This window comes from Brevibacillus sp. HB1.4B (assembly GCF_013284285.1).
In the GTDB taxonomy this organism is placed as follows: Bacteria; Bacillota; Bacilli; order Brevibacillales; family Brevibacillaceae; genus Brevibacillus; species Brevibacillus porteri.
Genome location: NZ_JABSUT010000003.1, coordinates 115,343 through 173,013 on the forward strand (window position 1 = coordinate 115,343; position 57,671 = coordinate 173,013).

Annotated in this window: 53 protein-coding genes and 1 riboswitch (2 of these 54 running past the window's edge); of the genes, 41 read left to right on the forward strand and 12 right to left on the reverse strand. The window is 48.4% G+C overall.

The genetic code is table 11. The features are described 5' to 3' along the window. From HP398_RS08470 to HP398_RS08495, 6 genes are all read left to right on the forward strand, one after another. Window positions 1-276 carry the 3' portion of a DUF1294 domain-containing protein gene (locus tag HP398_RS08470; RefSeq protein ID WP_017251049.1) on the forward strand. Its footprint begins 108 nt before the window's first position, so the window shows 276 of its 384 coding nt (coding positions 109-384); its start codon lies off the left edge, out of view; its stop codon occupies window positions 274-276. A gap of 95 nt (window positions 277-371) precedes the next feature. Next, window positions 372-1,652, forward strand: coding sequence for a kynureninase (gene kynU, locus HP398_RS08475; protein WP_017251050.1), 1,281 nt, complete (start codon window positions 372-374; stop codon window positions 1,650-1,652). A 127-nt stretch (window positions 1,653-1,779) separates the two neighbouring features. Continuing rightward, window positions 1,780-3,321 carry a spore germination protein gene (locus HP398_RS08480; protein ID WP_173622373.1) on the forward strand — a complete coding sequence of 514 codons (1,542 nt, stop codon included), beginning with the start codon at window positions 1,780-1,782 and terminating at the stop codon, window positions 3,319-3,321. A 38-nt stretch (window positions 3,322-3,359) separates the two neighbouring features. Next, window positions 3,360-4,478, forward strand: coding sequence for a GerAB/ArcD/ProY family transporter (locus HP398_RS08485; RefSeq protein WP_254475978.1), 1,119 nt, complete (start codon window positions 3,360-3,362; stop codon window positions 4,476-4,478). Further along, complete coding sequence (locus HP398_RS08490) at window positions 4,471-5,601, forward strand: Ger(x)C family spore germination protein (protein ID WP_173622375.1); 1,131 nt, start codon at window positions 4,471-4,473, stop codon at window positions 5,599-5,601. Before HP398_RS08485 ends, HP398_RS08490 begins: the two co-directional genes overlap by 8 nt. 13 nt (window positions 5,602-5,614) lie before the next feature. Further along, window positions 5,615-6,745 carry a GerAB/ArcD/ProY family transporter gene (locus HP398_RS08495; protein ID WP_017251054.1) on the forward strand — a complete coding sequence of 377 codons (1,131 nt, stop codon included), beginning with the start codon at window positions 5,615-5,617 and terminating at the stop codon, window positions 6,743-6,745. A 43-nt stretch (window positions 6,746-6,788) separates the two neighbouring features. Here the strand turns inward: HP398_RS08495 and sspI are convergent, their stop codons facing one another. After that, the gene (gene sspI, locus HP398_RS08500) at window positions 6,789-7,025 is read right to left on the reverse strand and encodes a small acid-soluble spore protein SspI (RefSeq protein ID WP_007728525.1); all 237 of its coding nucleotides are present in this window, start codon (window positions 7,023-7,025) and stop codon (window positions 6,789-6,791) included. 171 nt (window positions 7,026-7,196) lie between these two features. On the opposite strand from sspI, the gene HP398_RS08505 reads away from it, so the two are divergent. Beyond that, on the forward strand, window positions 7,197-7,850 hold the full coding sequence (locus tag HP398_RS08505) for a potassium channel family protein (protein WP_007728524.1): 654 nt from the start codon (window positions 7,197-7,199) through the stop codon (window positions 7,848-7,850). A 4-nt stretch (window positions 7,851-7,854) separates the two neighbouring features. Then, a complete protein-coding gene (locus tag HP398_RS08510) occupies window positions 7,855-8,682 on the forward strand; it encodes a TrmH family RNA methyltransferase (RefSeq protein ID WP_017251055.1) in 828 nt (275 codons plus the stop codon). On the opposite strand, the gene HP398_RS08515 is transcribed toward HP398_RS08510, so the two are convergent. Next, window positions 8,679-9,398 carry a DUF2225 domain-containing protein gene (locus HP398_RS08515; protein WP_017251056.1) on the reverse strand — a complete coding sequence of 240 codons (720 nt, stop codon included), beginning with the start codon at window positions 9,396-9,398 and terminating at the stop codon, window positions 8,679-8,681. The genes HP398_RS08510 and HP398_RS08515 overlap by 4 nt on opposite strands. A 483-nt stretch (window positions 9,399-9,881) precedes the next feature. Between HP398_RS08515 and pheS the strand changes: the two genes are divergently transcribed. The 3 genes from pheS (at window position 9,882) to zapA (ending at window position 13,713) form a co-directional block, all read left to right on the forward strand. Beyond that, window positions 9,882-10,916, forward strand: coding sequence for a phenylalanine--tRNA ligase subunit alpha (gene pheS / locus HP398_RS08520; protein ID WP_017251057.1), 1,035 nt, complete (start codon window positions 9,882-9,884; stop codon window positions 10,914-10,916). Between the two features lie 15 nt (window positions 10,917-10,931). Next, a complete protein-coding gene (pheT, locus tag HP398_RS08525) occupies window positions 10,932-13,355 on the forward strand; it encodes a phenylalanine--tRNA ligase subunit beta (RefSeq protein ID WP_017251058.1) in 2,424 nt (807 codons plus the stop codon). Window positions 13,356-13,437: 82 nt separating this feature from the next. Beyond that, window positions 13,438-13,713, forward strand: coding sequence for a cell division protein ZapA (zapA, locus tag HP398_RS08530; RefSeq protein ID WP_007728510.1), 276 nt, complete (start codon window positions 13,438-13,440; stop codon window positions 13,711-13,713). Window positions 13,714-13,808: 95 nt separating this feature from the next. Here zapA and HP398_RS08535 read toward each other — a convergent pair whose 3' ends face one another. Further along, entirely contained in the window at window positions 13,809-14,183 is a 375-nt protein-coding gene (locus tag HP398_RS08535) for a phage holin family protein (protein WP_017251059.1), read from the reverse strand. Between the two features lie 243 nt (window positions 14,184-14,426). Between HP398_RS08535 and HP398_RS08540 the strand changes: the two genes are divergently transcribed. From HP398_RS08540 to HP398_RS08565, 6 genes are all read left to right on the forward strand, one after another. Then, the gene (locus HP398_RS08540) at window positions 14,427-16,784 is read left to right on the forward strand and encodes an endonuclease MutS2 (RefSeq protein ID WP_173622376.1); all 2,358 of its coding nucleotides are present in this window, start codon (window positions 14,427-14,429) and stop codon (window positions 16,782-16,784) included. A gap of 17 nt (window positions 16,785-16,801) precedes the next feature. After that, the gene (locus tag HP398_RS08545; protein WP_017251061.1) at window positions 16,802-17,212 is read left to right on the forward strand and encodes a DUF350 domain-containing protein; all 411 of its coding nucleotides are present in this window, start codon (window positions 16,802-16,804) and stop codon (window positions 17,210-17,212) included. Between the two features lie 284 nt (window positions 17,213-17,496). Further along, the gene (locus HP398_RS08550; protein WP_173622377.1) at window positions 17,497-18,795 is read left to right on the forward strand and encodes a nucleotide sugar dehydrogenase; all 1,299 of its coding nucleotides are present in this window, start codon (window positions 17,497-17,499) and stop codon (window positions 18,793-18,795) included. 146 nt (window positions 18,796-18,941) lie between these two features. Continuing rightward, window positions 18,942-19,529, forward strand: coding sequence for a sigma-70 family RNA polymerase sigma factor (locus tag HP398_RS08555; RefSeq protein ID WP_017251064.1), 588 nt, complete (start codon window positions 18,942-18,944; stop codon window positions 19,527-19,529). Further along, window positions 19,508-20,269, forward strand: a complete 762-nt coding sequence (locus HP398_RS08560; RefSeq protein WP_173622378.1) for a DUF4179 domain-containing protein — start codon at window positions 19,508-19,510, stop codon at window positions 20,267-20,269. The genes HP398_RS08555 and HP398_RS08560 overlap by 22 nt, the downstream gene beginning before the upstream one ends. Window positions 20,270-20,376: 107 nt before the next feature. After that, window positions 20,377-20,577 (forward strand): cold-shock protein, encoded by a 201-nt coding sequence (locus HP398_RS08565; protein ID WP_007728493.1) that lies wholly within the window; start codon window positions 20,377-20,379, stop codon window positions 20,575-20,577. Window positions 20,578-20,762: 185 nt separating this feature from the next. Here HP398_RS08565 and HP398_RS08570 read toward each other — a convergent pair whose 3' ends face one another. Further along, on the reverse strand, window positions 20,763-21,590 hold the full coding sequence (locus HP398_RS08570; RefSeq protein ID WP_173622379.1) for a M55 family metallopeptidase: 828 nt from the start codon (window positions 21,588-21,590) through the stop codon (window positions 20,763-20,765). Window positions 21,591-21,753: 163 nt separating this feature from the next. Then, window positions 21,754-22,887, reverse strand: a complete 1,134-nt coding sequence (locus tag HP398_RS08575) for a glycosyltransferase (protein WP_173622380.1) — start codon at window positions 22,885-22,887, stop codon at window positions 21,754-21,756. Window positions 22,888-23,098: 211 nt separating this feature from the next. On the opposite strand from HP398_RS08575, the gene HP398_RS08580 reads away from it, so the two are divergent. Then, on the forward strand, window positions 23,099-24,448 hold the full coding sequence (locus HP398_RS08580) for a glycosyltransferase family 4 protein (protein WP_173622381.1): 1,350 nt from the start codon (window positions 23,099-23,101) through the stop codon (window positions 24,446-24,448). Window positions 24,449-24,598: 150 nt separating this feature from the next. On the opposite strand, the gene HP398_RS08585 is transcribed toward HP398_RS08580, so the two are convergent. From HP398_RS08585 to HP398_RS08595, 3 genes are read right to left on the reverse strand one after another with little or no spacing between them, the layout of a single operon-like run. After that, window positions 24,599-25,417, reverse strand: a complete 819-nt coding sequence (locus HP398_RS08585; RefSeq protein ID WP_017251069.1) for a hypothetical protein — start codon at window positions 25,415-25,417, stop codon at window positions 24,599-24,601. Continuing rightward, window positions 25,410-27,038: a hypothetical protein gene (locus HP398_RS08590; RefSeq protein WP_173622382.1), complete on the reverse strand. Its 1,629-nt coding sequence runs from the start codon at window positions 27,036-27,038 to the stop codon at window positions 25,410-25,412. Before HP398_RS08590 ends, HP398_RS08585 begins: the two co-directional genes overlap by 8 nt. Window positions 27,039-27,042: 4 nt before the next feature. Then, the gene (locus HP398_RS08595; RefSeq protein WP_017251071.1) at window positions 27,043-28,305 is read right to left on the reverse strand and encodes an O-antigen ligase family protein; all 1,263 of its coding nucleotides are present in this window, start codon (window positions 28,303-28,305) and stop codon (window positions 27,043-27,045) included. Window positions 28,306-28,493: 188 nt separating this feature from the next. On the opposite strand from HP398_RS08595, the gene murJ reads away from it, so the two are divergent. Further along, window positions 28,494-30,020: a murein biosynthesis integral membrane protein MurJ gene (gene murJ, locus HP398_RS08600; RefSeq protein WP_017251072.1), complete on the forward strand. Its 1,527-nt coding sequence runs from the start codon at window positions 28,494-28,496 to the stop codon at window positions 30,018-30,020. Here the strand turns inward: murJ and HP398_RS08605 are convergent. Continuing rightward, on the reverse strand, window positions 29,995-31,371 hold the full coding sequence (locus HP398_RS08605) for a phenylacetate--CoA ligase family protein (RefSeq protein WP_173622383.1): 1,377 nt from the start codon (window positions 31,369-31,371) through the stop codon (window positions 29,995-29,997). The two genes, murJ and HP398_RS08605, sit on opposite strands and share 26 nt — an antisense overlap. A 246-nt stretch (window positions 31,372-31,617) precedes the next feature. Between HP398_RS08605 and HP398_RS08610 the strand changes: the two genes are divergently transcribed. Next, a complete protein-coding gene (locus tag HP398_RS08610; protein WP_173622384.1) occupies window positions 31,618-33,270 on the forward strand; it encodes a putative polysaccharide biosynthesis protein in 1,653 nt (550 codons plus the stop codon). Between the two features lie 57 nt (window positions 33,271-33,327). Here the strand turns inward: HP398_RS08610 and HP398_RS08615 are convergent, their stop codons facing one another. Next, window positions 33,328-34,179: a class I SAM-dependent methyltransferase gene (locus tag HP398_RS08615; RefSeq protein ID WP_069845548.1), complete on the reverse strand. Its 852-nt coding sequence runs from the start codon at window positions 34,177-34,179 to the stop codon at window positions 33,328-33,330. Window positions 34,180-34,203: 24 nt separating this feature from the next. Continuing rightward, window positions 34,204-35,301: a polysaccharide pyruvyl transferase CsaB gene (csaB, locus tag HP398_RS08620; protein ID WP_017251076.1), complete on the reverse strand. Its 1,098-nt coding sequence runs from the start codon at window positions 35,299-35,301 to the stop codon at window positions 34,204-34,206. Window positions 35,302-35,731: 430 nt separating this feature from the next. On the opposite strand from csaB, the gene HP398_RS08625 reads away from it, so the two are divergent. The 18 genes from HP398_RS08625 (at window position 35,732) to HP398_RS08710 (ending at window position 53,948) form a co-directional block, all read left to right on the forward strand. Further along, window positions 35,732-36,679, forward strand: a complete 948-nt coding sequence (locus tag HP398_RS08625) for a 50S ribosomal protein L11 methyltransferase (protein WP_173622385.1) — start codon at window positions 35,732-35,734, stop codon at window positions 36,677-36,679. Window positions 36,680-36,721: 42 nt separating this feature from the next. Further along, complete coding sequence (locus tag HP398_RS08630) at window positions 36,722-37,897, forward strand: acetyl-CoA C-acetyltransferase (protein WP_173622386.1); 1,176 nt, start codon at window positions 36,722-36,724, stop codon at window positions 37,895-37,897. A gap of 53 nt (window positions 37,898-37,950) precedes the next feature. Further along, a complete protein-coding gene (locus HP398_RS08635; RefSeq protein WP_173622387.1) occupies window positions 37,951-38,940 on the forward strand; it encodes an LCP family protein in 990 nt (329 codons plus the stop codon). Between the two features lie 199 nt (window positions 38,941-39,139). Then, entirely contained in the window at window positions 39,140-40,840 is a 1,701-nt protein-coding gene (locus HP398_RS08640; RefSeq protein ID WP_069845543.1) for an AMP-binding protein, read from the forward strand. Window positions 40,841-40,991: 151 nt separating this feature from the next. Further along, on the forward strand, window positions 40,992-41,582 hold the full coding sequence (locus HP398_RS08645; protein ID WP_173622388.1) for a fatty acid metabolism transcriptional regulator FadR: 591 nt from the start codon (window positions 40,992-40,994) through the stop codon (window positions 41,580-41,582). Window positions 41,583-41,700: 118 nt separating this feature from the next. Next, on the forward strand, window positions 41,701-42,474 hold the full coding sequence (locus HP398_RS08650) for an enoyl-CoA hydratase (RefSeq protein ID WP_173622389.1): 774 nt from the start codon (window positions 41,701-41,703) through the stop codon (window positions 42,472-42,474). Window positions 42,475-42,526: 52 nt separating this feature from the next. Continuing rightward, window positions 42,527-43,294: an electron transfer flavoprotein subunit beta/FixA family protein gene (locus HP398_RS08655; RefSeq protein WP_017251083.1), complete on the forward strand. Its 768-nt coding sequence runs from the start codon at window positions 42,527-42,529 to the stop codon at window positions 43,292-43,294. 20 nt (window positions 43,295-43,314) lie between these two features. After that, a complete protein-coding gene (locus HP398_RS08660; RefSeq protein ID WP_173622390.1) occupies window positions 43,315-44,274 on the forward strand; it encodes an electron transfer flavoprotein subunit alpha/FixB family protein in 960 nt (319 codons plus the stop codon). 108 nt (window positions 44,275-44,382) lie between these two features. Further along, entirely contained in the window at window positions 44,383-44,691 is a 309-nt protein-coding gene (locus HP398_RS08665) for a hypothetical protein (protein ID WP_173622391.1), read from the forward strand. A gap of 141 nt (window positions 44,692-44,832) precedes the next feature. After that, entirely contained in the window at window positions 44,833-45,150 is a 318-nt protein-coding gene (gene trxA / locus HP398_RS08670) for a thioredoxin (protein WP_007722428.1), read from the forward strand. A 181-nt stretch (window positions 45,151-45,331) separates the two neighbouring features. Continuing rightward, the gene (locus HP398_RS08675; protein WP_069845540.1) at window positions 45,332-46,519 is read left to right on the forward strand and encodes an ABC transporter substrate-binding protein; all 1,188 of its coding nucleotides are present in this window, start codon (window positions 45,332-45,334) and stop codon (window positions 46,517-46,519) included. A gap of 148 nt (window positions 46,520-46,667) precedes the next feature. Continuing rightward, window positions 46,668-47,534, forward strand: a complete 867-nt coding sequence (locus HP398_RS08680; RefSeq protein WP_017251087.1) for a branched-chain amino acid ABC transporter permease — start codon at window positions 46,668-46,670, stop codon at window positions 47,532-47,534. 14 nt (window positions 47,535-47,548) lie between these two features. Further along, complete coding sequence (locus tag HP398_RS08685; protein ID WP_173622392.1) at window positions 47,549-48,511, forward strand: branched-chain amino acid ABC transporter permease; 963 nt, start codon at window positions 47,549-47,551, stop codon at window positions 48,509-48,511. Window position 48,512: 1 nt separating this feature from the next. Then, window positions 48,513-49,274, forward strand: a complete 762-nt coding sequence (locus HP398_RS08690; RefSeq protein WP_173622393.1) for an ABC transporter ATP-binding protein — start codon at window positions 48,513-48,515, stop codon at window positions 49,272-49,274. 1 nt (window position 49,275) lies between these two features. After that, window positions 49,276-49,989, forward strand: a complete 714-nt coding sequence (locus HP398_RS08695; RefSeq protein ID WP_017251090.1) for an ABC transporter ATP-binding protein — start codon at window positions 49,276-49,278, stop codon at window positions 49,987-49,989. Between the two features lie 125 nt (window positions 49,990-50,114). After that, window positions 50,115-50,366 (forward strand): DUF2164 domain-containing protein, encoded by a 252-nt coding sequence (locus tag HP398_RS08700; protein WP_106833037.1) that lies wholly within the window; start codon window positions 50,115-50,117, stop codon window positions 50,364-50,366. A 38-nt stretch (window positions 50,367-50,404) separates the two neighbouring features. Beyond that, window positions 50,405-52,186 (forward strand): excinuclease ABC subunit UvrC, encoded by a 1,782-nt coding sequence (gene uvrC, locus HP398_RS08705; RefSeq protein WP_173622394.1) that lies wholly within the window; start codon window positions 50,405-50,407, stop codon window positions 52,184-52,186. Window positions 52,187-52,288: 102 nt separating this feature from the next. Further along, window positions 52,289-52,476, forward strand: a riboswitch (Lysine riboswitch). A gap of 230 nt (window positions 52,477-52,706) precedes the next feature. After that, on the forward strand, window positions 52,707-53,948 hold the full coding sequence (locus tag HP398_RS08710) for an aspartate kinase (protein ID WP_173622395.1): 1,242 nt from the start codon (window positions 52,707-52,709) through the stop codon (window positions 53,946-53,948). A 49-nt stretch (window positions 53,949-53,997) separates the two neighbouring features. Here HP398_RS08710 and HP398_RS08715 read toward each other — a convergent pair whose 3' ends face one another. Beyond that, window positions 53,998-54,450 carry a YslB family protein gene (locus HP398_RS08715; protein WP_017251094.1) on the reverse strand — a complete coding sequence of 151 codons (453 nt, stop codon included), beginning with the start codon at window positions 54,448-54,450 and terminating at the stop codon, window positions 53,998-54,000. 429 nt (window positions 54,451-54,879) lie between these two features. Between HP398_RS08715 and HP398_RS08720 the strand changes: the two genes are divergently transcribed. The 3 genes in view from HP398_RS08720 to sdhB are tightly spaced (at most 19 nt apart) and all read left to right on the forward strand, a layout consistent with a single transcriptional unit that may run on beyond the window. Beyond that, window positions 54,880-55,491: a succinate dehydrogenase cytochrome b558 subunit gene (locus HP398_RS08720; protein WP_007722458.1), complete on the forward strand. Its 612-nt coding sequence runs from the start codon at window positions 54,880-54,882 to the stop codon at window positions 55,489-55,491. A 19-nt stretch (window positions 55,492-55,510) separates the two neighbouring features. Then, window positions 55,511-57,265 carry a succinate dehydrogenase flavoprotein subunit gene (gene sdhA / locus HP398_RS08725; protein ID WP_007722462.1) on the forward strand — a complete coding sequence of 585 codons (1,755 nt, stop codon included), beginning with the start codon at window positions 55,511-55,513 and terminating at the stop codon, window positions 57,263-57,265. Between the two features lie 18 nt (window positions 57,266-57,283). Next, on the forward strand, window positions 57,284-57,671 hold the 5' portion of the coding sequence (sdhB, locus tag HP398_RS08730; protein ID WP_007722466.1) for a succinate dehydrogenase iron-sulfur subunit. It continues 362 nt past the right edge of the window; only the first 388 of its 750 coding nucleotides appear in the window; the start codon lies at window positions 57,284-57,286; its stop codon lies beyond the right edge, outside the window.

The window sequence follows — 57,671 nt, forward strand, 5'->3', positions numbered from 1 at the left end:
GCTGCGGGAGCTTTACTGCTAAATGGTTATGCTTATTACCTGATGCAGACAGACAAGCGTCTGGCGAAAGAAAAAGGTTTTCGGGTTCCAGAACAGAGTCTTTTGTTAGTCGCATTTTTAGGAGGAGGAATCGGTGCGCTTGAGGGCATGCTTATTCAACGGCATAAGACCAAGCATATGTCTTTTCTCATCCTGCTCCCGCTCTTTTGCATCGCGCAAATTTTGTTAGTCATTTGGTTGACGCAGCTATACTTGAATAAAAGTCTCGTGTCGTAGGTGGCACGGGATTTTCTTTTTACGAATGGGATTCCGCTGTTTGAAAATTCAGCCTATAATGGAGGGGAACGATAGAACAAGCTGAGGAGGTAGCTATGTCTCAATCAAGCCCCCTAACGAAAACGGACGCGCAGCAATTGGATGCACAGGACGAACTCGCGAGCTATCGCGAAGAGTTTTATCTGCTTCCGAGCCTGTATTTGGATGGCAACTCGCTTGGCCTCATGTCAAAAAGAGCGGAAAAGAGTGTCATGGATATGATGCAGTCTTGGAAGGAGCTGGGTGTGGAAGGCTGGACAACGGGTAACCATCCGTGGTTTTTCTTCTCGGAGAAATTGGGAGAGATGAGCGCAGCACTTGTAGGGGCAAGCCCCGAGGAAGTGATCGTAACGGGTTCTACGACGATTAACCTCCATCAGCTGGCAGCTACCTTCTATCATCCGGTTGGGAAAAGGACGAAGGTCGTTGCCACCGAGCTGGATTTCCCTACCGATATATACGCACTCCAGAGTCAAATGAAGCTCCATGGGCTGGACCCAGAAGAGCATTTGGTTCGGGTAGCGTCAAGAGATGGCCGTCTGATCGAGGAAGAGGACATTATCGATGCGATGACTGATGAAGTAGCATTGGTAGTCCTCCCGACGGTCCTGTATCGCAGCGGCCAGCTGCTCGATATCGAACGGTTGACAGCAGCTGCACATGAGAGAGGTATTCTGATTGGTTTTGACGGATGTCATTCTGTAGGCGCGATCCCGCATTCCTTCAGCAAATGGGGAGTGGACTTTGCATATTGGTGCAACTACAAATACGTAAATGCAGGGCCCGGAAGCGTGGGCAGCCTATATGTCAACCGCAAGCATTTTGGCAGGGCTCCGGGATTGGCCGGGTGGTTCAGTTCGAAAAAGGATAAGCAATTTGACATGGAACATACACTGGATGCATGCGAAAATGCGGGCGCTTACCAGATTGGTACCCCCCATATGTTGAGCCTCGCACCACTGTTTGGTTCCTTGGAAATGTTCCAGGAGGCATCCGTGGAGAAGCTTCGTACCAAGTCGCTCGGCTTAACGCGGTTCATGATGGATTTGATCGAGGTGGAGTTGGCAGACATGGGTTTTACGATTGCGAACCCACAGCAGGATGATCGCCGAGGTGGGCATGTCAGCCTTGAACACGATGAGGCCATACGTATATGCAAGGCTTTGAAGGAAGCGGGCATTATTCCTGACTTCCGTGCACCGAACATCATCCGATTAGCCCCCGTTGCTTTCTATACAACTTATACAGAGGTTTGGGAAAGTGTCCAGATCTTAAAGACGATCATGCAAGAGAAGAGCTACGAGAAATTTGAGAACAAGCGCGAGGTAGTTGCTTAACAGGTCCGACTTAGGTTGGACCTGTTTTTCTTTTTGAATACGCCTTTTACGGGATTTCCTTTCCATGTATTGGGCACACTATCCGTACCTGTAGGCAGGATACATTCCATGGATAAGGGTGAGCAGCTTGAACCAGTTTTTTCAAGCATGGCAAAAAAGAAAAGAAGCCCTCCAGTCAAAAGGGTTGGATCAGCACTCCAACAAGAGCATGGAAAGCGTATCGGATGTTACGCTCACGACAAATGTGGAAGAAAACATCCAATTGATTCAAGCGCAGTTTGGAAAGTGTGATGATCTCGTCGTTCGTCGTTTTCAAACAAAGTCGAAGGCTCAAGCCGCTATCGTTTTTATAGATGGCATGGTGGATCGCAATGTCATTAGTGATTTTATTATTCGCTATATGACGACTCCCGATATCACCTATCAAGATCCGGCGACAAATGAGCTGGATTTGACAGACAAACTGAGGCAGATCGTCCGAAATATTTTGTCTGGATGTGCGGTGCTGATCATTGATGGGTGTCAAAATGCTTACTTGAATAACACGAGAGGTTGGGACAGGCGTTCAGTGGAAGAGCCTCAGACGGAATCAGTCGTACGAGGGCCACGCGATGGTTTTTGTGAAACGTTGTGCGTGAATGCAGCGCTGATCCGCTTCCGCTTGAAGGACCCCAATCTCAGAGTGCGTCATATGGTTGTCGGGGAACGAACACAGACTGACATTTACGTCATGTACATCGACGGCATTGCGCATCCCCCGATGGTCGAGGAAGTGATTGCGCGAATAGAGAGCAGTGTTCGCGTGGATTCTGTGCTGGAGAGCGGTTACATCGAACAATTGATCCAGGATCGGAGATGGTCCCCATTCCCGCAGATTCAAAATACGGAGCGCCCTGACAAAGTAGTGGCCAATCTTTTGGAAGGGAAGGTAGGCATTCTGGTAGATGGGACTCCGTTCGGTTTGATTGCTCCAGCTGTATTTTCGCAGTTTTATCAGAGTCCCGAGGATTATTACGAGCGATTTTATATCGCGACCTTGATTCGGTTCATTCGGATTATTAGTATCAGCATCGCCTTGCTGTTGCCGTCTCTTTATATCGCTTTTAGCGCGTTCCATCCAGAGATGATCCCTTCTCGACTGGTCATTGCGATGGCGGCAGGACGATCTACGGTTCCATTCCCTTCTTTAATCGAAGCCCTGTTTATGGAGCTGGCCATTGAGATATTGAGGGAAGCAAGCGTGAGGCTACCGGGGCCAATCGGTCCTACGATCGGGATTGTTGGAGCACTTGTGGTCGGAGAAGCAGCGGTAACGGCCGGGCTTGTCAGTCCTGTCATGGTGATCATCGTAGCTGTGACGACAATCGGCTCGTTCGCATCCCCGAGTTACAGTGCAGCGATTGCCATTCGCATGCTCCGCTTCCCGGTGATGATCTTGGCAGGGATGTTTGGTCTTTACGGTATTATGCTGTTTTTGATCGTCATCCTCATTCACTTGTCTTCACTGAAATCGTTCGGCGTACCCTATATGAGCCCGCTTAGTCCTCTCAACCTGAATGGAATGAAGGATTTGTTCGTACGGGCCCCCCATCATCTGATGAAAGCAAGACCGATGATGTTTCATGTTCAAGATAAAATCCGGATCAGAGAGGAGGATAACCAGAAATGAACAGGAGGGAGGGGCACAGCTGGCACCAGGCTCTATCGATGTGGCAGCAAATTTGTCTCATCACAAGTACCTTAATCGGTGTCGGCGTATTGACCCTTCCTCGCACAACCAGCTCGAAATTATTTGAGGCAGGTTGGATCGCTCCTCTGATTGGCTCAGCAGGTGCGTATGTCTCCTTATGGTTAATTGTCAAATTGAGCAGGCGTTATCCGGGGGAAACCTTTATTGAATACAGTCACAAGGTATGGGGATCTGTCAGATGGCCTTGGGTGGGCAAAGTATTCAGCCTCCCTTGGATTTGTATCTACTTGGTATACCTGTATTTTTCCACGGCAGTCGTATCGCGTGTATTTGGTGAAGTGGTTGTGACTTCCGTTCTTTTGCAAACTCCGTTGGAAGTTGTGCTTATCACAATGTTTTTGCTGGTACTATTTTTGTGCATGCATGAGGTGGAAGTAGTAGCGCGAGTGAATGAGTTGCTGTTTCCTTTTATTATCTTGCCACTTCTTTTTATCGCGATTGCTTCGTTCCAAAAAGCGGAATTTGGGAATCTCCTGCCGATTACTCATGTGTCGTTCCATTCAATGGTAGAGGGGGTATACGAAGGAATTTATTCTTATTCCGGTTTTGAAATTATGTTTATCTTTTTCGCCTATGCACAACAAAATACGAACAGGGAATTGGCAGGATTTTACAGTCTGTTAATTGCAGCGTTGCTCTACATGTTAATTGTGGTGGCTGGCATTTCAGTGTTTGGGTACGAAGAGCTGCAGAGGGTGACGTGGCCGACACTTGAATTGGTCAAGACGACGCAAGTGCCTGGATTGATCTTGGAACGATTGGAGTCCGCTTTTTTGGCCGTGTGGGTGTCGGCTGTTTTTACTACGGTAGCCAATGCGTATTACGTTGTTGTGTATTCACTGAGACAGTTGTTTCGCAAGGGAATCAGGTTTCAAAGAATCGTGGCTTCTGCCCTTTTCGTCCCTTTATTCTTCTTTTCCCTCATTCCCCAAAACATAACAGAAGTATTTAAGTGGGCGTCGTTGCTGGGGTTGTCTAGCCTGGTTATTAATTTGCTGTTTCCCGTCGTTTACTGGGTAGCAATCCTCATCCGTGACATGGTGACCCGACGAGAGGGGCGGAATATCGATGGGTAAGTCTTTTAGATACTTCGCTTTGCTGATCTTCTGTACAATCTTGCTGACGGGGTGCTGGGACAGACGGGAATTGGAGGAACGCGCATCGGTATTGGCTATTGCGATTGATCAGGATGAAAAGAATGAAAATCTGTACAAAATGACCGTCCAAATTCCGATTCCCATTAAAATCGCGGGGAGTAGCGGGAAAGGTGGAGGAAATGATGCGAATGCCGTGAAAATCATGAGCGTGACAGGAAAAACGGTGACAGATGCTTCCAACAACCTGCAAATGCGGCTGAACCAGCGAGTGTTTCTTGGGCATACGCGTATTCTTGCAGTAAGCGAGGAGGTCGCTAGAAAGGGAATCCAAGACATCATGGACAGCTTTCGTCGCGAGCCGCAAATAAGGCGACTCCTGTGGCCGATCGTCGTGAGAGGCAAAGCGTCTACCTTGCTGGAAATCAAACCGAGGATCGAGCCGATTCCAGTCGTTTTTTTGATGGGGCTGATCGAAAATGGCATGAAATTAGGAAGAATTCCGGACCAAACGTTGGGCGACTATTTCAATCAGACCTCTAATCTAACCATGGAGCCGTTTTTGAATTATGTTGAGGCAAGTAAGAATGAGGTGAGCTGGAAAGGGGTTGCTGTTTTTCGCGGGCACAAGATGGTGGGGATACTTGATCACATGCAGACATGGGTATTGCTCCAACTGCGCAATGAAAAACCGGGTGGAGACATTCTGATTCCGTTGCCGAAGACCAAGAACGGATATGTTAGTTTTCGTCCGCATTTTGTAAAAAAAAAGGTGATCATTCACAAATCCTCTTCCGCTACCTATCATTGCGAGCTCCAAGGAGATATTGTCGAACTTACAGAAGACCTGAAAATTCCAGCAGAGCAATTCGTCCTACAAATGCAAGCGCTTATCCAAAAAGAAATGGAAAAGCGCGCCAAGAAGTTACTGCAGCAAGTACAAAAGCAGTACAATAGTGACATTTTGAAGCTGGGTCTTACACTGCGTGCGAAGCATTACCAAGACTACTGGAAAACGCACAACTGGAAGGAAGATTTCAGGGATTTTCCGGTTCGCGTTACATACACAATCAAGCTGCGCCGTCTCGGTATGGAAATGCAATAGGAGAGCGATCACTGTGGAGAATCAGCAACGTAATTTTGGTACCTGGCAACTGACAAGCATTATGATCAGTTCGATGATCGGGGTGGGTATTCTCATCATCCCGAGAACGGCAACCGAACTTCTTCATCAAATGGGATGGTTGGGACCCATTGCAGGTGCTTTCGTAGCATCCGTGGCTGTGGCGGCCATCGTTTATTTAGGTAACCAGTTTCCAGGCCTTACCTTTGTTGAATTTATGCCGAGAATATTTGGGGTTGCCATCGGTACCCTGTGTGTGTTTCTTTTCATTCTCTATCAATTCCTCAATGCGGGAATCACAGCCAGATTGTTCGGGGAAGTCGTCGTGACCTCCGTATTACCGCAAACGCCACTGGAAGTAATTATCATCACGTTGCTATTGTTGGTCATGTTTCTTTGTTGTCATGAGATTGAAGTTGTGGCGAGAGTGAATGAGCTGTTGATTCCTTTCCTCCTGTTTCCGTCTCTCTTGATTCCGCTCGTCTCTTTTATGAACGCAGATTGGTACAATTTATTGCCATTCCAAGTAGAGTCATGGAAACAGGTCATGAAAACAGGTCTGAATACGTATACGCTCTACACCGGGTATGAGCTGTTAATGGTTTACTTTGCCTTCGCTATTCCCGGGGCAAGGCTAGGGGTGGCCAGCATGACAGGTATGAGCTTTGCTCTTGTCGTTTATTTGCTCACAGTTGTTGCAGGCATTACTGTATTTGGCTATGAAGAATTGCAGAGGCTGGTTTGGCCTACGCTTGAACTGGTCAAGGTAACACAGAGAACTGGTTGGTTTTTGGAGCGTTTTGAGTCCGCCTTTCTTGCCATTTGGGTTGCTTCTGTATTTACAACGATCGGCAATATGCTTTACGCAACGATTTTTTCATTACGGCGCTGGTTTCACAAAGGAATTCGTTTTCAGCAAATCACCGCGATTGTAATCATGGTGCCACTATTTTTCCTAACATTACTGCCGCAAAATATAGTGGAATTGTTTTCTTATACACAGCATTTGACTGCCGTGGGATTTTTGATCACCATCATCATTCCCATTTTGCTGGCAATCACCCAATTCATGCGCAATCAGTTCAACAAAGGTCGGGAAGTGAACAATGAAAAGGGAGGGACATAAGAGTCCCTCCCTTTGTAGCTTGCTTTTTTCAAAGAAGATGTGGTTAGATCGGTTTTTCGGCTTGCTCAGGCAAGTGTTCCGCGATCGTCGTAATCATGGATTGTCGTGAGGAAGCATCGCTGTTTTGCCACAGCACTTCAAACAAAACGCCTAAACCCGGGAGCGTCTTCTCCTGACCGCTCGAGATGGCATCACTGATGGTTTCTTCGACTGCGTTTGGATCTGAGCCTTGCATTTTGTACATGATCGCTTGACGTAAGTTGAGTGAGGCAATATTCATGACCGTGCTTACACCTCTCTTGTGAGAATGAATTCAAGAAATAGTATTTGTAAACGCTGATTTGTGCATACCATGCTTTTCGAACAAAACGTTCATGACCGTTTTGTGGCGGATGTTTTGGATGTGCTATAATGCTTGATATTGGTAAGTTCCGTAAAGGAGAAGATTAACATGTCCAAGCAATTTGCCATTATCGGGATGGGACGTTTTGGTTCTAGCGTGGCGAGAACGCTGTACGAGATGGATTATGAAGTCATGGGAATAGATGAGAACGAGGAGCGTATTAACGAAAATATTCAGTACGTAACGCACGCGGTAGCGGCTGATTCTACGGATGAACGGGCCTTGAAGGAAATCGGCATCCGCAATTTTGACGTAGTCGTCGTGGCCATTGGGGTCGATATTCAGGCGAGCATCCTGACAGTATTGACACTGAAAGACTTGGGTGTCAAAAAGATCGTGGCAAAAGCACAGAATGAGCGTCATGGACAAGTATTGTACAAGGTAGGAGCTGACCGTGTCGTATTCCCTGAGCGCGACATGGGGGTGCGGGTTGCCCACAATCTGATCTCCTCTAACGTTCTTGACTTTATTGAGCTGGCAGAGGACTACAGCGTGGCGGAGGTCGTCGTGTCGTCCAAGCTGGTCGGTCAAAACTTGCGGCAACTGGATATTCGGAAAAAATACGAGGTCAACGTTATTGCCATCAAAAGCGGAGATAAATTCAACATCGCTCCTAGCCCGGATGAAGTCATCCAATACGGCGACGTGCTTGTGGTGATCGGGAACAACAAAGACTTACGCGAATTTGAGGAGCGGGCATAGGTTTATGACAAATGACATCATTACTTCGGTACAAAACCCTCTGGTAAAGCGATTGCACCAGTTGCTGTCACGGAAAGGACGGGAAGAGCATCAACGTTTTCTCGTGGAAGGGGCGCATCTGGTAGAGGAGGCGTTAAAAAGCGGGGCGGAGGTAGTCACGGTTATTTATGATCAGCAGCGTGACATGGACCCTGCCTGCCAACGTGCTCTGGCTAATCATCCGGAAGCTGTTCAGGTCATTGCGGCATCAGAGACAGTGCTGGCGAAGCTGTCTGAAACCAAGTCACCACAAGGAATTGTGGCCGAAGTGAAAAAAACAGCAACAGATTGGGCAAAATGGGTAGATAAGAAGAGAGAGGAACAAGACAGCTTGCTACTCCTCTTTTTGGACGAAATACAAGACCCGGGCAACCTCGGCACGATTTTGCGTACAGCAGAGGCGGCAGCAGTCGATGGTGTCGTACTTGGAAGTGGCAGTGTCGATATTTACAATGGAAAAGTGGTACGTGCCACAATGGGGGCACTGTTCCGCATCCCAATCTTTACACAGTCATTAGTCGAGACAGCAGATGAATGGAAGGCAAAGGGAGGGCGAGTTCTGATCTCTTCCTTGGAGCAAAACAGTGTTTCCTATGACGAGGCTGATTATGCTGGTTTAACGGCAATGGTCATCGGAAATGAAGGAAGAGGCGTCTCTAAAGAGATGTTTGCCAGGGCAGACCAATTCGTTCACATCCCGCTTTATGGCGGCGCAGAGTCATTGAATGCAGCTGTCGCGGCAGGAATTTTTGTATACGAGGCACAACGCAAAAGAAAAGATCGGCATGCTTAGCCGATCTTTTGCTCACTTTTTTTCTCTTTATACTCTTCGCGCGCGAGTTGCCATTGATCTTGCGCCATCCGGATAATGCCGCTCTCAATGGTGTGGTTGCGAAAAGCCAGTGCCTTACCGAAATACTTGATGGCTAAGTCAAACTTTTCGAGTCTGCGGTAGAGCTCACCAATCAAGTACAGCAAGCGAACTTCGGTCATTTCTTTATCGCCACGTGTATAGTCGGAATGAATATACGATTGTTCATATTCTTCCACGGCCATATCGATAAAGCGCATTTCTTCCGAGACATTTGTCTGGAATCGATAAAGCCATGCGAGACGCAAATACAGACCCGCTTTTACGGAATGGGGCTGATCTGTTAGTTCAGCTGCGTAAATGGCTAGCTTGTAGCTGACAATGGATTCTGGTATATGACGAACCTTGCCAAAATCTTTTGGCTTCCATTTCGAGGAGATTTGTTCATCCACAATCTGCTTTTGCCAGGGGGCGAGCTTGTCTCGGAATTGATCCGTAAAGGCGAAGCCGCATTCAGGGCAGACATTGACGGTATATATAATGGGATTTAAAGATTGCTCTTTAAAAGTGGTATAAAAATCGCTGTCGCGATTGACCATCGTCAACGTACCGCTTCTGATCCTTTTGGTCGAAAAGGACGCTTGGCAATGGCGGCAGTTGATTGTCTTATCGTAAAGGGCGGAAACATTATCAATCATGTCAAAATCCCCTTTCGAATGGTAACATACACATGAAAACACTCTCTTGATATGTAACATTTGTAGAATTGAAAGTTCTCTCTTGTTGCGCTATAATTTTCCTTACATCACAATTATAACGTAAAGCGATGACGGAGACTAGTACGCAGGACCTATCTGTTTTTTCAGGGAGAAGATGTCACAGACTGCGAGCATCTTTAACATGATAGCTGCTGAATTCACTCCAAAGCCGCACTCTGAACCGCTTTTCGCGCAGTAGGAGCAGCCGGGTCATACCCGTTACCAATGATCTGAAGTGAGACAAATGTCTCTTTCCACTAGTGATATTGTCATGGATTTGTCACAGGGTGGAAGTGAATTGTCTAACAAGGGTGGTACCGCGAGAAAAAAGTAACTCGTCCCTTTTCTGGGGCGGGTTTTTCTTTTTTTTTACGTTAGCCTCGATAGAGGTTATTTTATCAAACGAAAAAGGAGCGATTCGAAGTGCAAACTCGGTTGCAAGAAATGAAAGAGTCCGCACTGGGCCAAATCAGCCAAGTGACAGAAGCCGCACAACTTCAGGATTTGCGCGTCAAATACCTGGGGAAAAAGGGCGAGTTGACAGAACTGCTGCGCGGAATGGGTGGCCTGTCCCCAGAAGAGCGTCCAGTTGTCGGTCAGCTGGTGAATGAGGTAAGGGAAGCGCTGGAAGCAGCGTTCTCCGGTAAACAAAAAGCTTTTGAAGAAGCGGCTCTGAATGCCAAGCTTTCTTCTCAAACGATCGATGTGACACTGCCAGGACGTCCAGTACCAGCAGGCACCATGCACCCGCTCTCTCGGATTATTGAAGAGATCGAAGACATTTTCATTGGCCTGGGCTTTGAGGTGGCAGAAGGTCCTGAGGTTGAAATGGACCACTTCAACTTCGAGATGCTGAACCTGCCGAAAGATCACCCGGCACGCGATATGCAAGATACGTTCTACGTCACAGAAGAGCTGTTGCTCCGTACGCAGACATCTCCTGTGCAAGCACGTACAATGCTGAAAAAAGAAGGCAAGACCCCACTCAAAATGATCTGCCCGGGTAAAGTGTACCGCCGCGATGATGACGATGCGACACACTCCCACCAATTCACGCAGATCGAGGGTCTCGTGATTGATAAAAAAATCGGGATGAGTGATTTGAAAGGTACCCTCTTGACGTTTGCCCGTCAAATGTTCGGGGAAAACCAACAAATTCGTCTGCGCCCAAGCTTCTTCCCGTTCACGGAGCCTTCCGTAGAAGTAGACCTGCAATGCTTCAACTGCGGCGGTCATGGCTGCCGTGTATGTAAGCAAACAGGCTGGATCGAGATTTTGGGTGCTGGTATGGTTCACCCGCGTGTACTGGAAATGGCCGGCTACAACCCTGAGGAAGTCAGCGGCTTTGCATTCGGTATGGGTGTAGAACGAATTGCGATGCTCAAATACGCGGTGGAGGACATCCGCCATTTTTATACCAACGACGTTCGTTTCCTGCGTCAATTCAATCGAGGTTAGAGAGGAGAGGCAAAGATGAAGGTATCGTACCAATGGTTATCTGAATATGTCGATCTGAGTGGAACGACGCCCCAGGAGCTGGCTGAAAAGCTGACTCGCAGCGGGATTGAAGTAGACGCAGTTGAATCGCGCAACGCAGGTGTATCCGGTGTTGTGATCGGTTATGTAAAAGAACGCAGCAAGCACCCGGATGCAGACCGTCTCAATGTATGCGTCGTTGATGCAGGACAAGGGGAAGACCTGCAAATCGTTTGTGGAGCAGCAAACGTAGACAAGGGACAAAAAGTTCTCGTTGCCCTGATCGGTGCGAAGCTCCCAGATGGTTTGAATATCAAGCGTTCCAAGCTGCGTGGTGTAGAATCCCAAGGGATGATCTGCTCGGCAAAAGAATTGGGCTTAAACGACAAGCTTCTGGCAAAAGATCAGCAAGAAGGCATTATGGTCTTGCCAGCGGATGCGGAAATCGGAATGGATGCTATTTCGTACCTCGGCTTGGATGACTATGTGCTGGAATTGGGACTGACGCCGAACCGTTCGGATTGTTTGAGCATGCTGGGGGTTGCTTACGAGGTAGCCGCTATTTTGGGCAAAGAAGTGGTATTCCCACAAATCGAGCTGACCGAAAACGGTGGCGACAACCCGATCCAAGTCAAGATCGAAGCGACGAATGAAAGTTATCAATACCACGGTCGTCACTTCACCAACGCCAAAATCGCGACATCTCCGCAATGGATGAAAAATCGCCTGATGGCAGCGGGAATTCGTCCGATCAACAACGTGGTAGACGTGACCAACTACGTCCTGCTCGAGTACGGTCAGCCGCTGCATGCTTTTGATGCGACACAGGTAGCTGATCGCTCTATTGTCGTTCGACTGGCAAACGAAGGCGAAAAGCTCGTGACATTGGACGATCAAGAGCGCACGCTGGATGAACAAACCTTGCTGATTGCCGACCAGACCAAAGGCTTGGCGATCGCAGGTGTAATGGGCGGAGCTAACTCAGAAATCACAGGCGAGACGAGCGAAATCATTCTTGAAGCAGCTTGGTTCACGCCAAAAACAGTACGCCGTACAGCTCGTATGCTCGGCATGCGTACAGAAGGCTGCGTACGTTGGGAAAAAGGCGTTGACCAAGCACGTGTGCAGGAAGCGGGAGAGCGCGCTGCTGCTCTGATTCAGCAATTGTCTGGGGCAACGGTATCCAAAGGAATCAGCTCTGCTGTTGTAAGTGAAGCTACGCCTGCCGTTGTTTCTGTTACGCTTGCAAAAATCAATCAGCATCTCGGAACCGACATGGCTGCTTCTGAGGTATCGCCGATTTTCGAGCGTCTGCAATTCCCATATGAAGTAGCGGGCGAAAAATGGACGGTCACGGTTCCAACAAGACGTGGCGACATTACGCTGCCAGAGGATTTGGTGGAAGAGGTTGCACGTCTGTACGGCTACGACAACATTCCGACCAGCTTGCCTTCCGGTTCGACCACACAGGGACAGTTGACAAAAGAACAGCAATTGCGTCGTACCATCCGTCATCACCTGATCGGTACTGGCATGAATGAAGCGATTTCCTATGCACTGGTTCATCCAGATCGTGTCGAGGCAGTAGCGGGTCTGCATCAGGAGAAAGTAAACCCTGTTGCGCTCATGATGCCAATGAGTGAAGACCATAGCGTTCTGCGCACGAGCTTGATACCAAGCCTCTTGGAAACAGTCGCTTACAATAAAAACCGCCAAAACCACGATGTCGCGATTTTTGAATTGGGCCGTGTGTTCTTGACGAAAGAAGAAACACTCACGCAGCTTCCAGAGGAGCGTCTGTATGTAGCGGGTGCGTTGACTGGACAACTGCTCACACAAAACTGGATGGGCGCTAAGCAGCCTGTTGATTTCTTCCAAACCAAAGGGATTGTGGAATCACTCTTTGCTCGTTTGGGTATCCAAGCTGCTGAATACAAAGCTGTACAGGACATCGCGGGTATGCACCCAGGACGTACTGCTGAAGTATGGGTAGGAGAAAAACGTCTGGGCTATTTGGGGCAAGTTCATCCGGGTACAGAAAAAGCGTATGATCTGTCCGAAACGTACGTATTCCAGCTGGATGTAGCTACTTTGATTGATGTAGCTGCCGAGGTAGGACATTACAATCAGTTGCCGAAGTCCCCAGCGGTAACGCGTGACTTGGCTCTCGTTGTGGATCGCAGTGTAGCTGCTGGTGCATTGGAAGCAACGATTCGTAAAGCGGCAGGCGAGCTGCTCGAGTCCGTAACCCTGTTCGATGTATACATGGGTGAGCGTATTGCCCAAGATAAGAAGAGCATGGCATTTGCCCTTGTATTCCGTCACGCAGAGCGTACCTTGCAGGACGAAGAGATTCAACAAGTGACCACTGCTGTCGTCGAAGCCTTGAAAAACAACACAGGCGCTGAACTGCGCATGTAAGATTGCTTGACGAAATCTGACATTTTCAGTAACCTAAAAAAGGATAAAGTAGAGCAAAGGTCGCAGTAGGGAGGTACCTCTCGTGCAAGGTGATGGGAAAAATCGTTTGACGGTGGACATCTTTGGCCAACAATACCGGCTCAGTGGCAAGGCAAGTGTCAATCACATACGCATGGTGGCCGGTTTCGTTGATGACAAGATGAACGAAATCGCAAACGGCAACCATCGACTGGATACTGCCAAAATTGCCGTACTTTCTGCAGTCAATATCGCGGATGAATACTTCCGCTTGCGTCAGGAGTACGAAGAACTGCTGAAAATCATTCAGGAAGAGGCAAAGGCTAAACCGATAGATTAAGGAAAAGAGGGGCGGAATGCCTCTCTTTTCACGTTGTGGGTAAAAGGAGAAGAGCCACCCCGTCTTTGATGGGATGGCTCTTTGTCGCATTTTGCCTATGTCTCCTGCTTGTTCCCGGCATCTCCATTGCGCATGTCCATATGGGTTTTGATCGGGATAAACAAGTCGATGATCCCGATCACCAAGGAAGCCAGAAGCGCCCCAAGAATCGTGACGCGGAAGCCAGAGACGATGAACTGAGTGAGATAAATCACGACGGCACTGACCAAGAAGCCGATAATACCACGATTGTACGGCGAAATTCGATCTCCGAAAATGGCTTCTACGGCCCAGCCAATCAGTGCGATGACAACGGCCGCGAACAGAGCTGTCCAAAAACTGCTAACCGAAAAGCCGGGGACCAGAAAGCCGACAAACATCAGGACTACGGCAGCGACGATAAAGCGGACGATATGGCGCATGATCGTCAAGTGTACTCCTCCTTTAGGGTTGTTTCACCTTTCATTCTCTCACGCAAAGAGTAGAACTATGCCAAACGAAAACGTGTAAAATTATCCTTCGCCGGCGGTGCCTGTCCGAAGCTATCCGTAGCCCAAGTTTTCTAAGCTCCGCTGCCATGTTATAATGGGGAGATCGTAATGATTGCCGGTATAGACCGTCGCTCCCGCCCGCACGGTACAACGGTCGCCGCTGGATAAAGAAGGAGGAGCACAGTGGAACAACGGGTTTTAAGGACGTTAGAATACGATAAAATAGTCGCCCTGTTGATTGACAAGGCATCTTGCACATATGGAAAAGAAAAAGCATCAGAGCTGATTCCTTTTTTACGCTTGGATGAAGTCATAACCGCTCAGCAAGGGACAGAACAAGCAGCAACCGTGTTACGCCTAAAAGGCAGCGTGCCTCTCGGTGGCATTCGCGATATCCGCGGTCCCGTACAGCGCGCCAGATTGAACGCCATGCTCGCCCCGATGGAATTGCTGGATATCGCCAGCACCGTTATGGCCGGACGCAGGCTCAAAACGTTTTTGCTCGATATGTGTGAGGATCACGAGCTGCCATTATTGCAACAGGAGGCAGAGCGTATTGAGGGCCTGCGCGAGTTGGAAACCGATATTCGCCGCTGTATTGATGAAAATGGCGATATATTGGATAGCGCGAGTCTTGAATTGCGACAGGTACGTCAGGAGATTAGACAGCTCGAGTCGCGCATTCGCGAAAAGCTCGATCAAATGACACGCTCGTCTACTTACCAAAAAATGCTGATGGAAAACATCGTTACGATTCGTGGCGATCGTTTCGTTATTCCGGTGAAGCAGGAGTATCGCTCTGTATTTGGCGGAATTGTCCACGACCAGTCGGCATCTGGAGCGACGCTCTTTATCGAGCCGGAAGTGATCGTCGAGATGAACAACAAGCTTCGCGAGCTTCGCCTGCGCGAGGAACGTGAAGTGGAGCGCATTCTGTATGTGTTGACGGAGCAGGTATCCTTTGCGGTAGAAGCTTTGATCGAGAACACAGAAGCACTGACAGAGCTCGATTTCATGTTTGCCAAGGCTCAGCTTGCCTGGAGCATGAAGGCGATCTGTCCACGCATCAATGATCGCGGATACGTAAACATGCGAAAAGCGCGTCATCCACTCATTCCACGGGAAGTTGTCGTTCCTGTAGATGTGGAGCTAGGTGGAGAGTATCAGGCGATTGTTGTGACAGGACCGAATACAGGCGGAAAAACCGTTTCCCTCAAAACAATCGGACTGCTGTCCTTGATGACCATGGCAGGCTTGCATATTCCGGCAGAGGAAGAGAGCGAGATGACTGTATTCTCCTCCGTTTTTGCCGATATCGGGGATGAGCAATCCATTGAGCAGAGCCTGTCTACATTCTCGAGCCATATGACCAATATTATTCAAATCTTGGCGAAAATGGATGACAAGAGCTTGGTACTGTTTGACGAGCTAGGGGCAGGAACAGACCCGACAGAGGGTGCTGCTCTGGCCATGTCTATTATCGACCATGTGATTGATTCCGGTGCGAGATTGGTCGCAACGACACACTACAGTGAATTGAAGGCGTATGCCTACGATAGACCCGAGGTCATCAACGCCAGCGTAGAATTTGACGTACAGACGCTGCGTCCTACTTATCGCTTGCTCATCGGGGTGCCAGGTAGGTCCAACGCGTTTGCCATCGGAAGACGTCTGGGATTGCCAGAACACATCATTGATGTAGCGCGCGGCTCAATCAGTGAGGAAGACAATCAGGTCGAGAGTATGATCGCTTCGTTGGAGCGTAATCGCAAGTCGGCGGAAGCAGACAGGTTAGCGGCAAAAGCGGCACGCGAGGAAGCGGAAGAGCTGCGTAGACAGCTGGAAGAAGAGCGCGCGCAATTTGCTGAAGAGAAAAACAAGCGAATGGAGCGAGCAGAAGACGAAGCGCGAATTGCGGTCCAACTCGCAAAAGAAGAAGCGGAAACAATCATTCGCGAGCTGCGCGAGCTGATGGCAGAAGGCATGGAAATCAAGGAGCATCGTCTCATCGATGCGAAGAAGCGCTTGGGCAATGCCGTCCTTGAGCTGGAGAAGGAAAAGGTGAAGAAGCCTGCGAAAGCCGTTCGTGCCACACAGATCAAGGTGGGCGACGAGGTAATGGTGACGAGCTTCGGACAAAAAGGAACCGTGCTGGAAAAAGTAAACAATGAAGAATTCCTCGTGCAGATCGGGATCATGAAAATGAAGGTGAAGCGCGATGATATGCATGTACAAAACTCCATCCAGCAAAAACCGCAAGCTGCTCCGTACACCTCTGTGAAGCGTCGCAGTGACAATATCAAGATGGATCTTGACCTGCGTGGCTACAACGTTGAGGACAGCATTCGGGAAATCGATCAGTTCTTAGATGATGCGCTGTTGGCAGGCTTGCACTCGGTCTCCATTATTCACGGACACGGGACAGGGGTACTGCGCAAAGGCGTGCACGAGTATTTGAGAAGTCATCGTAATGTAAAATCCTTCCGCTTAGGTGGTCAAGGAGAAGGCGGCGTAGGTGCTACCATTGCCGAATTGAAATAAGAGGTCGGGAGGGACATATGGAAAGCCTTCTACACAATCCATATTTTGCAACTGCAGCTTATTTTACTGTGTCTGGACTGGCGATGGTGTTATTCTTAGCCATTTTTGAACTGGTAACGCGTTATCGTGTTTGGGAAGAATTGAAGCGCGGGAACATGGCAGTAGCAATGGCAACAGGCGGGAAAATTTTTGGGATCGCGAACATTTTCCGTTATTCCATTCAGGCGCATTTTTCTTTGGGAGAAGCGTTGATTTGGGCGACATTCGGATTTTTCCTGTTGTTGTCTGCGTACTTCATTTTTGAATTCATGACCCCTACCTTTAATGTCGATCAGGAAATTGCAAAAGATAACAGGGCTATTGGTTTTATTGCGATGGTCCTGTCCATCGGATTTTCGTATATCATAGGGGCATCCTTGCCTCGTTAGACGGGTTGAACGATATTTCAAACGAGAGTATAATTTGATTTGGCGAAAGAGTACCAAACTATTCTGCCCAATCAAAGTCCTTTTTACGAAAAAGAGGACAAGCCAAGATTGTATGGGGGAGGAACAGCCTTGGAAACGTTGTACAAGGTCCTCATCGGATTGTGTGTGCTTTTTATCGCTGCAGGTGTTTACTACCTGTCCTAAAAATATGCGCAAGTTGGCCGCCTGACTTCTTCTACAGTCATACGGACCTTACTTGGAGAATGTGAAAGAGGAGATACGCAATGACTCAACCTGTACGCGTAGCTGTTGTGGGATTGGGGTTTGTAGGCTTGCCGTTGGCGCTTACCTATGCCATGAAAGGAGCAAACGTCATCGGTATTGACGCCTTACCGCATGTCGTCGATGAGATCAATGCGGCACATTCCCATCATCTGGAGTCCTATCAGGGAAAAACGTTGCCAGAGATCCTCAAAGAGCAGATTGAAGCAAAACGTTTCCGTGCAACGACCTCCTACGAGGAAGCTGCTGCGGAAGTCCATAACTATATTGTAACAGTCGGATTGCCTGTTCATAACGGTGATCCTGATCTCGGACCGCTGAAAAGCTGTGCACAATCGCTCGGTCGCGTACTGAAAAAAGGCGATACCATCATGATCCGCAGTACCGTCGTACCAGGAACGACAGAAGACGTGATTCTGCCGATTTTGGAGGAAACAAGTGGTCTTGTTGCTGGTGTCGATTTCTTCCTGACATACTGCTCAGAGCGAATTGCAGAGGGTCGTGCTTTTGAAGAGTTCATCCATATGCCGCTCGTTCTGGGTGGCATCAATGAACAAAGCGCTGAAAAAGGAAAAGAGTTGCTGTCCTTCATCAGTGAGACGGACATCACGATCTCGGATATCCGCGTAGTCGAGACAGCAAAAGTCATCGAGAACATCCAGCGTGATGTAAACATTGCAATGGTACAGGAATTTGCTCGTTTCTCTGAGGCATTCGGCATCGATACGTTCGAGCTGATCAAGGTTGCCAATACGCACACGCGTGTAAACATGTTATCGCCAGGACCGGGTGTAGGCGGCTTCTGCTTGCCGAATGCGCTGTACTACTTGCAGCCTAAGGCACGTGAATTGGAAGTAAACCTCCCGATTCTGCAACTGGCCCGCAATACGAATGATGCAGTCCCTGAAGTGTTGATCAGCATGCTTGAGCAAGCCCTGAAGAATAACGGCAAGACATTGGCAGGAAGTCGCGTAGCTGTATTGGGGATGGCGATGAAAGACTTTTCCAATGACGACCGCGTAAGCCCTGTCCACGACCTGATCAAGCAGCTCATAGTAAAAGGAGTAGACGTTCGTTCCTACGATCCAGCTGTTCCGACTGTGTATGATCACAAGGTTGACAGTTTTGAGAAAGCAGTGAATGGAGCAGATGCGTTGTTCCTGACTGCTGTGCAAAAGGAATTTGCTGAGGCGGATTGGGCCCATGTGGCTGAAAAGATGGCTGACGCGCCGATTCTCTTCGATACGAAGAACCGCATCCCGCGTGACCTTGTCAGCAAGGCTACTGTGGTGCGCATTTAATTCTTGAACAAGTACCATTGATTCATATGAGAAAACCTCTCTAAACGCACGTAGAAGCGTTTGGCGAGGTTTTTTTTCATAAAGTAGTGAACCATATTGAACGAGAGAGCCAATACAAGGTGTATACAATTTCAGGGGGCCCTCCGATGAATGATCAAATGTTAGAACTGTGGCTGGACCGTTTGCTTGATGGAGATCAAGAAGCTTTTGAGGTGGTCTACAGCATGACACGGACAAAAGTTTACGGGACCGTATCAGCCATGGTCACGAATAAAGAAGATGTTCACGATATTGTGAGCGAAGTTTACTATCAGCTATGGAGATCACTGCCTGGCTATGATCGCAAGCGTCCTTTTCTTTTCTGGGTGAATGGGATTGTCATTAGACAGGTGAAAAACTGGCGTAGACAGATTTGGAGAAGATTCCGTCTGATAGAACGAAAACAGAGCTTGGAAGAAAAGCAACATGTCGAAACGCCGGATGAGCCAATGCTTGCGATGGAGTCTGCCACAGAGATGCAGCAAGCAATCCAAAAGCTGCCGTTCAAGCTGCGGATCGTCGTGATTTATCGGTATTACTACGATTATACGTACGATCAGATTGCCGAACTGCTGCAAATACCAGTGGGGACAGCAAAATCGAGAAATCATCTGGCATTAAAGCGAATCCGAGAGTCGTTTGACGTCGAGTGGAATGAGGAGGAGCTCCAAGCATGTCTATCGAGAAAATCATAAAACAGTCACTCACCAAACAAATTGACGAGACCATGATTCCTGGTGAAGTAGACCAGCGAGTCAGGCAGTCCTTTCAACGCTATCACAAAAAAAAGGAGACTGTACCGATGAAGAAAAAATTGGTTATGATGGGATTAGTTGCTGCTATTATACTGCCGACTGGAGTATATGCGGCTTTAAATGGAACCTCTTATTTTGCAGACAATCCAAAAGACTTGAACAGTTTGGTGGGTGAAGAGGTTAAGCGAGCAGCGGAAAAAGGGTTGTCCATTCCGATCGATCAAAAAATTACCGATCAGGGGATTACGATACATTTTACGGAAGTGTATGCGGAAGATAGCAAGGTTCTGCTGCACTATCGCATTGAACAACAAAATGGAGAACTGGTGCCTTTCGAATTCGATACGACAGGTTTAAATGTGGTAGGCGAAGCAAATGGCAATCCTGTGTACCAGGATAAAGGCTTGGAAGGTACAAGTGTCCTAAACTTTATCGGGACCAAAGAGGATACTATGCCTTTCTACTTAACAGACGAGTCCGGTAAGGAAGTAGAGGTGGGAATAGCCGATCATGACAAGCCAGAGGGCGTTCTTGCCTTCGCCTCGCATGGATTCAAGCTACCACAGCCACTCACCTTAAACATCGATGTGAACCGGATCGGCAAAACAAAGGGCAACTGGAAGGGACAATTTATTGTGGACCAGAGCAAAGCCAAAGAAGCAACAGAGGCTGCGAAATAGGAGAAAAAAATTCGGTCACGTATAAGAAGCCTCGTAAATGGCAATAGTAACCGGGGTAAGACAATATTTCAAATGTCATGTAAGGGTTACATGCTAGGAGGCAAAAAATGGAACGTGGAAGAGTAAAGTGGTTTAACAGCGAAAAAGGTTTCGGTTTTATCGAGCGTGATGGTGGAGATGACGTATTCGTTCACTTCTCCGCTATTCAAGGCGAAGGGTACAAATCCTTGGACGAAGGGCAAGAGGTTGAGTTTGACGTAGAAAACGGTCAACGCGGTCCTCAAGCGACGAACGTTCGGAGACTATAAAAGCTGAAACGACAAGCAGACTCAGGTGATGGGTCTGCTTTTTTATTTGGATTAGGAGTAGCTGCAGTGGTGGAAAGAAGTGGCTTGGGCTTTGTAAAAGCAAATAAAAAATGAAAAAAGATGCGAAAAAACAGAAATAGAGAACGGAAGAACTGATATCAGTCTTCCGTTCTCTCCTCACCTGTTTAGAAAAACTCTGCACCCGACGCCAGGTTCAGCATAGCCCGCATCGTTTTGTACATATCCTGCGGATTGGCTGCATTGTAATAAACCATGTTTGTAGCTGTTTCATAGCGCGTGCCCGGGACAAGCGCGGCCATCTCGGCTTGTCCTGCATGGGAGAATTCCATCGCCAGCTCTACAGGTACAGCTGTACGGAATGGCTGGATGTTGTTCCGATTGCGCAAGGCATTGGTCGTCTTGCGCTTCAGTTCAGCGGTCGCTTCTTCACGCGAGAGACAGATAGCAGCTGTGCGGGATACAGCTTCCTTCACGATCGCTGTCTGAATACCTGGAATCAGTTCCTGGGCTTCGACGGCAATGAGATTATCACCAGACACCATGACAACAGGAACGTTGTGCATGCCTGCAATCGCGGCGTTAAAGCCGAACTCACCCACGACTTGTCCGTTGATATACATATTGTGAACCACACCGGACATCGTATGGCTGAGCACGCCAGGAATCCCTTGGCGGGTATGATAGCCGATAAACATCGCTGCATCAAAGCTCTCATCGAGTCCCTGCATCATGGATGAATCGCGTGGAGAACCTGCCAACAGTCTCGCTTTAGGATGGAGCTTTTCCCAGAGAATGTTGTTCATCGTGTTGTGACTGTCTGCAACAACAATTTCCGTTACGCCAGACTCAAGTGCAGCTTCAATAACTGCATTAGCATCGTCCGTCATAAACTGGCGGCCACGCTGATAGTTAACCCCCGAATCCGGGTTAATATAGCTCGTATCCACAATGCCTGAAATACCTTCCATGTCTACCGATAGAAATAGTTTCATCTCATTTTCACCCTTTCTGTCTGGTACAGCTTGCTATACAAAATAGTTCCAATTCATATGTAACCAGATTGATCATAAGTAGGCAACCACAAAAACAGATTCTTCAAACAAATCATATGAAAAAAGCACGATGCCCGCTGTTCGCGTTTCACCGTGCTTTTCGTCATTTCAGTAACGTACGATAAAGAGCAACAATTTGTTTGGTCATGAGTTGAATGGTAAAAGTGGATTCTACTTTATTCAGAGCGTGTTGCACCATGGTCTCACGCAACTGTGGTGAAGTCCATAACCGTTCCATTGCTTGCGCCAACAAAGTGGGATTTCCCGGTTCGACGATCAGCCCCGTCTCGCTATCGAAAACAAACTCTTTCACGCCGCCGACATTGCTTGCTACGACAGGAACCTCCGAAGCCATTGCCTCGATGATCGTATAGCCTAGCCCTTCGTACAGAGAAGAGTGGACAAAGCCATCTAAGGCATGCAAGCACGCAGGAATATCTTGCCGAAATCCTGCAAAGCGAACACGCGATTCCAGGCCCAATTCTTTCACCTTAGCTTCGAGCGCAGCACGTTCAGAGCCGTCTCCGATTAACACGAGATAAGGGACCTCTTTCTTGTCCGCCACAAGCGTATGGAAAGCATCGAGCAGAATCGGGAGACCTTTTACGGGAACAAAGCGAGCTGCTGTCCCGAATAAAAAGGCGTCCTCTGGTATGTTCCATTCCGCACGCAGTCGATTGCGGTCATTCTCCCGTAAATGGTTTTGCCGATAAGGCTTCATGTCCATTCCGTTATAAATCACGCTAATGTCAGACGAGCGAACACCCTGCCCCCGCAAAATATCGGCAATCGCACCACTGATCGCGATATAGTGACGGTTCCAATGTCTCGTGCTCATTTCCATCATGCTGACAATGGCGTAGGCCAAGGAGCTTGTATAATCATAACGGAGTGAGCTGTGAACAGTGGTCAGTAAAGGCACCTTCATACCGCGAGCTGCCAGTCGAGAAAAGAAATTGGCTTTAATCCCATGCGTATGGATAATCGCTGGTTGGAATGTGGAAAAGGCATTCCGCAGAGCCTGCAGCAATCGTAAGTCAAAACGTCCGAATTGATTCAGAGTAATGACTTGGATGCCTGATTCCCGCAATTTACTCGCGAAGAGAGAATCATAGAAGCATACGACTGCGACATCTACTTCGTCGACTGGAAAAGTAGTGACCAAATTGAGAATATGTTGTTCAGCACCGCCAAATTCCCCCCCGCCAATCACGTGGAGGACTCGTAATTTGCTCATCTGAATTCACCCGAATCGTAATTAAAAAACAACCTCTACCGAGGTATGTACATGGAGGCACGACCCAATACAGGCGGTGTGCCGAAAATGAAGGATAATTTGTAAACAAAGCCATTCTCACTATAGCAGATGCCTGCTAGATTCGCAATAAGACAGCACTTATGGTATCGTTGATGATGGAAAATTGAAATGGAGAAGGACGGTTACGTAAATGAATACGCACAATGTGTTGATCATATGCTACATATTTCCTCCAATTGGTGGAGGCGGCGTGCCAAGACCGTTGAAAATGGCCAAATATTTAGGGGAGTTTGGCTGGAATGTCCATGTGCTGACAGTAGATCCTGCTTATCATGCGACGCTCGATCCATCCCTTTTGACACAGCTGCCGAGTGATGTCACCATTCACCGTGCGAAGGAATGGCAGCTGCTGCCGAATCGAGGGGGACAAGCCGCATCAGCAAGTGCCAATACAACGTCCACACCATCACAGCCTTCGTTCAAAGCGAAGGTAAAAAAACAGATCGTCAATGTGCTGAAAAAAGTAAAGCCATACTTATTGATTCCAGACGACCAAATCCTGTGGATGCCGAATGCGCTCAAGCTGGGGCGGGAAATTATGCGCCGTGAAAAGATCGACGTGATTTTTTCTACATCGGGACCGGTTACGAACCATTTGATTGCGAAAAAGCTTTCCCGTGAGTTTGGCTGCAAATGGGTAGCGGATTTCCGAGATCCGTGGACGCAAAATATGCACACCTCTGGCATAGAATGGCGAGAGCGTATGGAAGAGCGAATGGAGGAGGCCGTGATGTCCCAAGCGGATGCGATCACGACCGTTACCGCGACCTTCGCCTATAATTTTCGCGAGAAGCACCAGGATCGCATCAAGCGGATGGAACTGATCTACAATGGGTTTGATCAGGCTGATTTTCAAGGGTTGGCTCCTAGTCATGCTGCTCCGGACAAATTTCATGCGGTGTACGCAGGTATTTTGTATCAAAAGCGCAACCCACGCCTACTCCTGCAAGCCATCCGGGAACTCATCGATGAAAAAGCAGTAGACCGAAATGATCTCTTACTCAGCTTTGCAGGGGTGTTCGATTATCCGGGTTATTCCGAAAATCGTGACTGTGTAGAAGCATTGGGGCTGGGGGACATCGTTAGCGTGTTGGGGAATCTGCCGCATAAAGAAGCACTCGGACTAATGAAAGGTGCGAATGCCCTGTTGCTGATCGGGGATGTGTCTGCTGACGCTGGAGCGTATATTCCGGGTAAGCTCTACGAATACATGGGGATCGGCAACCCGATTCTTGCTCTGAATAAAAGAGGCGAAGCGACAGAGATTATTGAAGATTTCTGTCTCGGACAAGTAGCCGATCCAGAGCAAAAAGACGAGATCAAGCAAGCGTACCTGAAGCTGTATCAGGAGTGGAAAGCGCAAGGAAAAACGGGTAGCGAGAAACGCGGAGCGGATTTTGCAGAACGTGTGAAACCGTACGAACGTCGTGAACAGGCGAAGCAACTGGCGAACGTGATGGATGAACTGGTAAAAAAATAGGACAGCATAGCCCCGGAGCCAATGAAGGCTGCGGGGTTTTCTTCATGACAGGCATACTTCTTCTGCTTCAAAATAAAAGGACCTGACGATAATCGCCAGGCCCTGATTCGTACCGATTAGTCTGCTACCATGCAAATGTAGCAGGCTTTTTTAGTACAGCAAATATTTTTCTACTTCTTCCGGTTCTTTGATGTGAATGCCACCCGTATCGCCGTATTTAAACAGGTTGAACATCACTTGCTGGTCCATCGTTCCGGCTTCAGGCAGCGGCAGAATGATCCACGTCTCGTACTGGTGGATCAGACGGTCTTCCTTGCCGAACCAAATTGTTGTTTTGATCGTGGATTCCTTCAAAATGTAATCCAGATCAGGGCGTTCGCCCAATTGCTTTTTCAATGGTTCAAACAGTGGACTTTGGCTATTTTTCAGCCATTCTGCTCCTGTCATTTTCAATTGGAACGGAACGCTGACGACGCCAATTACTTTTTCCTCAGGCAATTGAACGGCCTTGTCCATGAAAGGCAGCCAGTCCTCGAAGCCTTTCAATACATCAAACGCCAGCGGCTCATCCGGAGCGGTTACAAACTGCTCGTTTGCCTTGATGTAGCGTTTGTCGTGAATGCGATAGTACGAATAGGGTTGGGCTGCGATGCGTGCATCGACATTGTAGCCTTTCCCGTTAATGACGGCACCATTGAACATACTCGTCGTGGTACGTGACAAGATGGTGTTTTTCACATGGCCCTTGTACCAGTAGGTCTGTGCCTCTTTATCCGTCTTGCCTTTTTCCAGGGCTGTTTTCAGCCACTCCGCACCTGACTCGGTTTGGACCGTGGTCGTCTGATCCGGCTTCTGGTCAAAATTGGTGGTGGCAAAAGCTTTCGTTCCTGATTCATACGTGCAGCCACCGAGCAGGGAGGCTGTGCAGATGGCAGCGAGTAATGCCCATGCTTTCGTCGCTTTACGCATGGCGAAACCTCCTTACGACTCCGTATCCCAAGAGTCCCACGAATATCGCGATCGTGAGTCCGAATACCGGAATGTTGTGCTGCTTAAACACGAGAATGCGATGCGTATTGTACATGTTGGCCACGATTTCGTTTTGCTTGTCGCCATCGATGTCGCCGATTTGAACATTGATTAGTGGCAAGTAAATACGCCAGTTTTGTTTCAAACCTTCAGGTGTGTAGTCATAGCCAGACAAATAGCGGGAATCCGTTGTGCTTACCCAGCTCTTAGCCTTTGCTACGATCTCAGGCTTGTCGCTGTTACCGAGCGTAGCGAAGTTGGAGAAGCGGAAGCTCTTGTCGCGGTCACCGCTAGCCCACAATATTTCCCACGTACCATCTGGTTTTGGTTTCAAGATGTACGAAGGCTTGCCTGCTACGAGCAGCTCGTCGACCTTGTCGTTGTCGATATCGGCAGGAATGAACTCGCCAGTTGCCAATTCAGCTTCTTTGCGAGTCAAGGTATAGGCTTCCGTCAGTGTGCCATCAGAATCGACGGTCAGTACACTCAGATGTTCACCCATGACAATGAGTCCTTCGCGTCCATCTGGGAGCATCATGGTGGTCAACAGCTTGGTGGATTTGGTCATCCCGCCAAAAGGCTTGCCGTCGTAGTTTCCTGTCAGCATACCATCCTTGATGTGTAGATCCGTGTACTTGGAGCCCAACGTTTGTCGTACGTCCATACTGCCTTCGTTTTCTGCCAGTTGATTTGCGATGTTTTCCATATCAAGCATCAACGCACGATATGGTGCCGTTCCGATTTGCATCATGCCTTCCGCATACGGTTGGCGTTGTACATTCGGTACCAATTGACCGTCTTTCATCGTGTAATACGGGAAGCCCGGGTAGTCGGTTGGCAATTTTTCCTTGATGATCTCCATGGTATCTGCCGGAATTTGATCATTCGGCATCCGCACCATTTGGCCGTCTTTCCAGGTCAGGACGTAAAGAGAAACAGGTTCAGCCTGCAAATGGCGCAGCTTCTCCGCCATTGCTTTTTTCTCTTCTTCCGTCTCTGGCTTTTCAATTTCTTCAGGCAGTGGAAGCTCCTCGGCATTGCCGTACGTGATGATCTCCATGCTGCCATCGCCATTGACGTCATGCAGTGTGACCGGGAAGTAATCCACCCAATCTCCGTTGTACAGACGGTCAGATTCGTATTTCACAGTAAAGTGACTGAGTGCAGTCAATGTATCTCGGTTGAACGTGACATTCGCCAAGAGGGCGATCAAAACTAATGAGCCGACTGCACGCCAATTGAGACGCCCGTACCATTTTACGAGTAGGGCAATCACGATGATGGCGATCGCTCCTCCGATCAACAGAGCAGCGGTCGTTTTCACATCGACGCGTGTCAGTGCCCGATCCAGGAGCAAGAAGCCGATGGTAAACACAAGTACTTGACGACGTTCCGACGGATGGACCACGAAGTAGCAAAATGCTAGCAGTGGCAGGAAAATGAGTACAGCAATCCACGTTAAATCAAGGAAAGCTGGTTTCACGAGCAAATGGTAAATCAGAAACAGGGCAATGGCGTACAGCGCCCAGCTTATCGTTTCGAGAATAGGATTCCGGCGCATGCCCTCACCACCTTTTATTTTGTGTCTGGTCGACGAATAATGCGCACAGGAAGCCGCCAAACAGCCAGAAATAGAGGGCCATGAACGGCACCTCGAAAATGTTTTCCACGAGGTTATGGGTAGCTACGGCTATTAAACCGCCCAATAGGCCGAGTATCGCAAAAAAGTGCGGCGAGCCTTGGAGGTTGCGGATAAGCCCAGCTCCGTATTTGAACATGGTGATCACGGTTCCGATTAACAGGATGATCCCGATCAGACCGTATTCCGCTAGACTTTTGAAGAAATAGCTGTCTGAATAAATCGTTCCGAAATGGCGAGTCGCTACTGCACCGCCGTGATGACCGAGACCGACGCCAAATAATGGCTCGATACGCATTTTGTCATAGGCTTCGCCCCAGCGACCAATACGCCCGCCTTGGCTGCTAGATTCGAAGTATTCAGGTGTAAACAGCGTGAAAATGCGATCTTTTACTTTTCCGACAAGCGGAACAGAATCAGGAACGAAGAACAGGGCTACAATCCCGATAATCCCTGCGATCACCAAGTATCCTGCGACTCGTTTGTTCCATATGTAGAAGCAAACAAATGCAGCAAAGGCAAGGGCAAACCAAGAACCGCGGGAACTTGTTAACAGCATGGCGAGCAAAGTCGTCAGCGCAACGATGGCCCAAATCCATTTTTGCTTGCGATCCTTCGCTGTCATGAATAGACCAGCGGCAATCGGTGTAATCAATGCCATATAGCTGCCCAATACGTTTGGGCTCGTTACGAAGGAGAATGCACGCGTGGTAACTGCTTCCCCTTCCTGCACCCATGATTCAGGTGTTTTGACGCCTACGATGACTTGCAAGACACCATACAGTGCCGCTATGAAACCAACCAGCACAAGTCCCTTCATGAACTTGTCTAGGTCTTCCATCGACTTCAATAAATAGAAGCCCATGAAAAAGGCGAGGATGTACTGGTAGACGGAACGGAATCCTTCTACGCTCGCTTCCCAGTTCGCCATGTCTGTCACCATGATGGCAACTCCGAGGACGAAAAGGGCTCCAAGCCAATGTTTGATTCCAGGCATCGTCCGATTTGACTGTAAAAACGCAACGAATGTAAACAGCATCAAGACGATGAGCAGTCCTTCATCCCACAAAGAAGATATGACTGGAATCGGTAGAATCTGTCGCAAGACGTAATCGATTACTGGATAGGCCAACAGCAAATACAACCACGTAGATGATTGGCTTCCCCACTTCAACACGGTTTCTCTCATTTTTATTGTAGTCCTCCTACAGGTAGGGATTAACTTACCTATTATAATGAATCTGACAACCCAGTAGCAAGCCGGGGGGAAAGAGGTTGGTAGGAAAGGTAGAAATAAGATATGATAACTAGGTAGTTTGAGGGTTAGAACCAAGCCTGGAACGTAGGGTTTCGAATAGGGATAGGAGAAAAGTGGACATGAGTTTGTTAAAAATCGCTTCCATGATTGTCGTGCTGACTCTCGTTGGAAGGCTTCTAGGCTTTTTTCGCAGTGTGTATGTATCGAGTTTGTACGGTACTGGGATGGAGGCAGATGCGTTTAATATCGCGGCAACGATCCCGCTGACGCTGTTCTTGGTCATACCGGGAGCGGTCAATGCTGTACTGATTCCGACGATGCGCGGCATGATGGAAAAAGGAGAGCGGACGACTGATTTGTATCAGAAGATGCTCACGATCATTTTGGGCGTATTCGTTGCTCTCTCTGTCTTAGGAGTTGTCTTTTCTTACGAGCTTGCTGGGATGTTTGGACTGACAGGTGAGAAGCTGGAACTCACGGCTAATATGCTGCAATGGATGTGGCCATCAGCTATTTTCATCGGGTTAACCGGACTGTGGTCGAGTATTTGCAATGCGCACCAGCATTTCTTTACACCGACGCTTGGCACGGTGGTCAATGGAGCTTTGGTGATTGTCAGCATGTATGTGCTCGTTCCGATGTATGGTCCCATTGGATTGGCGATGGCTACGACAATCGGTTACTTGGCGGCACTGTTGCCGATTCTCCCGACTTTGCGCGGATTCGGCTACCAGCACCGCTTCTCATTTTCTTGGCGTGAGGACGCTTCTCTCAAAGGCATGGGCGAGCGCGTCATTCCGATTTTGATTGGTGCGGTTGTAGCCCAGGCCACTACCTTTTTGGAGCGCGGCTTCGCAGAAGGACTCGGAACGGGTGTCGTTTCCGCTCTCGCCAATGCGAACCAGATCATGCAATTGCCTCTGGCTATTTTTGTCGGGGCGTTTACGTTGCCGTTATTCCCACTGTTGGCTAGTCATGTCAAGCGGGGGGAAATGACGGAGATGAAGCAAATCCTGCAAAAAGGACTTGCCTATCTCCTCATTTTGCTGCTGCCCGTGACGGTTGGACTCGCGTTATATGCAGAGCCTATCATCCGACTAGCTTTTGAGCGCGGAGCGTTCGATGAGCATTCTGTAGCTTTGACAGCGTGGGCACTGCCGTTTTATGGCGTAGGACTTTTCTTTTTGGCGTCGAGAGACTTGCTTACTCGCGCCTTTTATGCACTGGAAAACACGAAGACACCCGTTATGATCGGGGCGATCGGGATCGTTGTGTATGCCCTTGCCAACTGGTTGCTCATTCCACTGCTTGGTCATGGCGGAATTGCCCTAGCTAATGCAGTTTCGGCTATCAGTCAAGCACTCCTGCTGTTTGTTTTGCTATGGAGGGCGGTAGGCAGCCCTGTACGGGCGAATTTCCTCATGACTGCCGGGAAAACCATTTTGGGCTGCGCAGTCATGGCCGGTGCTATTTTACTCATCGATCCATGGTTATCCGCATGGCCTGTCTGGCTGTACTTGCCGTTAGGAATTATCGGTGCAGCGCTTTTATATCTCGTGGTGCTCATTTTGGTTCGCGAGCCACTCGTATCAGAGCTACTGCAAAAAGTACGCAAGCGGTCTACTCCAGCGGGAGGGCGCTCGTAAGCGGGAATTCCCGGATTGCATAACGAGATTTACCCGAGCTTGTGGGGGGAATGGTCTCCACGTAAGAAACTTGGATGCTTACTTGGCCTAACGCCGAGCGAATTCCTGCCAAAAGCTTTGCTTCATCAGCAGGTAAAAAATGTTCGGGCTCCTTCACCAGTCTCAGACTTAGTCGCTCTGGCTCATGCTGGACGATCTGGAAGGTGCGGAAGCTGTCCATATTGCGCACGATGTGATTAAAATAATGTCCGTGCACGTACCGTCCATTTAGCGCTAGGAACATGTCGTCTTCTCTGCCGTCGATCGAAGCAAGAAGTGGAAAAGGGAGATTGCATGAACAGGCTGAATCAGAAAGCGCGACGACATCTCCTATTTGGTAGCGCAGGCGAGGCATGACGGTATTGTGCAGGTCTGTGACAAGCAGTGCTCCTGGGTGTCCTTTGTAGACGGGAATATGCGTAATTGGATCGACTACCTCTAAATAACAGTTCCCAGAAAAGGCATGCATGCTTCCAGACTTGCATTGGTAGGCAATGATTCCGCTGTCACGGGCGCCGTATTCATTCACAACAGGCGCATTAAAAGCCTGGGCAATCGTTTGTCGCTGGTGTTCGTGCAGGCTTTCTGCTGTAGAGACCACGGCTTTGAGCGGGATTCCTAGTGTCATGCCGCGTCGTAGCATCATCGTGGCGAGCGCATGAAGTGCGGAAGTGTACCCGTATAAATAGGCTGGTTGGAAATCCCGGATGAGGCGCAGGTTTGCTTCCAATTGTCTTTCGTCCAGTTCATAGGCAGAAATCATCATGCGGTTTTTCAACCAGCGCTCCTTCCAGCGGTAGCGACGAGCTTGCTGGGCGTTTAATTCGAGAGGAGAGCCCCAGATCATTACACATGGGTCACCTATGCGAATGCCGTACCAGGATAACCCCAACCAGCGCGCAGCTTCATATCGCTCGACAGTTGGACGATCGAGATAAAAATGGGTAGGTTCACCTGTGGAGCCTCCCGTACGATTTGCAATGAGGCTTTTGGTTTGTAGTCCTTGGCTCATATATTGATCAGCGTTTTGCCGAAAGTGTGCTTTGGTCAGAACAGGAATACGCTGCAAAAAACGTTCAGGCATCTCGCGCATTTTGCTCCAGTCTGGGGCGAGGGCAGTGTAGGCTGGTACGTTTTGTATCGCATGATCGAGTAGCTTCACCAGCTTTTCTCGCTGCTGCACGTTAAGCGCTTCGGCAGATAGATGCTCGGCTGCTTGCAATTCTTTCATGTAAGGACGAATGCGATTTCCTTTCAAAGCCTCCATTAACGGCCACTGTACATGTCGGATCAAAAATCCGGTTGTGGGCATAATATCCCCTCCTACTCACAGATCACACAGGCAGACCGCAAGCGGTCACATTCTGTCTAATGAAAAACGTCGAGACGTTTTTCACAAAAATCAATGGAATCTGTTTTTTACCAGTATTGCTGCGAAATTCCATCGATATACCTGTTTGCTGGAAGAGGGAAATGATAGTAGGATAGAGAGTGGGTTCATGTCGATTGGTACTGCCCCACGGGTATCCAGTCAAAGAGACGAATAAAGGAGTTACCCATGTTGAAAAAAAGTCATTTTCTCGCGGGAGCATTGATCTTAGCCATAGCGGGGATTTTGTCAAAAGTTATCGGGATGTTTTATCGGATTCCGCTTCAGGAGATAGTGGGCGACAGAGGTCTCGGACTCTATCAGGAAGTATATCCTCTCTACCTGACCTTCCTCATATTGGCGACAGCAGGTGTGCCAGTAGCGTTGTCGAGGGTGATTGCAGAGGCTTTGGCTGAAGGGAAACAAGGCTCTATTGGACAAATTTTGGCCCGTAGCATGGTCATGATGGGCGGGATCGGACTTGTCTTGTTTGCGCTCCTGTACGCCAGCTCTCCACTGATCGCAAAGCTCATGGGGAATCCGCATTTGATTGAGCCGATTCGGGCGATTTCCATGTCGCTGCTGTTCGTTCCCTTGATTGCGGTTATTCGCGGCTTTTTCTACGGCCATCAAAAAATGTTGTTTGTCGGGCTCTCGCAAATCGTAGAGCAGACGTTGCGTGTCGTATTTATTTTGGTAGCTTCCCTGTATCTCGTGTCACTCGGTGAAGATACGGACACCGTGATTACCGGAGTCAACTTCGGTACGATGATCAGTACATTTTTAAGTCTCGGGTTTCTAGCGTTGCTCATGTGGCTCCACAATCGGAAAAATTCCGTATTTAGCGGGGCAGAGTGGGGGCGTCTTACTTGGTGGTATGATCGTGCCTTCTTCGCCTCGATGTGGCGAATTGCCTGGCCGATTTGTATCAGCGCCTTGGTTATCCCGATTTTCAGCCTGACGGATTCCTTCCTGGCGATTAACATCTTCCGCTACATTTGGAACGTGGATGGATTGACGGCGGATACGTGGTTTGGCATTTACAGCAGGGGAGGACCACTTCTGCAAATGGCGAGCTTGTTCGGATCGTCGATTGCCCTCTCGATCGTGCCTGCCATTGCCGAAGCGATCAGACAAAAGGATCAGGAACGGATTACGACCTTGACCAAACTCTCGCTGCGCTTTGCTTGGCTAATCGGTCTACCTGCCGGTCTTGGACTGACAGCTGTAGCTGAAGGGGCGAATCTCGCGTTGTATGGTGATATGGAAGGCACGCGTGCAATGGCGATTTTAGGCATCACAGCGATTCCGCTTTCCTTGTTGCTTGCTACAAATGGTATTTTGCAAGGAATCGGTAAAGAAAAAATCCCTGCGCGTCATCTGCTGTATGGTGTCATTGTAAAAGTACTGGCGACACTCGTGTTTACCTCGATGTTCGGTATGGACGGCTTGTCCCTGTCATGGCTGGTTGCGACTGCATTTGTCTGCGTACTGAATATGCGCGTCATCAACCATTATGTATCGATTCCGATTAACTGGCGCTTTGATACCGTTTATCCGTTACTGGTGGCTAACCTCATGCTGATTCTGGCTTGGGGAGCGACAGAGGCAGTTGATTTCCTGTTCAGGGGAAGAGAACCAGTGCGCATTTTGGGAGCGATAGAGACCGTCGCTGGAGTCGGTGTAGGACTCGTTGTTTACCTGGGACTGCTGATCCTCATTCCACTCATTGAGGATAAGGAGCTGGACTGGCTACCAGGAGGAAACAAGCTGCGCGCCTTTATCCAATTCATTCGGAAGAAGCAGGCTTCCTCGTTAAAGTCCAATACAAATAACGACTAATAGAATCGAAAAACCCCTTTCTCCAAAAACGGAGGAAGGGGTTTTATGTGATCTTACTTATTTTGCTTTTTGATAAACACATACAACCATTTTTACGAAAAATTCACGGGTAGCAGATAATTTCGCCAAGGACTGCAACTGATTGCGCAACGGAATCTCTCGCTGGTAAACCGCAGGCTGCACCACGCCTTGTTGAATTTTTCGAAACCGTTTGATCGTCATGCGATTAATGTACGAGATCGTATCTCTGCCATCAGGAAGCTTGTCGAAACGAAAAGCAATCCGGTCAGAACCGTCTGGCAAGTCACGGACTAGCTTTTTATAGGCATCAATCAAGGCTTGCTCCGAGAAGAGAGCATGCACCCAAGGAATGCCGATCGCATCTGACAAATGGGCACCGAATGGATGATAATACGGCGGAAAATTGATGTAGAGATGCCCGCCAGGCTTCAATACCCGAAAGCATTCCTCCAGCGTCTTTTCCGGTTCGCCTACGTGCTCCATCGCGTCATTCATGATGATCGTATCGAACGTGTTGTCCGGGAAGTCCATTCTCGCGGCATCACCAGTCATGAAGGAGACAAGATGATCCAGCCCTTTTTTCTTCGCGAATTCATTTCCTTCCTCCGCATAGTGGGGGACGATATCGATGCCGATCATTTTTTTCGGGCCAAACGTGGCGTAATAGCAGGTTTTTCCCCCGCCGCCACAGCCGATGTCCAAAACGGTTTTGTCATGGAACATTTGCTCCTGTGAATGGAAGGGGAGGAAAAACTGAATGGTTTGATCCCCTTTTTGAAATTGCCATTCGGTATAGCTCATTTCCCCGTTGTTTGCCAGATTGAAAGGGTGAACGGGGAGAGGAAATAATCGATTTAAACCTAGTAACACTTGTGAAGAAAAGGACATGATGTCCTCCTTTCCAGGTCAGCCTTATTTACGCAGCGCTTGCAGAACAAGTTCACTGCTTTTGGAAGCTTCGATTGCTAACAGATGGGAATGCTTCGTTACCACATCAATTTCGTGATCGAGGTTGTCCAGTTTTTCAGCGAGCAAGGTCAAAAGTGTAGTTTCATCGAGTTCAGTAATGTGACCAGCATTAGGCATTCCAGCTCGTTCGACGAATCGATCGATTTTCGGATCGTAGGAGATGCCGATAAAAGGGATTCGCAGCATGCACGCAAGAATAAGCGAGTGAAGCCGCATTCCAACGACGTAGTTGCATTGCTTCAATACCGACATAATGTCATGAAAAGTTACAGGCGCATCGAGAAGACGTGCTCCTGGTTGGCTCATCTGGTCCATGATTTCCTGGGACGGTGCCAAATCGCTAGGGACATGCATCGGCAGGAAGAGAACATTCCATCCGCGCATGATAAACCAATCGGCTGCTCGGGCTATCTTCTGTTTGAATGGTTGTTCCTGCTTCCAGTCCCGGACAGAGATGGCGACCAAAGGCTTGGAAGGATCATCAAACATACCATGGAGCAGCTCTTTTCCCCGTTGATCTGCAATATCGTCTGGGGATATCGTCAGAGCAGGGTCAGCTGTTATATAGATAGGGGCTTTTTTTACGCCGCAGGCTTTGAAGTCCTCTCCTGATTCGTAGTCGCGAACCGTGATAATGTTGACGTGATTGACCACGCGTTTAATCATCGTGCGACTGAGCGATTTGAGGATGGGGCCAAATCCTTGTGCGTAAAAGACCACGGGTTTACCTAAAAGCTTGGCAATGGTGACGATGCCCAAATAGTAGAGGACACTGCGCGGACTGGTTACATCCTGCATCAGTGTACCGCCGCCCATCACCAGCATGTCACTTCGCGAAAGCTCGCGGACGATGGTTCCAAAGCTCCAGCGGTTATAGGCTTCAATCCCGAACAGTTCCGCAGTCCGATCAGGCTGATTGGACAGAACGGCGAGAGAGATATTTGGTTGTTCCCGCTTAAGAGAGCTGATGATGCCGTACAGGACCACATCGTCTCCGGCATTATTAAAGCCGTAGTACCCGGAGATGAGAATTCGCGACATGGAGTGAACCTTCTTTCTATATCAAACGTACAGGAAAAATACATTCTCAAGTATAATCGAGTAAACAAGCGGAAGTAAAGCAACCACAGTAGAAAACTTCACGCCCCAATTGTTTGGACAGATACAGTGGGTGCAGCGCCGTTCGTAGGGTATAATGATGTTGTTCCGACTTACGAGAACATATAGAGGAAACCCATACCGAACATGCCGATGCCAAGAACGATGAGGGCAATCATGACGATGAACAGCCCTTTATTTTTGCGGCGACGGTAAAAAAATTCGTCAAACATGGTAAGCCTCCCTGCGGTTGTGATAGTCCATTCTACTATCATACCATGTTCTCTATCATCCTTGCCATCCACATATGAGTGAATAGATGTCCGCAAGAATAGGGGCGAATGACAGCAGAAGGGAAGGAGCATTTTTCATCATGGAAAGCATGTGGCTCAAATACACATTACTAGTGGAACCAGAGATTGAGGATTTGTTTGTGGCAGAGGTTTTGACCAGCTCCTACACGCTTGGCTGGATCGAACCGCAAATCGAAGTGCTGACAACGGAAAATGGATATGATTACGCAGAAAATACGGAAGGTCCACTTGTTGGCTATTTGTTTGAACCCCAGCATGATCGTGAAGAGGAGCATGTAGACCGCCTAAAGAGCTACATTCAACGCTGGAATGGACAAGTCACTATAAAAGAAGTAGAACTTGTAGCTGAAGAAAATGAATCGTGGAAAGAGGAGTTCCGGGAAGTCAAGATAGGCGACTGGTGGGTAGCACCAACGTGGACGGACCCCGCAGCGTTGGAGTCGGCTCGGCATATCCTATGGATTGATCCAGGTGCAGCTTTCGGAACCGGCTATCATGGAACGACGCAGGACATTCTATTGTTTTTGCAAGAAATGAATCTGGAGGGTAAGCAAGTCATTGATGTAGGAGCTGGCTCAGGAATTCTCTCTTTGTACTGTGCTTTGAATGGAGCGAAGCATCCTGTATGGGCTGTGGATATTAATCCGCAAAGCGAGTATCAGGTTCTCGTCAATGCGACGAATAACCACCTTCCTGACCACGCTGTACAAGTCGTGATTGGGGATGCGTGTGAGGACGCAGTTAAGTCCCAATTGCCTGACCAAGCTGATGTCATTCTGGTCAACATCGGAGGCGATGAAAATGTCGCGATGCTTCCGATGATTACGGAGCGAATGGCTCCTGAAGGAATTTTGATTCTCTCGGGAATTGTTGAATGGAATCGGGAAGCTGTCATTGCCACATTTGAACAGGCAGGCTTCCAAGTAGAGAAAGAAAGTCAACAAGACGAATGGGTCACCGTTGTATTGAAAAACATTGCTGGGAACCGCCCTGTAACTTCCGTGTGAGACAATAAAGAAAATAGGGTACTCAAATGGAGGGGAAAATCAATGGAGCAGGTTGTCATTGCTGCTGCTGGACGTACGCCAATCGGTACGTTTGGTGGCGTCCTGAAAGATGTAAGCGCTCGCAAGCTGGGAGAAACCGTCATTCGTGGTGTCATGGCTAGATCTGGTTTGGAAGCTTCTCTGATCGATGAAGTCATTTTAGGGAATTGCATTCAGCGTACAGACGAACCAAACATAGCGCGGGTGGCAGCATTGGATGCGGGCTTGGGAAAAGAAGTGACGGGCTACACGATTCAACGTCAATGTGCATCCGGCATGCAAGCGATTGTGAGCGGCGCTTCCCAAATTCTTTTAGGTGACAGTGAAATCGTCTTGGCAGGCGGCGTAGAGAGCATGAGCAACGCCCCGTATGTCCTGAAAAATGCGCGCTGGGGCAAACGCTTGACACATGGGGAAATGACCGACTCGATGTGGGATTTGTTAACAGACCCTCACCATCAAATCCTGATGGGCGAGACGGCAGAACGTCTGGTCGATCGTTATGGGATCACGCGCGAGGAGTCGGATGAGATTGCCTTGCGCAGTCAGCAAAATGCGATCCGAGCCATAGACAGCGGCTTGTTTGCCGAGGAAATCATCGGGGTCCCCATTAAAAAGCGCACCGAAGAAATCGTCGTAACGGAAGACGAATTCCCTCGCAGGGGAGTGACCTTGGAAAGTCTCGCGAAGCTAAGACCCAGTTTTCGTGACAATGGTACAGTGACGCCAGGCAATTCCTCCGGTCTCAACGATGGAGCGTCCGCAGCCGTTTTGATGAAAGAAGGCAAAGCGAGAGAGCTCGGGATCGAACCACTCGGCAGAATTGTCTCGTGGGCGGTAGCGGGGGTAGAGCCTGATTTGATGGGATATGGACCCGTTCCAGCAGTAAAGCGTGCATTGGCAAAAGCCAGTTTGACGCTCGCGGATATCGAACTGATCGAAGTAAATGAAGCCTTTGCTGCGCAATACCTCGCCGTGGAAAAACTGCTGGAGCTGCCACGGGAAATAACGAATGTGAACGGAAGCGGCATCGCGTTGGGTCACCCTGTCGGTTCTACTGGCTGCCGAATTGTCGTAACCTTGCTGCACGAAATGAAGCGACGACAGCTGAAACGAGGCATGGCTGCCCTTTGTGTTGGCGGTGGGATGGGTATGGCAATGGTTGTCGAACGCCCATAGGTTTAAACGAAGTCTCCCCTGTTAAAAATGGAAGCAAAGGGGGAGGCTTTGTCATGTTTATATGGTCATTTTTCAAGCGACATGGAAAACAGATTGCGTTTCATACCTTATCCTGTTTGGCGATCGGGGCGTTGCTGCTGGTTGCTTACAGTTCCTATCAATATAAGCAAATGACAAATCAGTGGTATGCTCCGATTGATGGAGCCAAAGGGAGCGCAAAACAGGCAGCTGCTTCCCTTCCACCACGTGATCTTTTGACAGGAACAGAACCGTTGAAGCCTTTCGTCGCCCTGCTTCTTGGTGTGGATAGTCGAGACGGGGAAAGTGCACGTTCAGATACAATGATGCTTGCGGCGATTCATCCCGGGAAGCAATCCGTCTACCTTTTGGCGATTCCGCGTGACAGCTACATGGAGCTCCCGGGAAAAGGATACGACAAAGTGAACCATGCAATGGCTTTTGGTGGTCCAAAAATGGTGAAAGAGTCGCTGGAAAAATATTTACAAATAAAAATTGATCGGTATATCTCCGTAGATTTCGATGGCTTCCGTCAAATTGTAGACGAGCTGGGAGGTGTCACTGTCGATGTGAAGAAACGAATGAAGTACAGCGATCCGAGCGACGACACGTACATCGACATTCAACCAGGGCTACAGACTTTATCAGGTGAGCAGGCATTGGATTACGCACGTTATCGAAAAAGTGATTTGGGCAAGGAAGACAGTGATTACATGCGGATTGACCGACAGCAGGAGATTCTCAAAGCATTAGCTTCAAAAGGCACCTCGCTTCAAGTGTATACGAAGGCATTTTCACTCATGGAAATACTGGGTCAGCATGTGAAAACGGACCTCACTGAGCAGGAAATCGCCTCTCTGTTATTGTCCTATGGCGATGGCACTCCGAACTCCATTCAAGCTGATACATTGGTCGGGCAGGATGAGCGCATTTGGCATAATGGAATCGTTGGCTGGTATCATCTCGTTCCTACATCTGAACGGGAAAGGGCACGACAGCAACTTGTCAAGGAAGTTACACCGTAAAACACGAAGAGCATAAGGACACGGCTTTCATCATGGGCTTTGTCCTTTTTTCGTTGAATAGTCTTGTCCCAAAAAAAGGAAAATATATGATTTTAGTTGGAAAATTGAATATGTTTCGAATACAATAGTCATTAGGAAGAGATTATGAATGTAGATCATAGGGAGAGGCAAGGCCATTTAAGGGATGGAGGGAATGACCATGTCAAATGCCAAGCCTTGGATTGCCAATTACCCGCCCGAAACTGCGCCGTCATTGGATTACCCCCGTGTTCCTTTGACGCATTTTCTGGAGCAGTCTGCAGCTATGTATCCAGACAGTAACGCGATCTATTTCATGGGAAAAAGCATTACGTATCGAGAGCTTTTACAGTTGTCATACCAATTTGCCAATGCATTGATCAAGCGCGGTGTAAAGAAAGGTGACCGCGTGGCGATTATGCTGCCAAATACTCCTCAAGCCGTCATCAGCTACTACGGGGCGCTTTTTGCAGGCGCGATCGTGGTCATGACCAACCCGCTGTATACCGAGCGAGAATTGATTCACCAAATGAACGATTCAGGCGCCGAGACCATCATCACACTGGATTTGTTGTACAAACGTGTTACCCAAGTCCGTGCATCTACCTCACTTCAACGAATCATCATCACAAGCATTGGCGATTTCCTTCCCTTATTGAAAAAATGGCTATATCCGTTCGTGCAGAAGAAACAAGGACAAAATCCGCAGGTTACATACAGCGCAGATATTGAACCTTTTCTTTCCGTCTTAAAAGAAAGCGCTACCAAGCCTGTAGAAGTACCAGTCGATCCGACCCAGGATATCGCACTCCTCCAATATACAGGGGGGACAACAGGTGTTGCCAAAGGCGTCATGCTGACGCACGCCAATCTCATTGCGAATGCAGTCCAGTGCCAAGCGGTCCTTTACAAGCTGAAAATGGGAAAGGAACGGATTCTGTGTGTGCTCCCACTGTTCCACGTGTATGGGATGACTACCGTGATGAACAAAGGCATTTGTATCGCAGCAGAAATTATTCTCGTTCCCAAATTCGACGTGAAACAAATATTTGAAATGATCGACAAGCGAAAGCCTACTCTTTTCCCAGGGGCACCAACCATGTATATCGGTTTAATCAACCACCCGGACTTGAAGAAGCATGATCTTTCTTCCATTGACGCATGTGTCAGTGGATCAGCTCCGTTGCCGATCGAAGTCAAGCTCAAATTTGAAGAGTTGACGGGCGGCAAGCTGGTCGAGGGTTATGGGATGACAGAGGCTTCTCCCGTCACACATTCCAATCCCATTTGGGAAAAAGGCATTACTGGAAGCATCGGAATGCCGTGGCCAGATACGGATTGCCGGATTGTGGATACGGCAACGGGAGATGAGATGCCCCAAGGCGAGGTCGGGGAGTTGGCTGTAAAAGGGCCTCAAGTCATGCTCGGCTATTGGAATCGCCCAGAGGATACCGCTGCCGTATTGAAGGATGGCTGGTTTTTGACGGGAGATATGGGCTATATGGACGAAAACGGCTATTTTTATATCGTCGATCGTAAAAAAGACATGATTATAGCTGGTGGCTTCAATATTTATCCGCGCGAAGTAGAAGAAGTGCTGTTTGAGCATCCCGCCATCCAGGAAGCAGCAGTCATCGGTGTCCCAGATCCGTACCGGGGCGAAACCGTCAAAGCATTCGTCGTTTTCAAGGATGGACAGCTCGCGAATGAAGCGGATCTGGAAGCGCATTGCAGACAGAGACTCGCCGCCTATAAGATTCCGAGACAATACGAGATTCGTACAGATTTGCCTAAAACCATGGTCGGAAAAGTATTGCGTCGCCAATTACAAGAAGAAGACAAGAAGAAAAGAGAAGCCCAGGAAGAAATCAAAACGAGCTAGTAGCTGATGTTTTGAGGCTTGCGATCCCAGGCGGAAAGCGGCCTTTTTTGCTGACCTCTTGCGATTGACAGAGGAGTGGCCCTGTATTACACTAATTATGAATGAGTGATCATTCATTTCGTCATCAATGTTAGTAAACATGGAGGTAGTTATGGCAAAGAAAACGGGGGAAAAGTATCAAGCCATTATTGATGCTGCTGTTCGAGTAATCGCCAGACAGGGCTATTACAGTGCCCAGGTATCGAAAATTGCGAAAGAGGCGAAGGTAGCAGACGGCACCATATACCTCTATTTTGAAAACAAGGATGATATTTTGATTTCACTGTTTAACGAAAAGATGGGCCTGTTTGTGGAGACAAACCGCAAACGCATTTCGGAAGCGACGACCATTGAGCAAAAGCTGTATGTACTCATTCATGCACACTTGAGCCAGCTATCCAAGGACCATGATCTGGCAAAAGTGACTCAAATCGAGCTGCGCCAATCCAGTCCGATCATTAGTGAAGGAATCGGCAACGTGATGAAGCAGTATTTTAAACTCATTGACGAAGTGATCGTAGCGGGTATGGAACAGGGTGTATTCCGATCCGATCTCGAGGTGCGGATTACGCGCAAAATGATTTTTGGAACGCTGGACGAAGTGACGACATCTTGGGTGATGAAACAGTGCAAGTACGACCTTGTCTCTTATGTTGATTCCATTCATAACCTCTTCCTGCTTGGTATGAAGGGAAAAGAATGAAAAGAAAAGCTTTTTTTGCATGAAAACGTTTGTTACAATGGAAACAGTAAGACTGAGCGATCGCTCGGAATGAAATAGTAGCTGTTTTTATATATGGGGAGAGTTTGGGGGGAGAGGAATGGCGTCGCATTGGAATGTAGAAATCGTTGATCGCGTTGCTACGGTAACGATTAGCAACCCGCCTGCTAACGCACTCAGTCAAGCAGTGCTCGGTCAATTGAGTGAACTTTTGGACCAGTGGGAAAATAACGATGAGATCAAAGCAATCGTTTTGACTGGCGAAGGTCGGTTTTTCATTGCAGGAGCGGACATCAAAGAATTTACCCAACTGAATCGGGATAATGCGGAAGAACTGGCGAAGAAGGGTCAAGCATTGTTCAATCGCTTGGAAACGTTCCCGAAGCCAATCATTGCAGCAATTAACGGTGCTTGCCTTGGCGGAGGATTGGAGCTTGCTTTGGCATGCCATATCCGCTTCGCAGCACCTGAGGCCAAACTTGGGCTGCCTGAGTTGAATCTCGGACTCATTCCTGGCTACGGTGGTACGCAACGTCTACCGCGTCTGGTTGGCCGTGGCAAAGCGACACAAATGATTCTTACATCAGAGATGATCGGTGGCGAGGAAGCTTTGCGCATCGGTCTTGTGGAAGCGGTTTATCCCGTAGAGCAGTTGCTTGCAGAAGCACAAAAGCTGGCAGCTGTTTTCGCAAGTAAGAGTGCGATTACCCTGAAGTTTGCGCTAGTGTCCATCCATAACACAACGGAGCTTTCGTTATCACAGGGCTTGGAGCAGGAAGCAAAGCTATTTGGCGATGCATTCGCGACGGAGGACGTAAAAGAAGGCGTGACTGCTTTTCTGGAAAAGCGCAAGCCGCAATTCGCAGATCGGTAGTTAAGCATATAGCTTCACAAGTATGAGGTACCACTAAGGAGGAGGCATCCTGATGAATATCGTGGTTGTGTTGAAACAGACGTTTGACACAGAAGAAAAAATCGTCATCCAAAACGGACAAATTTCCGAAGATGGCGTTGAATTCATCATTAATCCCTACGATGAGTACGCTGTAGAAGAGGCAATCAAGCTCAAGGAAGATCATGGCGGGGAAGTAACCGTAATCAGCGTCGGCCCAGACCGTGCTGAAAGTGCGCTGCGCACGGCTTTGGCAATGGGCGCAGACAAGGCTGTTTTGGTGGATGACGAGTCTCTGTTCGGAGACGAATTCACGATTGCCAAAGTATTGGCTGCCGTAGCGAAAAAGGTTGGCTACGATATCATCATTGGTGGACAAATGGCTGTAGACTCCGGGGCTGGCCAAGGCGGTCCTCGTCTAGCAGAAGAACTGGGAATTAACCATGTATCGACTGCTGTGAAGCTAGAGGTGGACGGGACGAACGTACGCGTAGAGCGCGATGTAGAAGGTGACCTGGAAGTCGTGGAGACGAGCCTACCTGTTTTGATTACGGCTCAGCAAGGACTCAACGAGCCGCGCTATCCTTCTCTCCCAGGTATCATGAAAGCGAAGAAAAAACCATTGGATAGACTCGGCGCAGACGATTTGGGCATTACTGCGGATGAGGTAAAAGCAAAGACAGAAATCGTCGATCAGACATTGCCTCCGAAAAAACAGGCGGGTCGCATTCTCTCTGGCGAATTGGCAGCTCAAACGTCGGAATTGGTGCAACTGTTGCGCAATGAAGCGAAAGTGATCTAAGCGAGAGGGAGAGGATATCCATGAAAAAAGTACTTGTATTGGCAGAAGTACGTGACGGACAACTTCGCAACGTGTCGCTGGAAGCATTGACTGCAGCACAAGCATTGGCTGAGGGCGGCGAAATTGTAGCAGGTGTATTCGGGGCAGATGCAGCAACGCATGCAGTGTCATTGGGTCAGTATGGTGCGAGCACGGTGTATACGGCTGATCATACAGCGTTAGCACAGTACACGCCAGATGCGTATGTGCAGGCACTCACGCAGTTGATTGAGCTAGCTTCTCCAGATGCAGTTGTTTTGGGTCACACCGCGATCGGTCGTGACATCGCACCTCGCGTAGCAGCGCGACTCGGTTACGGTCTGGTTTCAGACGTAACAAGTGTAGAAGCGGGCCCTGTCTTCATTCGCCCGATCTATGCAGGAAAAGCGACGCAAACGCGTAAATTCGTTGATGGAACAACATTTATTACGATTCGTCCAAACAACATTGCCATCGGCGCTGCGGACCCTTCGAAAACGGCAGTGGTGGTACCAGTTGAATTGGAAATTAAGGATTTGCGCACGATTGTAAAAGAAGTTGTAAGAAAAACAAGCGGCAAAGTAGACCTTTCCGAAGCAAAAGTCGTGATTTCCGGTGGACGCGGAGTGAAGAGTGCAGAAGGCTTCCAGCCGTTGAACGATCTGGCGGAAGTACTCGGTGCGGCTGTTGGTGCATCTCGTGGCGCTTGCGACGCAGACTATTGCGATTACTCCATGCAGATCGGACAGACAGGTAAGGTTGTTACACCTGATCTATATATCGCATGCGGGATTTCGGGAGCGATTCAGCACTTGGCTGGTATGTCCAGCTCGAAAATCATTGTTGCCATCAACAAAGATCCGGAAGCGCCAATCTTCCAAGTGGCTGATTACGGTATCGTAGGTGACTTGTTCGAAGTGCTGCCATTGCTGACGGCTGAGTTTAAAAAAGTGTTGGTATAACAGAAAAACGGTAACAAGGCGCTCCTTTTGGGGCGCTTTTTTTGTCCGCAAGGCTTACTTTATGCTTTCCTTGCTTGGTATAATAGGCAGTAAGGAGAGGTGATCGGGATGAGCGAACAGCTTTTGCAACAACTGATACACATGGTGGCGGAGAATAACCGATTGGTTAAAGAAACGCAGGAGGAGCTACGCGAGTTTAAGAAAGAAATGTATGATTTTCGGAATGAGATGCATGATTTTCGGAATGAGATGTATGCGTTTCGTGATGAAATGTACGAATTCCGTGATGATGCTACGCGCCGATTAGACAGACTGGAACGCCAAAACAAACACATCGATGCAGACCTCGATCTGTTGCATCGGAAAGTAAGTGATCACGAACGGGAGATTAATCGGCTAAAACAAGTCGGGCAATAAGGTGCAGCCAGACTGGACAAACTAAAGTGAGAAGTGCAGGGCAAAGTGTGGAGCGGCGTAGTCAATTTGGTGTTTGAATGATATACTGATAACCGTTAGGAACCTTTATTTAGCAATTGAAATTCAAGGAGGTAACTTCTCATGGCAATTGTAAATGCTACTGACCAAAACTTTTCCCAGGAAGTAGAGCAAGGCGGTACAGTCCTGGTTGACTTCTGGGCTCCATGGTGCGGCCCTTGCAAAATGATCGCTCCTGTACTGGAGCAAATCGACGGTGAAGTGGGCTCCCAGCTCAAAATCGTCAAAGTAAACGTGGATGACAACCCAGATTCTGCTGGTCGTTTTGGCGTAATGTCCATCCCAACGCTGATCGTATTCAAAGACGGTCAACCAGTTGACAAAGTGATCGGCTTCCAACCAAAAGAAGCGCTCATGGCAACTGTAGGCAAACATCTGTAATCGCAAAGCAATGAGTGAAGCGGCATAGCAATATGCCGCTTTTTTATGTTTGGATACGGAATTCTGAACGATCGTTTGTCAAAAAATTAAGTTTACTTGAGCGAAAATAATTGCGTTTTTAGAATACTTTGATTAAACTTCATATATTCAATTTATTTCGATAATAGAGGGGGCTTTTCTAATGAAGGGATTTCATTTGATGCGCTCGCTGGCGGCGATCTCGCTAGGGGCGGTATTGATGGTCGGATGTTCGAGCGGAGGAAATACAAGTGCTCCTGCAGCAGGAGAAGGTGGATCCGGACAAGCCGCTAGCACTGACGGACAAGAGATTCAGGCAAAAATCGGTGTGGTTGGTTTCCTCTCTGGTTCTGGGGCAGCTTATGGAGAAGCGCAAAAAGCAGGATTGGAGCTGGCGTTGGGCGAGCTGAATGAAGCGAACAAAGGCAAGCTCAAGATCGAACTGAAGTTTGAAGACTCCGCCGGAGAAAAAGAAGGCGCGATTAATGCGGTAAATAAACTGATTAATCAGGATAATGTCGTGGCGATCATCGGACCGACACTTTCCGGTGAAATGTTTGCTGCAGGACCAGTTGCAAACGAGGCCGAAACTCCGATTTTTGGTATCTCCAACACATCAGAAGGAATCAATGATATCGGGGAGTATGTGTTCCGAAATTCTTTGCCTGAATCCATTGCGATCCCGACAGCTATGAAAGCAGCTGTGGAGAAAAATGGCTTGAAAAAAGTAGCACTTATCCACGCTTCTAACGATGACTTCTCCGTGAATGGTTACAAAGTCATGAAAGCAACCGCTGAAAAGCTGGGCTTGGAGATTACCAGTGAAGCGACTTTCGCAAATGGTGATGTGGACTTCTCGGCACAATTGACCAAGCTGAAACAAACAAACCCAGACGCTTTGCTTGTGTCGGCTTTGTACAAAGAAGGCTCTATGGTTGTGAAAAAAGCACGTGAGTTGGGCTTTACAGGGACAATTCTTGGTGGAAATGGTTTTAATAATCCGAAAGTTTTTGAAATTGCAGGTCCAGCTGCTGAGGGCTTGATCGTTGCGACTCCATTCAGCCCTGAAAAGAAAGATGATAAAGTACAAGCCTTCGTAAAAGCATTCGAAGCTAAATACAACAAAAAGCCTGACCAGTTCGCAGCCCAAGCATACGACTCGCTGTACATCATGTCGCAGTCACTGCTTGCCGCAGGAAAAGCAGATCGCGAAGAGTTGCGCGGACAATTGGCTCAGCTGAAAGACTTCACAGGTGTATCCGGCAAACTGTCTTTTGACGAGAAACGTAATCCGATTGGTGATGCGGTTGTCGTTGTCGCAAAAGAAGGCAAATTCGTCCCGTTTGAATAGGATTGTGCCCGGGGTCGCTCCGGGCTTCTTTTTCTATCCGTTATCTCGCTGGATCAGTAAGTACCAGATCATGTTCTTCGCTTGCTGATCCAGCGAGAATAACTCAATCATCGTTGGATAGTAACCACTTAACAGTGAGGTGAGGCAATTGTTTTGGCAGCAATTAGTCAACGGTTTGACAGTTGGTAGCACTTATTCATTGATTGCATTGGGCTATACGCTCATTTTTGGTGTCTTAGGAATCATTAATATGGCACACGGCCAAATTTTTATTTTTGGATCACTGGTTGGCTTGGTATTGATGACCAGCCTGAATATGCCTTTAGGGGTAGCGCTGATTGTGGCGATCGTGATATCGGCCATTTTGGGTCTTGTGCTGGAGTATACAGCACTTCGCCCACTTCGTAAAAAAAATGTACCCCATCTGGCATCCTTGATCAGTACGATCGGATTTGCCATTTTGATGGAGGAAGCCATGCACAAGTTTTTCGGTGCTGACTCCCGTGCGTTCCCACAATCCTTTGGGGATACCACTTTTGACTTGGGGCTCATTCAAATTCGCAGCGTCGATCTCGTTATTTTGGGGATTTCTGTGTTGCTGATGTTCGTCCTGCATTTTTGGATACAAAAAACGAAAATGGGAAAAGCCATTCGCGCGACGGCTGAAAATACGGATACAGCAAATATTTTGGGGATTAACACGAATATGGTCATTGTCGTGACCGTCATGCTTGCGTCGGCACTGGGAGGTGTCGCCGGCATATTGATCGGGATGGCGTACTCTGCTCTCATTCCGACGATGGGGATGACGCTTGGCTTCAAAGGTTTGGCTGTTTTGATTTTAGGCGGGGTAGGCAGCATTCCTGGGGCCATGGTGTGCGGCGTATTGCTCGGGATTATCGAGGTGTTTACCGTCGCATACGGAGACTCGTCGTATCGAGATGCGGTTGCTTTTGGCTTGATCATTCTCATTTTGCTCTTGAAGCCGGAAGGACTATTTGGACGCAAAGCGTAAGGGAGGTGCAGACAATGGACATTCTCAATCCATATAACTTACAGGTACTGACTTTTATCTTGTTAAACAGTATTTTGGCGATCAGTATTTACATTACACTCTCGACGGGCCAGCTTTCTTTGGGACATGCGGGCTTTATGAGCATTGGTGCTTTTACGGCGAGTATTTTGACAAAGCAAGCGGACATGCCTCTGTTTATCGCCATCATAATCGGGGGACTTGCGGCAGGGCTAATTGCACTGTTGATCGGTGCTCCGACATTGAAGCTCCACGGCTTGTACCTGGCCATTGCTACGCTTGGCTTTGGTGAAGTGATCCGCGTTATTTTTCTCAATATGGAAATTACAAATGGCGCCCTCGGACTGACCGGACTTCAATCGATTGGCAATTACTTATACGATTTTGAAAAAGCAATGGGGTTAAAAGCGCAAACCTTTGGCATTTCGGTCATGCAAATGAAGTCATTATCCACCTTTGTGTTTATGCTGCTCTTGTTTGCCTTCGTTCTTTTCCTGACGCTGCGTCTGAACCGTTCTCGTCTCGGGCGTGCTTTTGAAGCGATCAAAGCAGATGAAACGGCGGCACGAGCGATGGGATTGCAAGTCAACTATTATAAGATGCTTGCATTTGTGATCGGTTCCATTTTGGCTGGTGTATGTGGAGGATTGTTCGCCCACATTACGACGACCATTACGCCAGATGATTTTAACTATCATAAAGTCGTAGAGATTCTGTCTTATGCCGTGATTGGCGGCAGCGAAGTGGTATGGGGGCCGCTGTTTGGTGCCTTGGTTTTGACAGCACTGCCGGAGGTACTGCGTGGTTTGGCCGAGTACAAAATGCTCATGTACGGTTTGATCATGGTCGGTGTAATGGCGTTCCGTCCGCATGGCTTGATTGGTGCCGATACGTTCCAAAAGCTGTTCAAGCGTCGTCGGGGCAAGTCATCGGACAAGGAAGCGAAGGGGGGAGTATAAGATGTTGCTGGAACTTGCGAACGTAGGAAAAAGCTTTGGCGGCATCACCGCTCTTCGTGACGTTTCTTTTACGGTCGGAGAGGGCGAAATTGTCGGCTTGATTGGTCCGAATGGTGCGGGCAAAACGACCATTTTCAATATGGCAACGGGCATATTCGAACCAACCACGGGCACCTTTTCTTTTGCCGGACAAAAGCTAAATGGGGTGGCGCCTAACAAAATTACCGAAATGGGGATTGCAAGGACGTTCCAAAATATTCGCCTCTTCGGTCACATGAGTGCGCTGGACAATGTGAAGGTAGGATGTCATTCGCGCATGAAGGCGGGCTTCTGGGCTTCCCTTTTGAAAACCCCCGGACAACGTGCGGAAGAAAAGGCTGTTACCAAAAAAGCAGAGGAGCTCCTCGAATTCGTAGGCTTGTCTGACATTGCTGATGTTCGCTCGGATACATTGGCTTACGGTCAACAACGGCGTCTGGAGATTGCGCGGGCACTGGCTACTGAGCCAAAGCTTTTGCTTTTGGACGAGCCTGCTGCGGGAATGATCGAGACCGAGACAAAAGCGCTCATGGAGCTGGTCAAAAAAATTCGCGATGACGGGACGACTGTCCTGTTGGTCGAACACGATATGGGATTGGTCATGAACCTGTGTGAAAAGGTTGTATGTATCAACTTTGGGGTCAAAATTGCTGACGGCACCCCGTCAGAGGTACAAAACAATCCAGATGTGATTGAAGCTTACCTCGGCAAGGAGGACGAATAAGATGCTGAATATACAAAACTTGACGACCTCCTACGGTCAAATCAAGGCAATTCGTGGGATAACGCTGGAAGTGCCTGAGGGAAAAATCGTCTCGCTGATCGGGGCGAACGGAGCGGGAAAAACCACAACCATGCGTACGATTGCAGGTCAACTGAAGCCTGAAGCAGGGACGATTACGTTTTGTGGTCAACGCATAGAGGGTTCGAGACCCCATCAGATCGTAAAAGCCGGATTGGCGTTGGTACCAGAAGGGCGTGCGATCCTCGGGAAGATGACCGTGCTGGAAAACCTGGAAATGGGCGCATTCCAGCGCAACGATGCACAAGGCATCAAGGACGACATGGAGAAGATGATGACCTGGTTCCCCATCCTGAAGGAGCGGCTTTCCCAATTGGGAGGGACGATGTCTGGCGGTCAACAGCAAATGCTAGCCATTGCTCGCGCATTGATGTCTCGACCGAAGCTGCTGCTTTTGGACGAGCCGTCGATGGGCTTGGCTCCCATCGTGGTATCGGACATTTTCAAGGTGATCAAAGAAATCAATGCGGAAGGTACAACCGTCCTCATCGTGGAGCAAAATGTCAAACAAGCCCTCAAAATCGCTGATTACGGGTATGTACTGGAGGCAGGGCAAATTGTGTTGGACGGCACAGGAGAAGCGTTGTTAAACGACGAGCGTGTAAAAGAAGCATATTTGGGTGGTCGCAAGCACTAGTCTGCCTGTAAAAAACTGTCGCCATGGAATGAGGCGGCAGTTTTTTTCGTCATCATTCCATGGTACTATAAAGGATAGAACGTATATTCTCTTATGATGCGAAAAAGGGAAGGAAGCCGGATACGATGCCAGCCAAATTGACGAGAGAGCAAATGGAATATCTTGTTCATCAAGTACAACGCTATTTTAAAGAAGAACGGTCGGAGACACTCGGCAATTTGGAGACGGAAGAGTTGATTGCCTTTTTCTCAAAAGAGCTAGGCCCCTTCTATTACAATCAAGGGGTGCAAGACAGCCGCAAGCTGCTGATGGAACGGATGAGTTCCTTAGAAGATGAACTGTATGTATTGGAAAAACCAATTCACAAGAACAAATAGATGCATAGCAGATATAGAGCAAAGAGGAGGGAGCAGCCATGAACAGCTCCTTAAAAGATAAGCTGGCCGTCCTGCCAGATAAGCCAGGCTGCTACCTGATGAAAAATGCGAGCGGGGAAATCATTTACGTAGGAAAAGCCAAGGTACTGAAAAACCGCGTCCGCTCTTATTTTACAGGCAGTCATAACGGGAAGACGCAGCTGTTGGTCAGTGAAATCGTGGACTTTGAGTACATTGTGGTATCCTCCGCGATTGAGGCGCTCATCCTCGAGTGCAACCTGATCAAGGAGCACGATCCGCGTTACAATGTCATGCTCCGCGACGACAAGACGTATCCGTACATCAAAATTACGAATGAGGCGCAGCCACGCCTGGAGATTACCCGTAAGGTATTAAAAGATAAAGCCAAGTATTTCGGTCCGTATCCGAATGCCGGAGATGCCTCCGAGGTGAAGAAGCTGCTGGATCGCCTCTATCCGTTGCGCAAGTGCCGCAATATGCCCAAGCAGGTTTGTCTTTACTACCATTTGGGACAATGTTTAGCGCCCTGTGTGTACGAGGTATCGGCAGAGGAAAATCAGCGTTTGGTGGATGAAATCAGCCGGTTCCTCGATGGTGGCCACGAGGAAATGAAGCAAACTCTCACGGAAAAAATGCTGCAAGCCGCTGAAAACATGGAGTTCGAACGAGCCAAGGAATATCGCGATCAGATCAAGAGCATCGAAGCGGTGATGGAGAAGCAGAAGATCACGTTCACGGATACGGTAGACCGCGACATTATCGGATTTGCTGTGGAAAAAGGCTGGATGTGCATTCAGGTGTTCTACATGCGAAAAGGGAAGATGATCGAGCGTCAGACAACTTCTTTTCCATACTATGGAAGCGAAACCGAGGACTTTATGTCTTATGTGAGCCAGTTCTACTACGATAAACAAAATGCGCTACCAAAAGAAATTTTGCTCCCGCAAGAGAGTGAACCGGAGCTTTTGGGTGAGTGGCTGGGCATCAAAGTCCATGCTCCGAAAAGAGGCAAAAAGCATGAGCTCGTGAAGATGGCTTCCGAGAACGCCCGTATTGCTTTGCAGGAGAAGTTCGCGCTGATGTCCAAGGACGATGCTCGTACAGTCCAAGCGGTACACAATCTTGGTCACATTTTAGGGATTCCGGTTCCTCATCGAATTGAAGCGTTTGACAACTCCAACATTCAGGGAACAGAGCCTGTGTCTGCAATGATTGTGTTTACAGATGGTCGCCCTGACAAAAAGGAATACCGCAAATTCAAGATCAAAACCGTCGAGGGGCCAGATGATTACGACTCCATGCGCGAAGTGGTTCGCCGTCGTTACTCACGCCTGCTGAAAGAAAACCAGCCGATGCCTGACCTGATAGTGATCGATGGTGGAAAAGGCCAAATCAGTGCGGCTATGGACGTGCTGGAAAACGAGCTGGGTCTCTATATTCCCGTCTGTGGACTTGCGAAGGACGAGAAGCACCGCACCGCTCAGCTCATGTACGGAGATCCGCCAGAGCCTGTGAATCTTAGACGTGATAGCTATGAGTTTTATTTGTTGCAGCGCATCCAAGATGAAGTCCACCGTTTTGTTATTACATTCCACAGACAATCCCGGACAAAAACGATGCTCTCCTCGCAGTTAGATGAGATCCCGGGTATCGGTGAGAAGCGACGAAAGCTGTTGTTCTCTCATTTTGGCTCGTTGAAAAAAATGCGAGAGGCGACCGTTGAAGACTTCCGCCAATTAGGGATCGGTGACAAGCTAGCAAAAGAAATCATCGGGCATCTGCGCAAGCTGGACACATAGCACATGTAACTTTTTGAACAACCTCTAAAAAGGAATTGATCCATTTTTAGACTCATGATATAATCCGATTCAAACAGAATAGTTAGCCTCACTTCCATTATGGAGTGAGGTAGAGGCGCGAAAACCAAGAGTACCACCCTGAGATCGGGAATCTGTGAAGGGGACGGGAAAGGGGAATTCGCCGAAGTGTGGAGGGAAACCCGCTTTTCTCCATGCTGGGTCTGCGTTGAACAAATGCAGGACTGTCATCTGCACAATGACCAATTGTCAGATGGAGAGCTATCTCACGGTGTGTCAATGTGAGTTTTGATGGTGATGACTGTCAATCTTCGTTGTCCGCGTGTATTGGGAGGGAGGAACCGGTATGTCGAAACAGTAGGCAGCGGCAGGTCTTATTCCTTGTCGGTGCCTTTTTTGTAAAATAAAATGCAAGATTTTTCCTTATAGAGAGAATAGTGAAAAACCATACGATACGAGATAAATACCAATATTGGATATGAGAAAAAGGGAGAGAAGCCGCATGGGGTTGATCGTGCAGAAATATGGAGGCACCTCTGTAGGTACCATTGAGCGAATTTTACGAGTTGCGGATCGAATTGTCAGCTACAAAGAGGAAGGGCATGATGTGGTAGTCGTTGTTTCTGCAATGGGCAAATCTACTGACGTGTTGGTAGGTATGGCCAAGCAGATTAGCGCATACCCATCCGAGCGTGAAATGGATATGCTGCTGACCACGGGGGAGCAGGTATCGATCGCGCTTTTGTCGATGGCCTTGCATACAAAAGGCTACGACGCCATTTCTCTTACGGGCTGGCAGGCTGGAATCACCACGGAGGCGATTCACGGAAGAGCACGGATCAAGCAGATTGATCCAGAGCGGATTCAATCCGAGCTCGGCCGTGGTCGTGTGGTGATCGTGGCAGGATTCCAAGGGATCAGTGACGAAGGTGAAATTACGACGCTCGGCCGCGGTGGATCGGATACATCTGCGGTTACACTCGCAGCGAGCTTGAACGCTGAGAAATGCGAAATCTTTACAGACGTGTCCGGGGTGTATACAGCTGATCCGCGAGTGGTTCCAGCTGCGAGCAAGCTGGATACGATCTCGTATGATGAGATGCTGGAGTTGGCGAACCTCGGTGCAGGGGTTCTTCATCCAAGGTCAGTAGAGGCTGCGAAAAAATACAAGGTAAGGCTGGTCGTCCGCTCCAGCTTTACTGCCGAAGATGGTACGTACGTTGAGGAGGTTGCCAACATGGAAACAGGAAGAGTAGTAAGTGGAGTTGCACACGATGAAGATGTAGCCAAAATCACGGTTGTCGGCATGCCTGCCAAGGTCGGGACGCTCTCCCGTCTGTTCAATACGCTGGCGGACAATCAGGTGAACGTCGATATCATTATCCAAAGCTCTTATGATGCGTCTGTTACGAATATTTCTTTTACAATTGCAGCGGATGACCTGAAAAAAGCACTGGATACGCTGGACAGAAACAAAAACGAGCTTGGCTTTGAAAAAGTCGATTTCGAGGAAGGCTTGACTAAGGTATCGATTGTTGGCTCAGGCATGATCAATAATCCAGGGGTAGCTGCCGAAATGTTCCGTGTCCTGGCAGAAAAAGAAATTTCTATTAAAATGGTATCTACGTCTGATATCAAGGTTTCTTGCGTCATTCCAGCAGCCTTGACGGAGCTGGCTGTTCGCAGTCTTCATTCGGCATATGGTCTGGATGTCGAGGAAACTGCGGTCGTGCACGGAGTATAAAACATGGATGCTCCCTCTCCCTTTGTTATAGGTAGAGGGGGCATTTTCTTCATGACGCCACTTGTACAGATATACGTATGTCAGAGGAGCTTTCCATTTCGATTTTGCTGAACGCTTCTCTTTCTTTCCATTGCTCAATCATACCAGCTATGATCCCAGCCTCAAAAGAAAGACTGCATCCTAGTCTTTCGATAGACTGGTAGCTAAAAATGGAATGAGTAAGCGAATAGACAATAGTTTGCCCGGACTCCTCCACGACGTCGAGCTGGCCTAATCCGAGCCGAATAAAAGGCATAATCGGGCCTGTTGCAGATTGAATGGGGATTTGGCGGCCCATATTTTTTCCAATCCAATAGAGAATATGGTTTTCACTATCGCCTAGCAGGGTGCTAGTCAGCGTTTCGCGTAGAAGATGATAGCCAAGATAGGGCATATTCATTCGTTCCGCATAGGGAATGGTCTCTGGCGGCAACAGTGCTGCAAGCTGATCCTTCTCTTTCATATGTGCTTCCCTCCTGTCTGTACTAGATTATGAGGAGGGACTCGCATTCATGACATCTTAATAGAAAAAATAGCTGGACTAAACAAAGTTATTCTATCAATGTATTTAGTACATTGATTGTCTTGACGCTATGTGTCGACAAGAGTACAATTGGATTTGGTCAAAGTTTTGCCCAACTTTTTCTCGGATTTTGACACATTCCGACAAATTCATGTGATCTAGCGAACGCAGTCTTTTTGTGAACAGCGTCAAGACGCTCTTCATAAAATGATCGTGGCGGTTTTGCTATGTCTAATGGGTGAGGCAATGGGTTAGGATATTGGGGAAAGGTCTATCAAAACGGCCGAAAACCGTTTTGGACTGCTTGCGGTGACGCTTGACGTTTTTCACAGAATTGAGAGTTACATACATTGAAAGGGGGACCATTGTATGGCGAAAGGCCATAGCTTTCTCAGTCACAAGCTACACTCACTTCTTGGTTTGTTTCCGATCGGGCTCTTCCTCGTGTTCCACTTGACAGCCAACTATCAAGCGACTCGTGGGCCTGAAGCTTTCAACCAGGCCGTAGGCTTCATTGAAAGCCTTCCATTTCTGTTAGTACTTGAATTTGCCTTGATCTACCTCCCGATCCTGTTTCACGCTGTTTACGGTCTCTACATCGCGTTCCAAGCGAAGCATAACGTAGGGAACTTCGGTTACTTCCGAAATCAAATGTTCTTGTGGCAACGCGTTACAGGAGTCATTACCCTCATTTTTATTGTTTGGCACGTTTGGGAAACTCGTATCCAAAAAGCACTGGGTGCACACGTGGATTATGACATGATGGCAAACATTTTGAGCAGTCCTGCAATGATCGTATTCTACACAATCGGGATTATTAGCACGACTTTCCACTTCTCCAACGGACTGTGGTCGTTCCTGGTTCACTGGGGAATTACAGTTGGGCCGCGTTCCCAACGCATTGCAACATTCCTGACTTTGGGCGTATTCGTAATTGTAACCTTCATCGGCTTGCGTGCGATGTCGGCTTTCATTTTGTAGGGATAGGGGGATTAAACTCATGGCAAAAGGTAAACTGATCATTGTCGGTGGAGGTTTGGCCGGCTTGATGGCTACCATCAAAGCAGCAGAAAAAGGCGTTCCTGTTCAGCTGTTCTCCCTGGTTCCGGTAAAACGTTCCCACTCTGTCTGTGCGCAGGGCGGTATTAATGGGGCGGTAAATACCAAAGGGGAAGGCGACTCCACATGGGAGCACTTCGACGATACAGTATATGGCGGAGACTTCTTGGCAAACCAACCGCCAGTCAAAGCAATGTGTGATGCAGCACCTGGCATTATCTATATGTTGGACCGTATGGGCGTTATGTTTAACCGTACGCCAGAAGGTTTGTTGGACTTCCGTCGTTTCGGGGGAACCAAACATCACCGTACCGCTTTTGCGGGTGCGACAACTGGACAACAGCTCTTGTACGCATTGGACGAACAAGTACGCCGTTATGAAGCTGAAGGTCTGGTAACCAAGTACGAATATTGGGATTTCCTCGGAGCCGTTTTGGACGATACAGGAACCTGTCGCGGGATTACTGCGCAAAACATGCGTTCCGGTGAAATTCAATCCTTCCGTGCGGATGCCGTTATTTTGGCAACAGGCGGACCTGGTATCATCTTCGGTAAATCGACGAACTCGATTATCAATACAGGTACAGCAGCGTCTGCGGCGTATCAACAAGGGGTTATTTACTCCAATGGTGAGATGATCCAAATTCACCCAACTGCAATCCCTGGAGACGACAAGCTGCGTCTGATGTCCGAGTCTGCTCGTGGTGAGGGTGGCCGTGTATGGACGTACAGAGACGGTAAGCCTTGGTACTTCCTGGAAGATAAATACCCTGCATACGGAAACCTGGTTCCGCGTGACATCGCGACTCGCGAAATCTTCTCCGTTTGCGTAGATATGAAGCTGGGTATCAACGGCGAAAACATGGTATACCTCGATCTGTCCCACAAAGATCCAAAAGAACTGGATGTAAAATTGGGCGGTATTATCGAGATTTACGAAAAATTCGTTGGGGATGACCCACGTAAAGTTCCAATGAAGATTTTCCCTGCGGTTCACTACTCCATGGGCGGTATGTGGGTAGACTACAACCAAATGACCAATATCCCTGGTCTGTTTGCAGCAGGTGAGTGCGATTACTCTCAGCACGGTGCAAACCGTTTGGGTGCGAACTCCCTCCTGTCCGCTATCTATGGCGGTATGGTAGCAGGTCCAAAAGCAATCGAGTACATCAAAGGCTTGAACAAATCCTCTGATGATCTGTCTTCCACGCTCTTCGACGGTTTTGCTAGCCAAGAGCAAGCGAAATACGACAGCATCCTGAAAATGGACGGAACAGAAAATGCTTACCTGATCCACAAGGAACTGGGTGAGTGGATGACTGACAACGTAACGGTAGTACGTTACAACGACCGTCTGCAAAAAACGGATGATAAGATCGTTGAACTGATGGAACGCTACAAGAAAATCAACATCAACGATACGAATAAATGGAGCAACTCCGGTGCGGCGTTTACCCGTCATCTGTGGAACATGCTCGCACTGTCCCGTGCGATCACGATCGGTGCGCTCAAGCGCGACGAGAGCCGCGGTGCTCACTACAAGCCTGATTTCCCAGAGCGTGATGACGAGAACTTCATGAAGACGACAATGGCGAAGTACAATGCTGAAACGACTGCGCCTGAAATCTACTATGAAGACATCGACGTATCCCTGATCGCACCACGTAAGCGAGACTATACGTCTGACAAGAAATAAGAGAGGAGGAAACTGATCATGGCAGAAAAATTGATTCATTTGATTATCACTCGTCAAGATAGCCCTGACAGCACTCCGTACAAGGAAGAGTTCAAGATTCCTTACCGTCCTGGTATGAACGTGATCAGTGCTTTGATGGAGATTCAACGTAATCCACTCAACGCACAAGGTCAAAAAACGTCTCCAGTAAACTGGGAATCGAACTGCTTGGAAGAAGTATGCGGTGCGTGCTCGATGGTTATTAACGGAAGACCACGCCAAGCTTGCTCGGCACTGGTAGATAAGCTGGAACAGCCGATTCGTCTTGAGCCAATGAGCACCTTCCCTGTACAACGTGACTTGTCGATTGACCGCAGCCGCATGTTCGATGCGCTGAAGCGCGTAAAAGCGTGGGTTCCAATCGATG

Coding starts and splice junctions, on each gene's coding strand:
- uvrC (WP_173622394.1), top strand. CDS start 50,405: ATGAACAGCTCCTTAAAAGATAAGCTGGCCGTCCTGCCAGATAAGCCA.
- HP398_RS08645 (WP_173622388.1), top strand. CDS start 40,992: ATGGCAAAGAAAACGGGGGAAAAGTATCAAGCCATTATTGATGCTGCT.
- HP398_RS08650 (WP_173622389.1), top strand. CDS start 41,701: ATGGCGTCGCATTGGAATGTAGAAATCGTTGATCGCGTTGCTACGGTA.
- HP398_RS08605 (WP_173622383.1), bottom strand. CDS start 31,371: ATGCCCACAACCGGATTTTTGATCCGACATGTACAGTGGCCGTTAATG.
- HP398_RS08580 (WP_173622381.1), top strand. CDS start 23,099: ATGAATACGCACAATGTGTTGATCATATGCTACATATTTCCTCCAATT.
- HP398_RS08720 (WP_007722458.1), top strand. CDS start 54,880: ATGGCGAAAGGCCATAGCTTTCTCAGTCACAAGCTACACTCACTTCTT.
- HP398_RS08610 (WP_173622384.1), top strand. CDS start 31,618: ATGTTGAAAAAAAGTCATTTTCTCGCGGGAGCATTGATCTTAGCCATA.
- sdhA (WP_007722462.1), top strand. CDS start 55,511: ATGGCAAAAGGTAAACTGATCATTGTCGGTGGAGGTTTGGCCGGCTTG.
- HP398_RS08715 (WP_017251094.1), bottom strand. CDS start 54,450: ATGAAAGAGAAGGATCAGCTTGCAGCACTGTTGCCGCCAGAGACCATT.
- HP398_RS08575 (WP_173622380.1), bottom strand. CDS start 22,887: ATGAGCAAATTACGAGTCCTCCACGTGATTGGCGGGGGGGAATTTGGC.
- HP398_RS08585 (WP_017251069.1), bottom strand. CDS start 25,417: ATGCGTAAAGCGACGAAAGCATGGGCATTACTCGCTGCCATCTGCACA.
- HP398_RS08640 (WP_069845543.1), top strand. CDS start 39,140: ATGTCAAATGCCAAGCCTTGGATTGCCAATTACCCGCCCGAAACTGCG.
- HP398_RS08490 (WP_173622375.1), top strand. CDS start 4,471: ATGGGTAAGTCTTTTAGATACTTCGCTTTGCTGATCTTCTGTACAATC.
- csaB (WP_017251076.1), bottom strand. CDS start 35,301: ATGTCGCGAATTCTCATCTCCGGGTACTACGGCTTTAATAATGCCGGA.
- HP398_RS08595 (WP_017251071.1), bottom strand. CDS start 28,305: ATGAGAGAAACCGTGTTGAAGTGGGGAAGCCAATCATCTACGTGGTTG.
- HP398_RS08630 (WP_173622386.1), top strand. CDS start 36,722: ATGGAGCAGGTTGTCATTGCTGCTGCTGGACGTACGCCAATCGGTACG.
- sspI (WP_007728525.1), bottom strand. CDS start 7,025: ATGAATATTGCCTCACTCAACTTACGTCAAGCGATCATGTACAAAATG.
- HP398_RS08590 (WP_173622382.1), bottom strand. CDS start 27,038: ATGCGCCGGAATCCTATTCTCGAAACGATAAGCTGGGCGCTGTACGCC.
- HP398_RS08665 (WP_173622391.1), top strand. CDS start 44,383: ATGAGCGAACAGCTTTTGCAACAACTGATACACATGGTGGCGGAGAAT.
- HP398_RS08510 (WP_017251055.1), top strand. CDS start 7,855: ATGACAAATGACATCATTACTTCGGTACAAAACCCTCTGGTAAAGCGA.
- HP398_RS08660 (WP_173622390.1), top strand. CDS start 43,315: ATGAAAAAAGTACTTGTATTGGCAGAAGTACGTGACGGACAACTTCGC.
- trxA (WP_007722428.1), top strand. CDS start 44,833: ATGGCAATTGTAAATGCTACTGACCAAAACTTTTCCCAGGAAGTAGAG.
- HP398_RS08685 (WP_173622392.1), top strand. CDS start 47,549: ATGGACATTCTCAATCCATATAACTTACAGGTACTGACTTTTATCTTG.
- pheT (WP_017251058.1), top strand. CDS start 10,932: ATGAAGGTATCGTACCAATGGTTATCTGAATATGTCGATCTGAGTGGA.
- HP398_RS08690 (WP_173622393.1), top strand. CDS start 48,513: ATGTTGCTGGAACTTGCGAACGTAGGAAAAAGCTTTGGCGGCATCACC.
- HP398_RS08515 (WP_017251056.1), bottom strand. CDS start 9,398: ATGATTGATAATGTTTCCGCCCTTTACGATAAGACAATCAACTGCCGC.
- HP398_RS08700 (WP_106833037.1), top strand. CDS start 50,115: ATGCCAGCCAAATTGACGAGAGAGCAAATGGAATATCTTGTTCATCAA.
- HP398_RS08560 (WP_173622378.1), top strand. CDS start 19,508: ATGTCTATCGAGAAAATCATAAAACAGTCACTCACCAAACAAATTGAC.
- HP398_RS08550 (WP_173622377.1), top strand. CDS start 17,497: ATGACTCAACCTGTACGCGTAGCTGTTGTGGGATTGGGGTTTGTAGGC.
- HP398_RS08545 (WP_017251061.1), top strand. CDS start 16,802: ATGGAAAGCCTTCTACACAATCCATATTTTGCAACTGCAGCTTATTTT.
- HP398_RS08635 (WP_173622387.1), top strand. CDS start 37,951: ATGTTTATATGGTCATTTTTCAAGCGACATGGAAAACAGATTGCGTTT.
- HP398_RS08710 (WP_173622395.1), top strand. CDS start 52,707: ATGGGGTTGATCGTGCAGAAATATGGAGGCACCTCTGTAGGTACCATT.
- HP398_RS08570 (WP_173622379.1), bottom strand. CDS start 21,590: ATGAAACTATTTCTATCGGTAGACATGGAAGGTATTTCAGGCATTGTG.
- HP398_RS08625 (WP_173622385.1), top strand. CDS start 35,732: ATGGAAAGCATGTGGCTCAAATACACATTACTAGTGGAACCAGAGATT.
- HP398_RS08695 (WP_017251090.1), top strand. CDS start 49,276: ATGCTGAATATACAAAACTTGACGACCTCCTACGGTCAAATCAAGGCA.
- HP398_RS08615 (WP_069845548.1), bottom strand. CDS start 34,179: ATGTCCTTTTCTTCACAAGTGTTACTAGGTTTAAATCGATTATTTCCT.
- murJ (WP_017251072.1), top strand. CDS start 28,494: ATGAGTTTGTTAAAAATCGCTTCCATGATTGTCGTGCTGACTCTCGTT.
- HP398_RS08565 (WP_007728493.1), top strand. CDS start 20,377: ATGGAACGTGGAAGAGTAAAGTGGTTTAACAGCGAAAAAGGTTTCGGT.
- HP398_RS08485 (WP_254475978.1), top strand. CDS start 3,360: ATGTGGCAGCAAATTTGTCTCATCACAAGTACCTTAATCGGTGTCGGC.
- HP398_RS08555 (WP_017251064.1), top strand. CDS start 18,942: ATGAATGATCAAATGTTAGAACTGTGGCTGGACCGTTTGCTTGATGGA.
- HP398_RS08655 (WP_017251083.1), top strand. CDS start 42,527: ATGAATATCGTGGTTGTGTTGAAACAGACGTTTGACACAGAAGAAAAA.
- kynU (WP_017251050.1), top strand. CDS start 372: ATGTCTCAATCAAGCCCCCTAACGAAAACGGACGCGCAGCAATTGGAT.
- HP398_RS08675 (WP_069845540.1), top strand. CDS start 45,332: ATGAAGGGATTTCATTTGATGCGCTCGCTGGCGGCGATCTCGCTAGGG.
- HP398_RS08505 (WP_007728524.1), top strand. CDS start 7,197: ATGTCCAAGCAATTTGCCATTATCGGGATGGGACGTTTTGGTTCTAGC.